Here is a 57671-nt window from a genome sequence, read left to right as displayed (position 1 = left end):
CAGGGTCAAAATCTCCTGAAAGAGCCACATTTTCGGTCTGAGACCCCAAAGCCCGCCATCCAATCACACGATCCCCCACTGCTACCCCTAGTTTTGCGGCGGTAGAGCTCTCCGGGGGAGCCTGCAGTACAGCAGGCAGTTGCGGGGCGCCCGATAGATAGATAAAGGCGAGGATCAATATGGCTAAGAAGAAGTTTGCGAAAGGGCCAGCGGCCACAATCAAAGAGCGCTGCCAAAGCGGTTTCAAATCAAAAGCCTGAGACTCTTCTGCGGGGATAATAGTTTGTTGAGGGTCTCGTCCATCAAGCAACTTAACGTATCCACCCAAAGGGATGGATGCCAAAACCCATTCTGTCTTATTTTGAGCGTGGTAAGTAAATAAAGGTTTTCCAAAGCCGACGGCAATACGAAGCACTCTCACTCCACAACAACGTGCAGCCAAAAAATGTCCAAACTCATGAAAACTCACCATCACTCCCAGAGTGATTAAAAAAGAAGCCAGAGTTATCAATGCTTGCAAAGAAGATCCTTTACTTTCTCCCGTGCTGCTTGACGGGCTCGCATATCGAATTCCAAAATTAATTCGAGTGAGTCTGCATTAACAGATGCAATGGCATGTAGGACACTCTCAACCACAATAGGGATTTGCAAATACGGCAAGCCTTCCTCCAAGAATGCAGCCACTGCAATTTCATTGGCAGCATTTAAAATTGTAGGCGCAGTACCGCCTGTCTTCGCAGCAGCAAATGCTAAAGCTAGACAAGGAAAGTGTTCTAGCTCGGGTTCAGCAAAGCTTAAGGCTGCTAACTGCGTCAAACTTAATGGCGGGACACCCGCCGCAATGCGTTCAGGCCAAGCCAATCCACAAGCTATGGGGGTGCGCATATCTGGCTGACCTAGTTGCGCCAACACTGAACCATCGCGGTAACGTACCATAGAATGTATCACGCTTTGTGGATGAATCAATACCTTCATTTTTTTCAATGGCAAACCGAATAGCCAAAATGCCTCAATCACCTCCAAGCCTTTGTTCATCATCGTCGCCGAATCAACAGAAATCTTTCTACCCATTATCCAATTCGGGTGAGCACATGCTTGCTCAGGAGTAATGTTTGATAACTGATTGAGTGGTGTATTTCTGAATGGCCCACCCGAAGCAGTTAACCAAAGCTCCTCCACCCCTAAACTGGGGTTAGGATCATTAGAAAATTGACTAGGCAAGCATTGGAAAATAGCATTGTGTTCACTATCGATTGGAATTAATTCACCACCGCCCAACTTCATTGCCTGCATAAATAAATCACCCGACATTACCAAGGCCTCTTTATTTGCCAGTAACACCCTTTTGCCTGCTTTTGCAGCCGCTAAAGCAGGCACTAATCCTGCAGCCCCAACAAGCGCTGCCATGACCGTGTCGCAATCCGAATCAGTAATGGCCGTCACTAAAGCCTTAGGACCATGCAATACCTGAGTATTGATATTTTTCTCATGCAAAATTTTGCTTAAGCGACTTGCGCCTTCAGCGTCGGAAACAACAGCAATCACAGGCTTAAATTCAAGGCACTGCTCAGCAAGCAAATCTACCTGCTTAGCTGCTGTTAGCGCAACCACCTTAAAACGCTCTGGATGTGCTCGAATAACATCAAGGGTATTGACACCGATGGATCCGGTAGACCCTAAGATTGCGACTTGCTTTACCGACATCACACAAATCCCGCTAAAAGAGCAGCAATTGGCATAGTGGGAATCAAGGCATCTACGCGATCCAATACCCCCCCATGTCCTGGTAACAAATGACTTGAATCTTTTACGCCTGCCAAACGCTTGAGTTGAGACTCAAATAAATCTCCAAAAATACTGAAGGCTGCTAATACCGTGACCATTAAAAGGGTAGGTATCCACCCAAAACGGATAGTCCAAGCACCAAATAAAGTCGATTCAAAAGATAAATAGTAAATGCATAGGAATGCATACACATAACAAAATAACAACCCGCCGATAGCACCTTCTACTGATTTTCCTGGGCTAATTTGTACTGCAAGCTTATGTTTACCAAAAGCCTTGCCAACAAAATAAGCACCAATATCTGCCACCCAAACTAACGAAATAGTAGTGAGCAGAAAAATCAAACCTAGTTCACGCAAAAATACCAGAGAAAACCAAGTGGCCGGTAGCAAGATGAGTCCCAGCACAACATAAAAAGGACGCAACTTTTGTAATGAAAGATTCATTCCCCTAACCAAAAGAAATGGTACCATAAAAAACCAAAATAAAACCGCGATGAGCAGCAATGCAAATTGCCATGCAGGATTTTGCATGCCAAGCAAAAATGAAATAACAACCAAACAAAATAAAGCGTAAATCCATGCTGCACGGGGAGCCTCAGGTGTCAATAAACGCCCCCATTCCCAAGCTGCAGCGAGTAGCGCTATTAAAAAGAATCCGCCAATATAAATTGGAGGAAGCAAACAAAGGATTGGCAACAGTACCGCCAGCAAAATAAGGGCGGTAATGACTCGGGTTTTCAACATGGGGTAAGGAATTCAGCGATTAGAGACGTCAAACTGCATCGCTCATAACTTGTGAGTAGCAAGTTGAGCACTGGTACGACCAAATCGGCGCTCACGCTGACTAAACCACTCAAAGGCTTTGTGCAATTCTTGCTCGTCAAAATCCGGCCACAATATATCAGTGAAATATAACTCGGTATAGGCTAATTGCCATAACAAAAAATTACTTACGCGCTGCTCACCACCAGTACGAATAAATAAATCAGGCTCTGGAGCATAGGCCATCGATAGATGGGGCTGGAGGAGTTCCTCGCTTACCTGCTCTGGCTTTAGGTTGGGATTTTTAGCAAGACATTGACGCATTGCCTGCAAAATATCCCAGCGACCTCCGTAGTTTGCGGCGATGGTTAGCGTCAGACCTTTGCAATTGGCAGTCAAGTCCTCAGAAAACTCGACCATCTCTTGAATGGCTAGATCAAATCGACTTAAATCACCAATCAGGCGCAAAGCAATGTCGCTTTCTGCAAGACGAGAAACTTCACCCTTTAAGGACTTAAGAAATAATTTCATCAAAAAACCCACCTCTTCTGGTGGGCGACGCCAATTCTCAGAACTAAATGCAAATACAGTCAGATATTCAACGCCGAATTTGCGACACTCTTGAACAATGTTACGGACAGCCCCCAAACCCTCAGAATGACCAGCGACCCGCGGCATCATGCGTTTACTTGCCCAACGACCGTTGCCATCCATAATGATGGCAACGTGGCGAGGTATAGCACTGACCTCCGGAATAACTAGGGTTGAGCTGGAATGTTGACTCATTAGAAATTCAATTCAATCAGGCTTTTTAAACCGTCATGATCTCTTTTTCCTTTTCAGCGATGATTTTGTCGATATCAACTACCGCTTTGTCAGTCATCTTCTGAATATCATCTGTTGCGCGACGCTCATCATCATCAGAGATTTCTTTATCTTTGGTCAAACGCTTGAGGTGTTCATTTGCGTCACGACGCAAATTACGTACAGCAATCTTGGCGTCTTCACCCTCACTCTTCACAACTTTGGTAAGTTCACGACGACGTTCTTCAGTTAAGGCAGGCATCGGAACACGAATCACGGCACCCTGTGATGCAGGATTTAAACCTAGATCAGAATCGCGAATCGCTTTTTCAACTACAGCAACCATTGTCTTGTCGAATGGCTGAACATTAATCGTGCGTACATCAGCCAAGCCTAAACTTGCTACTTGACTCAATGATGTTGAATGACCGTAGTAGTCAACATGAATGTGCTCCAAAATTCCCGGGTTAGCACGGCCAGAGCGAATCTTAGCTAAATTACTCTTTAGTGCCTCAAGAGACTTTTGCATCTTTTGATCGGTATTTGTTTTAATTTCTGCTGCAGACATCAGGCCTCCTATTAGACATGCACCAAAGTACCTTCAGACTCACCTTGCACTACACGCATTAACGCGCCTGGCTTGAGTATTGAAAATACTTTGATAGGTAATTTGCGATCACGGCACAATGCAAACGCAGTTGCATCCATGACCTGTAGATTTTTGATTAATGCTTCATCAAAAGTAATCGTTTTGCACAGCGTAGCGGTAGGATCTTTTACTGGATCGGCGCTGTAAATACCATCAACTTTAGTGGCCTTGAGCATTACCTCAACACCCATCTCAGCGCCACGTAAGGCAGCTGCAGTATCGGTAGTGAAGAATGGATTGCCCGTACCAGCTGCAAAAATGACTACCTTCCCTTCACTCATTGCCCGTATCGCACGGGGGCGAATGTAAGGCTCAACTACCTGATCCATACGAAGGGCAGATTGGACGCGCGCTTCAACACCTTTTTGACGTAGCGCATCTTGCAACGCCAAAGAATTCATCATAGTAGCCAACATACCCATGTAATCGGCGGTTGCACGATCCATGCCGGCAGCTCCGCCAGCAACACCACGGAAAATATTTCCGCCACCAATCACAATCGCCAGCTCAACCCCACGATTCACTACTTCAGCAATTTCCTTAACCATGGAATCAATAGTGACTGGATTAATGCCAAAAGCATCGTCACCCATAAGGGCTTCACCAGATAGTTTTAGGAGGACTCGTTTGTAGACTGGCATGTTTTCTATTTTCCGTAATTTGCTAAGCAATTAAATTACTTAGCTTATTGATCTGTAAGCACTTTTTAATTTCTCAGTGGAATTATAAAGGGCTTGGGGGGAGCAAACAAAAGGGCATAGCAACCTTAGTTGCTATGCCCTTTTGTTGTGGGATATTGCTCACAGGTCGGGGCAAGTCCCTGACGGCTAATTAAGCAGTTGCTTTAGAAGCAGCAGCTACTTGTGCCGCAACTTCAGCAGCAAAGTCATCTTGGCGCTTCTCAATGCCTTCGCCTACGACAAACATGGTGAAACCCTTGATTGTTGTATTCGCAGCTTTTAGCATTTGCTCAACAGTTTGCTTGTCGTTTTTAACGAAAGTTTGATTCAATAAAGACACCTCTTTGAGGTACTTCTGAATAGAACCTTCAACCATCTTTTCAACGATTTCTGGTGGTTTACCAGATTCAGCAGCTTTTTGAACAGCAACGCTACGCTCAACAGCAATTGCTTCTGCAGGAACCTCTGCCATAGACAAAGCCACTGGCTTCATTGCAGCAATATGCATCGCTACGTCTTTAGCAGCAATTTCATCGCCCTCGAACTCAACGACTACACCAATACGTGTACCGTGAAGATAAGAAATCAATTTACTGCTTCCAGCAAAACGCTTGAAGCGACGTGGCATGATGTTCTCACCAATCTTACCGATTAAAGCGCTACGCACTTCATCAACAGTTTGACCATTCAATGGCAATCCCAACAATGCAGCAACGTCAGCTGGGTCCTTTTCTGCTACCAACTTCACGCACTCGTTTGCAAAAGCCAAGAAGTCATCGTTCTTAGAAACGAAATCGGTTTCGCAGTTCACTTCTAACAATGCCCCATTGGGGCCGTTGATAGAGACTGCCACGCTACCTTCAGCAGTTACACGAGAAGCTGCTTTACCAGCTTTGCTACCAAGCTTTACACGCAGAATTTCTTCTGCGCGAGCCATATCACCATCAGCCTCAGTCAAAGCCTTTTTGCACTCCATCATCGGAGCATCACTTTTGGCGCGCAACTCGCCAACCATTGCAGCAGTAATAGCAGCCATTATTCAGCTTTCCCTTCTTCAACAAACTCTTCTTCACCTTCTTGAACTGCGGTCAAGATTTCTTGAATAGAGTTCGCTTTGCCTTCGAGGATTGCATCAGCAATACCGCGTGCGTAGAGGGCTACTGCCTTGCTTGAGTCATCGTTTCCAGGAATGATGTAATCAACACCTTCTGGTGAGTGGTTAGTATCCACAACAGCAATTACTGGAATACCAAGTTTGTTCGCTTCAGTAATAGCAATCTTGTGATAGCCAACGTCCACAACAAAAATCGCATCAGGAACGCCGTTCAAATCCTTAATGCCACCAAGTGCTTTTTGCAATTTGTCGAGATCACGGTCATTCGTCACAGCCTCTTTCTTAGAGAGCTTTTCCCAGTTGCCAGCTTCTTTAGCAACTTCCATATCCTTCAAACGCTTGAGTGAACCCTTAACAGTTTTAAAGTTGGTGAGTGTGCCACCCAACCAACGCCTATCAATATAAGGCATGCCAGCACGAGTAGCTTCTTCAGCAATAATTTCGCGTGATTGGCGCTTAGTACCAACAAATAAAATCGTGCCACGATTAGCAGCAACTTGTTTTGCAAATTTCAGGGTGTCCTGAAACATTGGCAATGTTTTTTCCAGGTTGATGATGTGGATTTTGTTGCGATGCCCGAAAATAAACGGAGCCATCTTTGGGGACCAGAAGCGCGTTTGGTGTCCAAAATGGCAACCGGCTTCCAGCATTTGACGCATGGTTACTGACATAACTTCTCCTAAGGGTTAGTTCTAAAGTTGAGTCCTAGCTGCGCTAAAAAACGCCACCCTGGAAGGCTCAACTCGCGATTTCAAGTCCACAATGAACCTCAAACGCAAATTATAACTTAAATATCAATGCTCTAGCTAGCCCTGCCGACTCACAGATTGAGAGGCAAAAAAACCTCTCACTATTCGTCAAAATATCGATTAGAAGACCTAAAAATGAAATCGAGCGCCTAAATTTTGAGCAACTTGAATATGTCAAATCCCCCCAAGTCGTTGATAATCAAGGCATGAATAGTGTATTTACTGCAGAAAAAGACATCCTTGGGATGCGTGAAGCTGGCCGCTTAGCCAGCGAAGTACTTGATCATGTGGCTCCCCATGTCAAGGCAGGGGTGACTACAGGTGAACTGGATCAAATTTGCCATGAATACATGCGCGATGTGCAGAGGACCATTCCTGCCCCATTGAACTATCAACCTCCTGGCTACCCCCCTTTTCCGGCATCGATCTGCACTTCAATGAATGACGTCATTTGTCATGGCATTCCTGGAGACAAAGTTTTAAAAAATGGTGATGTCGTTAATTTAGATATCACGGTCATTACACCCGATGGTTATTACGGTGATACCAGTCGCATGTTTATGGTGGGTGAAGTCTCAGTCATGGCCAAACGACTGACCCAAGTTACTTTTGAATGTATGTGGCTTGGTATTGCCCAAGTCAAACCAGGAGCCTCTCTAGGGGATATTGGTCACATGATTCAGACTCATGCAGAAAATGCTGGCTATTCTGTAGTTAGAGAGTACTGCGGCCATGGAATTGGAAAAGTATTTCATCAAGATCCGCAGATACTCCACTACGGCAAACCAGGCACCGGCGAGAAGCTCCAAGCCGGTATGGCATTCACTATTGAGCCCATGATTAACGCAGGTAAGCGAGATATTCGTACGATGCCGGATCAGTGGACAGTAAAAACGAAAGACCGCAGCTTGTCAACTCAATGGGAGCACACCTTACTTGTCACATCTTCCGGTGTTGAAGTACTCACTTGGTCCGAGGGTAGCAATCCACCCCCTGACTGCGTCAAGGGCCTTTCTTTTAGACCATCATTAGCAAGCGCAAGCGTTTAATACGATGAGCGAGTCGCAGGCAGTCAGTAGCATTATTGATGCGGCCAGTCTACGTGCTGCTCGAGAAGTTGCTTATGACCAGTTCAGAAAAACCCAATCAGTAGGTAAATTAACCAAGCAGCTTACTAAGCTGAGCGATCAGCTACTTCGCTACTTATGGAATCAATGCGGCTTAGACAATGAAGCAACACTAGTTGCAGTCGGCGGATATGGTAGAGGTGCATTATTCCCATATTCGGACATCGATATACTCATTCTGCTACCCGAAGATGAGCAGACTGCAAAAGCCTTGTCAAAACAAGTTGAGCAATTTATAGCATGCTGTTGGGATACTGGATTAGAAATTGGTTCGTCAGTTAGAAATGTAAATGAATGCATTTCTGAATCTGAGCAAGATATCACTGTACGCACTTCTTTATTAGAGGCACGGTTATTATGCGGCAATAAGCGACTGTTTAAGGACTTTGCAAAAGCATTTGAAGCGGCAATGGATCCCAAGGCCTTCTTTCAAGCAAAGCTAGCAGAGCAGATTCAACGGCATTACAAATATCAAAATACTCCCTGTTCTTTGGAACCCAACTGCAAAGAAAGTCCTGGTGGATTACGTGATTTACAGGTGATCTCTTGGGTCAGTAAAGCAGCTTTACTAGGTGATCTTTTTAAGGATCTTAAAGAGGCAGGTCTTATCACTCAATGTGAGCTGACCGAACTGAACCGTAACCAACGCTTTTTGGAAATTCTGCGGGCAAATTTACATCTTGTAGCCGGACGTAGACAGGATGTTCTCGTATTTGACCTACAGACAGCACTAGCAGCTTCGATGGGTATCAAACAAGGGTCGTCTAGACAGCCTAGTGAGGCGATTATGCGTCGCTATTACTGGTCGGCAAAGGCAGTTACTCAATTAAATGATGTCTTCCTACAAAATATTGAAGCACTTCTCTTTCCTCAGGAGTCAAAAACAACTCATCCGATTCCAGGAAATGGCAACGAGCACTTCTTTGAGCAACAAGGGGTGCTGGATATTGCTGACCCACAGCTCTATCAAAAACATCCAGAGCAGATCCTAAGAACTTTCTTGGTCGTTGCGCAAACATCAAACGTTAAAAGCCTATCTGCCACTATCTTTAGAGCGCGTTATAACGCTCGGGCCAAGATGGATAGCCGGTGGCGCGCCGATCCTATTAACAGAGATCTCTTTATTGAAATCTTAAAAGAGCCTGAAGGAGTCAGGCGCGCATGTCAACTCATGAATCGCACTAGTGTTTTAGGCCGCTATCTACCTGCATTCAGAAGCATCGTTGGACAAATGCAGCATGATTTATTTCATGTCTATACGGTACATCAACACATCTTGATGGTTTTACGCAACGTACGCCGCTTTATGGTTGTAGAACATACCCATGAATTCCCGTTCTGTAGCAGCTTGATTGCGCATTTCGAAAAGCCTTGGTTGCTTGTCATTGCCGCTCTATTTCATGACATTGCAAAAGGTCGCGGCGGAGATCACTCGTCACTTGGTAAAGCAGACATACATAAGTTTGGAATGTCTGGTAAGGCAAGCTCTTAGAGACCTTTATCGGGCAACGCTGAGAGTATTGGGTGGCGCTAAACCTGATGCGTCTTCAGAATTGGCCCAACACCCAGAAGAATCCAGAGCTAAGCTTCGCCTCCATGGTATTCATGATGATGCCTATGAGGATTTATGGAAGCAGTTAGATGTGACCTTCTTCTTGAGACAAGACTCCACTGATATTGCATGGCTCATAACATCATCCAGCTTGTGGAGTTTGAATTATCAGCTGCTATCACTAATAGCGAGCCTTTACCAAATCCGAGCATGGGGCGTCTGTCGAGACAATCGCGTACTTTCCCAATTCAACCTCGGGTGCACATGGTTCCAGATGATCGCGGACGCTATTACACTACACACTCGCACTCTCAGCAAGTGACCGCACAGGCTTGCTTGACACCATATCTAGAGTATTAGCAAAGCATCAGGTATCCATTCATACCGCCAGAATCAATACATTAGGCGAAAGAGTAGAAGATGTGCGGCTACTAGACGCACAAACCTTGGCAAGAATCCAAAGCTACAGATACAACTAGAGACAGAGCTATTAGAGGCCTTGGGTGCTTAAGCCTATTTGGCTAGTGTGGATTTTTGAAATTGACTAAATAATTGAGTGCAAAGAAATATTATCTCCGCTGCCGCCGTCATTTCGTTTGGACTCAATGGCACAGCAGCAAACTGATGATCTGCTTTAGTTTGTAAAAATATTTCAAAAAAATATAACCGCTGACTTTAAATCCATTGCACTTACTTACCGCATCTAAATAAAGGTCACGCTCTGCCGAAATCAATTTACCAGTACCCCTGCCATCTTGAATCCATAAATTCACTTTTGACTGCGCTTCAATATTTTCCAACATCGCCGCATAGCGCTCTGGTGTCATGTTGCCAGCGAAAAAACTGGAAATATAAATTGGTACTGGCATGACTTTATTTAAATCATTGACTTGGCGAGTCAGATACTTGGTTAATTCAGTTCGAGCCGACAATTCTCGTCACTGACGATCATCAATCTCAAGCGAAAGATACCATCCAGAGATAATTCCTTTGGGTAAAGTCTTAGACCATTTAATAGCCATTTCTCAGTTAGCTTGATTCATCTTCCTAAAATAACCACCCAATATTGAAGGCGGTTGCTTTAATCTCGCAAAAATTGCAGGATCTCCTGCAAGACCCACAATCAATTTCAAGTTTGCCTGGGATGCCTGGATCATTCGATCTTTTAACCACTCTTGGGTTTGATTGAGAGGAAAATGCATCTCCATAAAGAGTATGACTAAATCAGATTGCTGAGTCTAAAGAAAATACCCTTCTTGAATAGTGAATGCTATGCAACACAATAAAACCATCAGAAGATGACGCATTACCAACACCCTCTTAAACTGAGAAAAACTGCACTTTTGTCGGTTAGAGAAGTTTTAAAAGCATATTGATACTCTAAACCAATAAGGATCTTACTTGGGTAGGCGTTATATTTGCTCTGGCCTTGCCAAATATTCCATCTGGCACCAATCCTAAGGCGCTCATCAATACCATTAGCCTCATTTAAGCTAGTCCATTGCAAATGTGCATATGGTTCGATGGTCTGACCCTCTTCAATTTTTTGATGGTAACTCAGTCGGCAGTCTGCCACCAACGAAGTGACTGATGTAGCTAAATAATGAGCAGCATCCAAATATAAATTTTGTGCAACCCAGCCTGTGCTATTAGCGTGCCAATCATCACTATACCTCCCTGAATTTAAGAAAGATGCGCTTGCGCGAAACATGGCTGAAGTTTGCGTATATTGCCCTTTATCCAAAGGAACCTGCTCTTCAACTGCCAAATTGAGTACGTAGTCTGAAAAGAGCTTCCAACGCAATCCGCCTGCAATCATGGAGGCATAATAAATTGGAAGCGGAGAGTTATTTACGCCCCCTCCCGCAAATATACGCGTATAAGCAGAGACAGAGGGCTGAATAGCTACAGCCCCCGCATCAAATCATCCAATGCTTTACATGGATTGGATTGAATCTTTAATTGAGCTACAAGCCACCAATAATGGTCATTTTTCTTGCCATTTCTTTGCTCATAGATATGGATATCCATTTTCTTAATTCTCTTGCGTCACCCGCTGTTTGTGCCGTAATAGCAGCAGATAAAATATCATCAGGAGTCATTTGCTTTAATGGAATGGAATTCCATGCTGTTAAAGCGCGCGTATAGTTTTTTGTTTTCAAGGCTTGATATGCAATTACTCTCTCATGATCAGGATTTGGAGAAAGCTCCTCGGCCCTCTCACAGGCGAACTCATTCATTCCCGGTACATTATCTCGATAGCAATACCATAAGCTTGTCCAGTCACTTGCAGGGTTCTTAGCTCAGGAGTATCTAGTGGAGTAATTAATTTTTCCAAGTAAGCCACTGGTATGTTATCCGGGTTATTCTTTAAGAGAAGAATCAGACGATTTATTAATTCGATTCGCTGTGAATAGCTTGCTCTCTTAAAGGGATAGGCCTCGAATAACAATTCAATTGCCTGATGCTCACCGTTTTCATTGGTTAATTGATCACTCAGGTGATCTAAAAAGCCTGGCTGATAATCCAACAAAAGTTCTGACTGTTCAGACAAATTAGTCAGCAATAAGTCGATCCAACTTCTTTCATCAAATGCATTATCAAAACTATTTTTTGTCTTTAATATCTGCCAAAAACTGTGCTGGATCCTCTTCTTGAAGTGCCTTTAATCGCTTTAGCTCTTCATTTTGTAATTCTTGATTGACAATTTTTAGCCTTTCTAAGGCTATCGTGTTATTCGCATTTACTTTTAGCCCCTCACTTAGCGAGACCGAGGCAGCGAGGTAGTCTTTTTCCTGCACCAGTGTGTTGGATAGTCTTTTTAAAACTTGAGTATCTGCTGGGGTAATCTTAATTTGTGTCTCTAAAACTTCAATAGCCAAAGAATAGTCATTCTCTTTTATCTATACATTAGCAAGATAGAGAGTAGTTACAGGACTTTTGGGCGCAATTTTTCGAGCTCGAATCAATTCTTTGATTGCTCTTTGGCCATCCCCCTGATCTCAAGCTTTTAAACCTCGATCAATGTGTGGATAAATCAAAAATTTTTGATCAGAGCTAACTCCCCCAACCCTAAATCAATTTTGCTAGCCTCCTTGAGCAAAAGAGGCACCAACGGATAAGAAAAAACAGGTGAATACCAGAGCCCTCAAGATCGCAATTCCTGATCATTCGACCAAGAATGTATCAATTGCTGAATATCTGGCTGTAGATTTTTTTGCAGCGCTAAAGCTTTGTCTAGTTTTTCTAAACTGATAATATTTTTATCGACCAAAAAATCCCGAAGACGCATATTGGTTACAGAATGCTGTAAAAGTAAGGCACGTAACACAGCTTCATTGATATGCCCAAGGGGCACGAGTATTTCGGCAAGCAAGAGCTGCCGTTCTACATAAAAATCCCATATCTCTTTTGCTTGCTGTGCATTGAACTTGCCAACAGAAACCACTTCATCCAAAATTTTTCGTGGTTGTGTACCACCTTCTTAATGCAACCGTAACCTGTCCTTTGGGAACTATAACATAAGCAATTGGACAATAAATCTTACGGCTAATTGCTGCTATCGAAATAGGATCTATGGCTGTTTCACTAGCAACTATCAGCGCATTAGGCTCTCGCCTAATTGGCAGAATTGCATAATGCAGCGCTACTGACGCTGGGATACTACGAATTAATTCCTCAAGAATAGTGTAACCATCTATGGTCTCGGTTGCGACACCAGCTTGAATGGCCAACGCATCTGCCAATTCTGTTGAAGTCAAAATACCTGCATGTACCAATACACTGCCAATTTTCATTCCAGTTTTTATGTCCAAGCACTGTATCTACCTGCTCACGAGAAATAGCGCCTTGAGTTATAAGGATTTCACCAAGCTTCTTCCGCTCTTTATTTTCCAATCCAATCGAAGGAAAATCGTGAGTAGCTTGATCCCAAGCAATCCGATGAACGTCACCGTGCTCTAAAACTTGCTTCACAGCTTTTCTGCTTACCATGAAATTAATGTAATTACCCCAAAGCAACCTTGGAACTGAGAGCAAGTCCTGCGTAAGACCATAAAAAGAAGATACAAAAAATATTCTTTGAAGAATTCGATTCATCATCAAAAAGAAATTGAGCCATAAGAAACCCATTAGCCATTCGCTAAACTCAAAAATGGATAAAAAACGATAGGCGTTCGGCCATAAATTCTAATACATCCAAAGCAGAATAAGCTGTATCAAAATGATCGTGGCCATAAAGCTAACAAAATTTGTTATTGCACCCTTGCGGTCACGCCAAAAAAAATAATTTAAGATGGGGTTCAATGTCCAGCGATGGGTTTTATACCCCCGAAATACAATTCCAGTAATCCAACGCGACTTTTGCCTAATGGCAGTGGCCAAAGTATCTGGAAAATATTCCCGCACACAAATCACATTTGATTTACGCCATGCCCTCTCGTATGGATAGACTGGGATCTGAATAAGATTATTCTTGGGTAAGAGGTAATTGAAAAGCCTTAATTCAAAAAAAGGAGGTGGGAAAGCAGATCTTCTGAATCGTGCAAAATGAATCCTGAAAATTCCAAGCTGGCTTGTACTTCAAATTGCAATACGGCATCAAGAACATTATTGAAGCAATCTGCCTTACTGGTTGGCCCCGGTCGTGCACATAGGACTTTATGAACGTTCGGAAATACTGCACAAACCCTACAACGTCTAACTGAGTTTCTGGATCATTGGGATACGCGCCCACAAAAATATGGTAATTCTCATGGTCGAGCGTATAACCGCAGCTAGCTCAGCCATCTTATCGATGACACCTGTTTCGTGCCATGCAGGAACCATAGTAGAAAAAATATCAACTACATACATAACTAAATACTTAATTTACTTTTTAATACATCACTAATTCTTTGACTTGCTAAGCCGTCACCAAAAGGTATAGAGCAGGACTCTTTAGTAAAGCAGTGACCTCTTCAATTAATCTTGTTCCACTGATACCAATCCACTTGGCGCACCCCGCTGCCACTGCTTCAGGCCGTTCTGTCTCTCTCCTAAGCACCAGGACTGGCACGTGAAAAGTTGGGGCCTCCTCTTGTATTCCTCCAGAGTCAGTCAGAATTAACCAAGCATCAGCGATTGCTTGCTGCATCTCAAGATATCCTAGGGGTCTACCAAACTTACGTGTGGGAAGTCGCCCACTATCGGAATGACTGATTTCTTGACAACAGGATGCAGATAGACTGGAAATAAAACATTAAGCTCTAAATGGGTTTTTGCCAAAGTAGCAATAGCCCTACAAGCCTCCTCTATATCGCTCCCTCAATTTTCTCTTCTGTGCATATAGTGACCAAGAGATTTTTTCCTAAGCTATCTTGCGTGTGAATTGCGTATTTCTTGATTACCCAATGCTGGGCATCTACCACGGTATTGCCAGTAATAAAAATTTTGTTAGTAGGCATGTCCTTCCGAGTCAATGCTGCATAACCTACTTGCGTTGGAGTAAAATGAAAATTGCTAATACGTGTCAACATCTGACGTAGCCCTTCCTCAGGAAATGGTCTACTTAAGTCATAAGTTCTTCAACCTGCTTCGACATATGCAATGGGGATGCGCTGATAAAAAGCAGATAAACCCCCAAGAAACGTACTCTCAGTATCACCTTGCGCAATTACTACGCCCCATTTTTCCTGGTCCATCACCACATCAAGCTGCTGGCGACATCCAATGCTAAATTCTGATAGGGAACTTCCCGCTCTTGTTAAAACAATATCAGGGGCAATATCGAAGCAAGACAAAATTTGATCGACCATTTCTTGGTGTTGGCCAGTGTGCAACCACCTTACTTCACACCAGGTTTGCGTCCATAAAAAATGGTAAACCGGCGCTAATTTAATAATTTCTGGGCGCGTCGTCCCACAAACGATTAGAATTTTTACAGGCATCAAAGTCATACAGACCCTAAAAATTAAAAGATTGCAATCAATACAATCTTCTATCCGATCTCAGAAGATGACTCGATAAATAGAATTAATTTCGTTATTGTAGCGAATATTGACCTAGAACTACTGAAAAGGCATGGCAGATAAAGCTTTTTAAGTGCCTAGCTTGGTGCAAAGCTTGGAAAAAATTTTAATCGATTGAATTTACCGAATAAATGAGAGCATCTGCGCTTCATCAATCACTGGCACGCCCAACTCTTCAGCTGTTGAGAGTTTGCTACCAGCATCTACTCCAGCAACAACATAATCCGTTTTCTTGGAAACTGATCCAGCGACCTTGGCTCCTGCTTTCTCCAAAAGATCCTTTGCCTCGTCACGAGTAAGAGTTGGAAATGTCCCCGTAAGGACAAAGGTTTTACCGGCGACTGCTGCGCTAATCTCCTTTTCTTCAACCGCGAGCTGCATACCTGATGACAATAGCTGCTCAATCACTTCGCGGTTATGAGCTTCCTGCATAAAGCTGATGATAGAGTCTGCAACTACCGGGCCCACATCTTTCACTGTTAACAAATCATCCATGCTGGCATCCATTAGGGAATGCATAGACTGGTAATGGTTCGCCAGATCTTTCGCGGTAGTCTCGCCAACGTGACGAATCCCCAAAGCAAAGATAAATCTAGCTAAGGTTGTATTTCTGGATTGATTAATGGCCTGAATCAGATTATCGGCCGATTTTTCACCCATACGCTCTAAGTTTGCGAGTGCAGTAAACCCCAACCTATATAGGTCTGCAGGAGTGCTTACAAGATTTTGATCCACTAACTGATCCACAATCTTTTCTCCTAAACCCTCAATATCCATTGCCCTTCTATGAGCAAAATGAATCAGGGCCTGTTTGCGCTGTGCGCCGCAGAAAAGACCGCCACTGCAACGAGCTACCACTTCATCTGCTAAACGCTCAATATGAGAAGCACACACTGGGCAGTTTGTTGGCATCACAAAAACTTGAGCATCTGCCGGGCGGCGATCCTTAATCACTGATACAACCTCTGGTATCACATCACCTGCACGCCTGACAGAAATAATATCGCCAATGCGCACATCTTTGCGTTTCACTTCATCTTCATTGTGCAGTGTGGCATTTGTCACGGTGACTCCACCGACCTCTACTGGTGCTAGTCCAGCAACTGGAGTAATAGCCCCCGTACGACCTACTTGCACATCAATACCCAAGACCGTAGTTAATGCTTCTTGAGCGGGGTATTTATGAGCCAATGCAAATCTAGGTGCTCGAGAAACAAAGCCTAACTTATCTTGTTCTGCAAATGAATTGACTTTGTAAACAACACCATCAATGTCATAGGGCAAGAAGTCTCTTTTGGCGCCAATCTCATGATAAAAAGCAAGAATCTGATCCACAGAGTGAAGTACTCTACGCTCAGAACATACTGGCAAACCCAAATCTACGTAAGCGTTTAGCAACTCCTCATGGGTTTTAGGTAGCCACGACTGAGGCTCAAGCGCACCTAGGCCGTAAACAAAGAAAGACAGTGGTCTCTTGGCAGTGATCTTTGAATCTAATTGACGAAGGCTACCTGCTGCTGCATTACGGGGATTAGCAAACTCTTTGTCACCTAACTCTGCGGCTTGTCGATTCATTTTTTCGAAGTCTTTGAGATACATAAAAACTTCACCGCGCACTTCAAGAACTTGGGGAATATTTTTACCGGTAAGCTTGAGTGGAATAGCGCGAATGGTTTTGATGTTCGCTGTAACATTCTCGCCACTGGCTCCATCACCACGCGTAGCTGCAGTTACCAGAGAGCCATTTTCATAACGAAGTGAAATAGCTAAACCGTCAAACTTCAATTCACCCGCATAAGTGACATGATCGGCACTAAGGGCTTCACGACAACGACGATCAAAAGCAATGAGCTCAGCATCTTCAAATGCATTATTTAAAGAGAGCATTGGTACCACATGCGTTACAGAATCAAATTCTTTTAAAGCAACACCGCCTACTCGTTGAGATAGTGATTCCGGGCTAATCCATTCGGGATGAGCTACTTCGATATCAAGCAACTCTCGGTAAAGTTGATCGTATCCAATATCTGGAAGCAGTGGATTATCCAAAACATAATATGCATGCTCTAAGCGCGCGAGTTCGGCTTGCAAGAATGCATAACGCTCCGCTAAATTTGTCGGACTAGTAGATGACAAAGTGATTTCCTAGCTAAAGAGTCTGCTAGCTGTAGAAGATCCAGCAGGTACACCAGTTTTCTCAAGATTGGCATAAAGTACATCGAGATGCTGACGAATACTAATCACAGCCGCTTCGCTCAAACTCATACCATTGTCGTCAACCAAACGTCCATGAGCTGCTTGTGCGATTTCAACACCCTCAGCCAGCATTCTTTCAAATGCACGCTCGTCTTGTGGAACCAAAGGCACTTCAAGCAATAGAGTCATTTGACCCACTGATTTATTGGGATCTAGATCATCACTATTGAAAAGGACTACGCTTTTACTAGGGTATTCATATTGACGACCATTGCGAGCCAGCTTGAAGCCGCGTTGACGCATAAGGGCGTCAAAATTGCCCCTTGGACATGGCTCATCAAACAGTACATTAATGCTCAACTGAATGTCACTCTCTGCTGCCATCACATCTAACTCTTTGGCGCCATCTAACATCGCACTCACACTTGGCATGTCGATTTGTGACCCCAAGGTTTCGGCTAGCGATTGAGCGCGAGAACAAAAGTCTGACAATTCCAAAACGCCAATCGGACCCTTACGGCTAGCCAACTGAATTGCCAGTTGTAAGTCGGAGTATTTTGATTCTGGATGCAATTCTTCCCAGTCTTCAGCAACATCAAGATTTGTATTGAGTCCTTCACACATCCAGCGCGCCGTTGATTGAGCTTCTAAATCGGTCCAGGCTTTAATCTCTTCTAAGATTTCAGATCCGCTAATGGGCTCGTCAAAGCGAAGTGTGATGACACAATCTATACGATGATCAATTGAAAACTTTTCTGAGGCTGAAATAATGCCTAACTGAGCCTCACTGAAACCCGGCTCTTGACGCGTATCCCCATCGGCAAAGCCTTGGGTGAAACTGAGCTCTCGAGCAAAGCGACTGTCTGCAGGATTTTCAGATTGCTCTTTTGCCTTACGGCGAGCGCGAGCATAACGAATATTTAAAACAGCAACCGATATCAGAATAAATAAACCAATAACAGCTAATGCCCATTGCAAATCAGACAAGCCCAACATCGTCATGATTTGTTCTACGTACACTTAGAGGCTGCCTCCGCCATCGATACTGCAGAAGAAATATCCACCGCAACAATGCGGGACACTCCCTGCTCTTGCATCGTAACTCCAATCAATTGATGAGCAATTTCCATCGTGATCTTGTTATGAGAAATAAATAAAAACCGTGTCTTATCTGACATTTTGGCAACGAGATGGGCATAACGCAAGGTATTCGCATCATCCAGGGGAGCATCAACCTCATCAAGCAAGCAGAAAGGAGCCGGGTTCAAAAGGAAAAGTGAGAAAACCAAGGCAATAGCAGTCAGTGCTTTTTCTCCTCCCGAGAGGAGATAAATAGAGCTGTTCTTCTTACCTGGAGGCTGCGCCATCACTTGCACACCGGAATCCAAAATTTCCTTACCAGCCATCACCAGTTCAGCATGGCCACCACCAAAAAGCTCAGGGAAGAGTTTTCCAAAATGTCCGTTGACTTGATCAAAGGTGTCTTGCAATAAATCGCGTGTTTCAGCATCAATCTTAGCAATGGCATCTGTCAAGGTTTGCATTGCTTCATTTAAGTCGGCAGATTGCGCATCCAAGAACTGCTTACGCTCACGGGAACTGGATAACTCATCAAGGGCGGCCATATTGACTGGACCCAATGACTGAATCTCCGTATTTAAACGATTCACTTCATTTTGCAACGCCCCGACCTTGAAATCAGGACTAAAACTTGCCTCTAAGGCGGTGAGATCTGCCTCAGCATCTACTAACAAAATTGCAAATTGTTCAAAATTCAAACGTGCAGCTTGTTCGCGTAATTGTAAAGCAACCACTTTGTCGCGCATTGGTTGCAGGCTACGCTCCACTTGCATGCGCGACTCATCAGCTTCACGCAATTGGTGTAACAGCGCATCTTGCTCTGTACGAGCATTTGCCAATGCAGCTTCGCGCGCACTGCGAGCTAATAACAAGCCTTGTAATTTCTCTTGCGCCTCTTCATCACACAAGGTTTCTAACTCTTGTGTGGCAGCATCATACTTACCCTGAATTTCCATGATCTGAGTACGTGCGGTACTTTGATCACGCTGTAAATCCGTGATGCGTTGCTGTAAAGAATGGGTTGCAAAAGCGGCTTCTTGAGCAGCCATCTCAGCAGCTCGAAGTGACTCACGCAAACGATCGCGCTCTTCTGCTGAGCGCTCTAGCCGCTCTTGCGCCACGTGCATTACTTCTTGCAAACCTTGTTTTATCTCTTCCGATGCAAGCAACTCTGCAGCAGACTGTTCTTGAGTTTGACTTAAATGCTCCATTTGCTGGCGCAACTCACTTAACTCACCCTGAATCTGCGCTGCGCGTTGACTATATTGCTCTTCAGCTTGTGTTAACTGCATTCTCTCCACTTCAAAGCCATGTGCCTCTTGTACTGCAAGCTCGGCATTGTCACGAGCCTGCTCGGCTGCTTGATGGGCTGCCTGATAATTAGCTACGCATTGATCGAGCTCACCCTTTAATTCGCTCTGCATCAATTGCAGAGCGCGCAATTCCTTTTCGAGACTTTCCATCTCTTGAGCGCGCGCTAGCATACCCGCTTGCTCAGAATCTGCTGCATACAATTGGACGCCAACACGACTGACTAAATGACCTTGCTGGGTAACAAATGCGCCACCAGCCGGTAACTTTTCACGGCGATGCAAAGCATCCTCGAGACTATTTGCGATATAGATATTGTCTAGCCACTCTTGTAATACCGAAGTTAATCTCGGAGCGCCCGCACTTTGCACACGACTTAATAATGGTGTGAAATCTGCTGAAGCTGAGGTATGAGCCGGAGTAATTTCTTCAGTAAGCAGAATTGCCAAACGACTAGGAGGGGCATCATGAGCTAGGGCCAATGTTTCTTGCACGCTTTTTGCTGTAACAGCAGCCAAACGCTCACGCAATACTGATTCCAAGGCGGCTTCCCAGCCACTTTCCACTTTTAATTCTTGCCAAAGACGCTTACTCTCTTTAAGGCCCTTACTCTCGAGCCAAGGACCAATCTTTCCCTGCGCCTGAACACTAGCCTGTAAAGCAGTCAATGCAGTTAGCTTCGCCTCGGTCTGAGCCAAATCTTGGTTAGCTTCTTGTATTGTCTGTTGGGCAGCATTGCGAGCTTCATCAGCTGAAGGTACACGCTGCTGAGTTTCAATGGCACGATGCTTTGCTTCATCCACTTTACGAGCGGCCATAACTTGGCGATCAATTGCCATTTGTAATGCTTCTGCATCAGGACGACGTGAACCATTTAATTCAATGGTCAGACGACTTTCTCGACCTTGTAATTCATCGGATTGAGCCGACATTGAACGAAGACGCTCACCCAAACTTGCCAGACGTTGTTCGATCGTGGCTAGTGAATCACGTGCGTTGTTCAACGCACGTGATGCGTGTTGATATGCCTCTTCACGACTTGGCATCTGTTCTTGCAAACCATTTAAATCCGCCAGTAATGTTTGCTCTTTTGCAGCCGCTAGAGAAAGTGCGTGCTCAGTAGTACGTTGGGCTTGAGCTGCATCCGTTTCTTGCACAGTCCAACGTTGAAGTTGTGCTTGCAAATCTTGAGTCTGCTGTTGCAGACGTTGACGTGCTACTTGCACATAATGAATCTGTGATTCAACTTGGCTCACCTCAGCATTTGTCTGATACAAATCACCTTGTGCTTGTGAAGCCTTATCCTGTAGAGCGTACTGCTGGGTACGCATAGTCTCCAGCTCAGCCTCAGCATGACGAAGCTTAGCGGTCTGTTCTTCTAAGCCGACCTGGGTGTCATGAATTCCATTTGCATGACGCTCCTGCTCTTTACCTGCCTCGGTTTGACGCACAAACCACAACAGTTGTTGTTGTGATTTCATTTGCGCAGAAAGTTCAGCATGACGCTCGGCTACAGTCGCTTGCTTTTCTAGGCGAGTTAACTGTTGATCAAGTTCACGCAAAATATCTTCAACGCGTGTTAAGTTTTCTACGGTATCTTCTAAACGAGCTACTGTTTCTTTACGACGCTCTTTATATTTTGAAACACCAGCAGCCTCTTCCAAAAAAACGCGGAGCTCTTCAGGCTTTGCTTCTAAAATTCGATTGATTGTACCCTGACCAATAATAGCGTAACCTCTTGGACCCATACCAGTACCCAAGAAAATATCTTGAATATCTTTACGACGAACTACTTGGTTATTAACGTAGTAACTAGAATTACCGTCACGAGTCAAAACCCGTTTAATACCCAATTCTGTAAAAGCACTCCACTGACCCTGAGCTCTTCCTTCAGAATTATCAAAAATGAGTTCCACGCTGGCACGCCCAGAGGGTTTGCGTAAGCCAGAGCCATTAAAAATGACGTCCTGTATTGATTCACCACGCAATTCGCTAGCGCGGGATTCACCTAAAACCCAGCGGACGGCGTCAATAATGTTCGACTTTCCGCAACCGTTGGGGCCCACAACGCCAATGAGTTGGCCTGGCATTTCAAAATGAGTTGGGTCTACAAAAGACTTAAAGCCAGAAAGTTTGATGGATTCCAGTTGCACGGCGTACTTTGCAGGGAAAAAAGAGGTTCAAATAAAGGGCTAAAAATTAAAGCCAAAGTAGGAAGATGATAGCAAGCGTAAGGGTCCTTGGACGCGTTTTTTGCCCCATCTATATAATGAAACAATTACCCCCAGAGACAAAATCCCTTAACAATCTCATAGTTAACTTAAAAGCATGAGCCAATCACCACAAAACATCATAGAACTTGCCTGGGAAAACCGTGCAAACCTGTCCCCAGATAGCACCCCTGGAGATGTCCGTAATGCCGTGAATGCGGTCTTAGAAGGCCTCAATGCGGGGACTATTCGCGTAGCCGAGCGCCGCGCTGTAGGCAAGTGGGAAGTCAACCAATGGGTGAAGAAGGCTGTTTTGCTCTCTTTCCGCTTAGAAGACAACAAACCGATGAGTGCTGGTGGCTACACCCAGTTCTATGACAAGGTTCCTAGCAAATTCGAAAACTACACTGCCGCTGATTTTGCTGCCGGTGGTTTCCGAGTGGTCCCTCCTGCCGTTGCCCGTTTCGGGTCATTTATTGGAAAAAATGCTGTTTTAATGCCTTCATACGTCAATATTGGCGCTTATGTAGGCGAAGGAACGATGGTCGATACCTGGGCGACCGTAGGCTCATGCGCTCAAATCGGCAAAAATGTGCACCTTTCCGGCGGCGTTGGTATCGGTGGCGTTTTGGAGCCAATTCAAGCAGGTCCAGTGATTATTGAAGATAACTGCTTCATTGGTGCACGCTCCGAGATTGTTGAAGGCGTGGTGATCGAAGAAAATGCTGTTTTATCGATGGGCGTCTACATTGGTCAAAGCACCAAGATCTATGATCGCGAAACTGGTGAAGTGCACTATGGCCACGTTCCAGCAGGCTCAGTAGTAGCTCCAGGTTCACTTCCTTCCGCATGTGGCAAATACAGCTTGTATGCGGCAGTCATTGTCAAGAAAGTTGATGCTCAAACAAGAGCGAAGACAGCCATCAACGAATTACTCCGCGATTAATTTCAATTCATGAGCGCCACCCTCGAGCTAACCGAAGCTCTTATTGCTTGCCATTCCGCAATACCGGCTGATGATGGTGGCTGTCAAGAATTGATTGCAAAGCGCCTTCAGTCAATTGGTTTTCATACTGAAAGTGTTGTCAGTGGTCCTGAGAACTTTCAGGTAACCAATTTATGGGCGATCAAAAAAGGTAAGGCTGGCGATCAAGGTAAGGTACTAGTGTTTGCCGGTCATACTGATGTAGTCCCCACTGGCCCATTAGAAAAATGGGCGAGCGATCCTTTTACACCCACGATTCGTGACGGTATGCTTTATGGTCGTGGCGCGGCTGATATGAAAACCTCTCTCGCGGGCTTTGTAGTAGCTACCGAAGAATTTGTCACAATCCATCCAGATCACCAAGGATCGATTGCTTTTCTCATTACTAGCGATGAAGAGGGCCCCGCAAATGATGGCACTGTAGTCATGTGTGAGCGCCTGCAAAAGCATGGGCAGCGCCTGGACTACTGCGTAATTGGAGAGCCTACTTCCGTTGATCGTCTAGGCGATATGATCAAACATGGTCGTCGTGGCTCTTTATCTGGCAAGCTCAGAGTAAAAGGTACTCAAGCGCACATTGCTTATCCTCATCTTGGCAAAAATCCAATTCACCTTTCTGCTCCAGCAATTTCTGCCTTAGTAGAAACTGAATGGGATAAAGGTAATAAATACTTCCAGCCTACCAGTTTTCAGATCTCGAATGTGCATGCTGGTACTGGTGCGAATAACGTGATCCCAGGCGAATTGGTTATCGACTTTAATTTCCGCTTCTCAACTGAAAGCAAACCAGAGCAGTTACGCGAGCGTCTAGAAAAGATTTTGAAAGATACGGGACTTGATTTTGAAATTGACTGGGTACTTGGTGGACGCCCGTTTATTACTAGTGATGGCGACTTGGCTGGCGCACTGCGCAAAGCTATCAAAGTCGAAACCCATATTGATACAGAGCTTTCTACTACTGGCGGCACCAGTGATGGCCGATTTATAGCAAAAATTTGTAAAGAAGTAGTTGAGTTTGGGCCACTGAATGCGACTAGCCACAAGATCGATGAATGCGTTATTGTGGATGACGTCGTGCCACTCAAAAATATCTATCGCAAAACTCTCGAGCAATTAATCGCTTAAGCACCTCTTACCTATGCGTTTTTTCTCTTAAATCTTCTCCCATCATGGACCAAGAGCCTCAACAGCCCATTACTGTGAGCCAGTGTATCGACCGAATTGCACAAAAGCTCAATGCTGCCAAATTACATTATGGTCACGGAGCGCTCGATGCACATAGCGAAGCTTTATGGATTGTCAGCAAACAAATACAACTAAGTCCAACTGAGGCACTTGATCATTTAGAAGATGATATCTCGCTAGATCATCAACAAGCAGCATCTAATGTTGCCGATACTAGAATCTCCACTCGCAAACCACTTGTTTATATTTTGGGTGAAGCTTGGCTCATGGGCGTGCCATTTTTCTGCAACGAGCAAAGTATTGTTCCGCGTTCTTGGATTGCAGAACTCATTGTTAACGGATCGCTTGAGCCGTGGTTACCCGCTGATGTTAAAGCACTGGATCTTTGCACCGGTAATGGCTCGCTCGCAATTCTTCTGGCTTTATCTTGCACGGACATTCATGTCAGCGCCTGCGACATCAGCATGCCTGCACTCGCTCTTGCGGCACGAAATATAGATCGTCATGGCTTGGGCTCTCATGTAGAACTTCTAGACGGTGATCTCTGGGACGCCCTTCCGGAGCCGAACGAAGATAACCTCTTTGATCTCATTATTTGCAACCCCCCGTATGTCAATACAAATTCAATGAGCGCTCTTCCAGCGGAATATCAAGCTGAACCCGTTTTAGCCCTTGCTGGTGGGAATGATGGCATGGATTTAATTAGACGCATCATCGCTTCCGCCCCAGACTATCTCTCTGACCGCGGCGCCATTTTGATAGAAATTGGCAACGAGTATGAAAACTTCAAAAAGACTTTTCCACAACTTCCAGTGATTTGGATGGAAGTCTCGGCCGGAGAAGAGCAAGTGTTGCTGATTCAGGCAGAAGATCTGCGTTAAGTAAACTAAGCTCAGGTGTGATTAACTGAGAGAAATTAACTGAGCTCGGCAGCAGCTGCAATAGCTTGATCAATACGCTCCACAGGGATTACTTTTAACCCTGAGATTTTCGTCTTAGGCATATTTGCTTTCGGAATAACCGCCACGGTGAAACCTAACTTTGCAGCTTCTTTTAAACGCTCCTGACCGCGCGGACAAGGGCGAATTTCTCCAGCTAAGCCGACCTCACCAAAGACGATTAATTCTTTTGGCAATGCACGGTTACGAATAGAAGACTGAATGGCTAATAGCACTGCTAAGTCAGCAGCTGGCTCAGAAATCTTGACGCCACCTACCGCATTCAAGAAAACATCTTGATCAAAACAAGCAACTCCAGCATGACGATGTAATACCGCCAAGAGCATCGCCAAACGAGCTTGCTCAAGACCAACAGCAAGGCGGCGAGGGTTAGGCACATGCGCTGTGTCAACCAAAGCCTGAATTTCAACCAACAATGGTCGACTACCCTCTTGCGTCACCAAAACGCATGCACCAGGAACCATCTGCTCATGCTGTGACAAGAAAATCGCCGATGGATTGGTAACTCCGCGCAGACCTTTTTCTGTCATCGCAAAAACTCCGAGCTCATTGACGGCCCCAAAGCGATTCTTGATTGAACGAACTAGACGGAAGGAGGAATGGGTATCACCCTCAAAATACAAAACGGTATCGACGATGTGCTCCAAAACTCGGGGCCCTGCAAGATGACCATCTTTCGTCACATGACCCACCATAAGCACGCAAATACCACTGGATTTAGCAGCTCTAGTAAGTTGCGCTGCACACTCACGCACTTGAGCTACAGAACCTGGAGCCGAACTCAAGACCTCAGAGTACAAAGTCTGAATAGAGTCCACCACCAATACTTGGGGTTGTACAGTATCCATAATAGAAATCAGTTTTTCTAATTGGATCTCGGCCAATACTTCAAGCTGAGGCGCATCTAGGGCAATACGTTTTGCCCGCAAAGCAATCTGAGCAGCTGATTCTTCGCCGCTGCTATAGAGCGCATTCATGCCAGCTGAACTCATCTCAGCCAATGCTTGCAAAAGCAAGGTAGATTTACCAATACCAGGATCACCCCCTAGGAGCACAACACCACCAGGCACTAAACCGCCACCGAGCACGCGGTCAAACTCCTCTACGCCAGTACTAAACCTTGGTAAATCTTCAGCAGTAATCGCGGAAAGCTTTTGCCTTGGCAAGGATTGGGCTAGGCCCTGAAAGCGTGAATTCGTAGTTGTCTCAGGTAGACCCTCTTCCATAGAGTTCCAAGATTGGCACGACGGGCATTGGCCTTGCCATTTAGCGGAAGTGCCCCCACAAGACTGACAGATATAAACCGTTTTGACTTTTGCCAAGGTTTGCCTATTGAAATATAAAAAAATTAAAAAGAATTAATCAAGCTGAGTGCCAGCTTTATTTTCCTGCGCACGCTTAGGTGCACCTTTACGACGCTGCTCTAAATTCGCCGCCCTAGCTGCTGCATCTTTTTGCTTTTGCTCATATTCACTCTGATTAGCTGCTCGCTCAGCCGCTTTTTCTGGAGAAGCTCTTTCTACAGCTCGCTTAATGTCCTCTTGATTCTTAAGACTTTCACGTAGCTTACGTTGCACTTCATGCAAAGCCACCTCTTGCTCACGAATCGGATCAATCTCTTTGCGATAAGATGCTCGAGCATCTTTCAAACAAGAATTAACCCAATACTTTTCATAACATTCAGACGATGATTTACCCCAACGATACTTTGCCCACTCACGCTGAAGCTCTAACTCTTGTTCAATGTTATTTAATTGCTCAAGCTCTGCCTCTTCTGCAGGAGTTGCGAATACGGTGCCACCCAAGGTAGAAGCCAGCAAAAATATTGAGAGAAATATCCTTGATTGAGGCAATAGATTTTTTCTCAAATCTCAACCTTTGCGCCCAACTCAACCAAGCGATTTGCGGGAATCTTAAAGAAGTCTGACTGACGCCCAGCATTTTGATACATCCAACAAAAAAACTTCTCGCGCCAGATTGCCATTCCTGAACTTGCAGATGGGACGATAGTATCACGCGACAAAAAGAAGGATGTCCTCATCATGTCAAACTTCATATCGAAATGCGTTTCAATTAATTGAATAATGCTGCCCATATCTGGCGTCTCTTTAAAACCATAAATCGCCCGAACAACAAAAATATTGCCGCCTAACTCTTTTAGAGTAATTCGGTTCTTATCGTTTACATAGGGTACATCCCAGATGCTCACCTTTAAGAAAAACACTCTCTCATGTAGAACATGGTTGTGTTTAAGGTTATGTAAAAATGAGACTGGCAAATAATCTACGTGAGCCGTAAGAACGATTGCGGTACCCTCAACGCGATGTGGAGGATGCTGCAATAAAGCACCAATAAAGCCACTCAATTGAATACCCTCTTCCATTGCACGTTTACGCAATATTTGACGGCCTCGATACCAAGTTATCAAACTTGTAAAGCAAAACAAACCTAGGGCCAAAGGATACCAACCGCCATCTTTAAGCTTGATTAGATTAGCAGTCCAAAATGCAACATCTATCACCAAGAAAGAGCTAGTAATAATGGCCACCAAGACTACATTCATTTTCCATTCGCGGAACATGACGACAGCCAGCAATATCGTAGCAATCAACATTGTCGATGTCACTGAAATTCCATAGGCTGCTGCTAAATTTACAGATTCTCTAAATTCAATTATAGTGACTACTACCATAAACAATAGAGCCCAATTCACCAACGGAATATAAATTTGCCCTTGTTCAGAATCGGAAGTGTGCTGAATATTCATGCGTGGCATAAAGCCCAATAAGATTGCCTGACTTACAAGGGAATATGCCCCAGAAATGACCGCCTGAGAAGCAATGACAGTAGCTGCAGTAGCCAACCCCACAACCGGCCATAGAGCCCATTCAGGTACCATCAAATAAAACGGATTTTTTATGGCCTCTGGATCGGAGAGCGCCAATGCACCTTGACCAAGGTAATTGATCAGCACACTCGGCAATACAATAATCAACCATGCATACCTCACTGGGGCCCGGCCGAAATGACCCATATCTAAATATAGCGCCTCTACGCCAGTCACCACCAAAACAACGGCGCCCATCACGATATAGGCAGTTGTGGGGTGTAGCATGACAAAATTTAATGCATAGAAGGGATTAATTGAGTTAATGATTTGAGGAGCATCACCAATATTCCAGACACCCAGGGCGGCTAGGGTGAGAAACCATGCCAGAGTAATGGGACCAAATAATTTACCTACAGCTGCAGTGCCATATTTTTGAATTACAAATAACGCCGCCAAAATAATCAACGAAATGAGAATGATGAATTTATGTAAGCTCGGTGCTGCAATCTCGATGCCCTCTACCGCAGATAAAACTGAGATAGCTGGCGTAATCACAGACTCACCGAGGAGCATGCAAGCGCCCAACATGCCCATAATCATAAAAAAGAAATAGCCTTTTGATTTGCTATCGAATGAGCGTAAAGCTAAAGCCATTAACGAGAGAACACCACCCTCACCTTCGTTGTCTGCGCGCATCACAAAGAAGACATACTTGACTGTTACAACCAAGATTAAAGCCCAGATCATCATGGAGATGACACCAAATAATGCTTCTGGTGCGTATGCAATGCCATGGTTAGGATCAAAACATTCTTTTAGTGCATAAAGTGGGCTAGTTCCAATATCACCGAAGACCACCCCAATAGCCGCAAGCATCATAACGCCTAGGCTTTTTTTGTGCTCACCCTCAGGTCCACTAACCTCTACTGGATTTAGAAGTGTTGAGCTCGAAAACTCTGGATTACTAATTGACATCTCATAACCTTAAGGTAATGTTGCGTAGCAATATGTTACTCCTTAACGGCAGTCATAAAATCCAGAGTTTAGTCAAAAAAACGCCTTATTTATGCGTTATTTGAAGGAACACCCTTGACAGAGACCCCAAAAAATGGTAAAGTTTCGGTTTCAGACGCGGGGTGGAGCAGTCTGGCAGCTCGTCGGGCTCATAACCCGAAGGTCGTAGGTTCAAATCCTGCCCCCGCAACCAATAAATACGTACTAAGCCCTTAATTTTTAAGGGCTTTTTTCTTTTCTAGGCATTCAAAAGCCCGCTTTGCCGAGCTTTTCTCGAGTTTATAAGTACAGGATGTACTTAATTCAAAACCTTATACCCGCGCCCACTTAAACATCTTTTTACAACTGCTTCCTGGGCCTGGTTGCCGGTAAATGCGCCTCCTGCACCACCAATAACTGCACTCGCACCAGCGGCTTGAACGATACCAGTTGTATTTCCTCCCGTGACCAGGCCCAGCAGCCCTCCAACAACAGCACCAGCACCAGCACCCTTGGCAGCAGTCTCACCCATACCTGATTGCTGCTGGGCATAGTTTTGGCATTCGCTTAAATCTTTCTCATAAGCAGCCTCATTCACACCCTTCATATCTATGAGTGGACGAACATTAGCTCCAGCGCAGCCAACTGTAATTAAAACAACTAGAGAACTTAGAGTTAATAATTTATTCATATAAAAATCCTTTCAATTAACCATGCGTCATTCGATGCCATAGTCGTTTTATATCATGTCGCCAAAATTGTATCGAAGGCTGTGCATTATTCCTCAATGGCCAAATCTGAGCGCCTGTTTGTGGTGTCTAATAAAAAGGAGTATCTACACTTCGATAGCACGCTGTCACATCTGAATGTGGATGCCCATACCGATTGCGATAACCATGTTGTGCAAAAGCCTCATCAGGATATAACCTCTGCAATCAAGCCAATGAAGATGAAGTTTTACTACCGTGGTAGTGGTGCCATACAAACTCATTCCTGTTCACCAATTTCTCTTAACATTTCAGAATCTAGACACTCAGTAATATCGGCTTCAACCTGTTTTTCAACATCACCAGTCAACCATAAAGCACTCTTATGATTGGCAAAAAGCCAATCATAGAAGCAAAGCGAATGTGTTTTAAGAGTGATGCATCACCACCAATATGGTCGCTATCACTATGACTGACCACCATACGATCAATATCTTTTATACTTCTACCTCGCACAAGCAAGGGAGAATAACCCTCTGCCCTGCTTCATGCCTCGCGAAGAGCAAGCGTCACACGATGAGTCCAATGAATCTCCAGCTCTTTTCCAGTTGGAATTCCTAATAGTCCTGATAAATCCCCCATGGCATAAAAGATGGCAGCAACAGCACCGAAGGACAACCAAAAGCCTGGCGTATATGGCGCCATAGGATCGATCAATATAACAAATGCCACTACACCCACCATGCGCTCAAAGGTATAGGGGTTAAGAGACCCATATGGGCGTTTCAACTTTACTTTTAGTTTCCAACGCTGCCCCGGAATCATTTCAGGAATATCTTGAGGCTTGCTCCAAGCGGGTTGCCAGCTTAGATAAAATTCGCTTTGAAAAGTTATTTAAGGCCGCTTTTCCAGCGCTAGCTTGATCAACCTCAAACGCAAAAACTTAGCTCCTAATGGACCAACCTGAGGTAATACTGCCACTCTCCCAGTAAGCGTGAATTCTTTACCCTCTAATTCAGCAGAAAGAATATTTTCCAAGCGGCTTTCAGCGTATCTAGCATTCCAGGCAAATCCTACAGCGAACAACAAGCTCAGCACGGCTAATTTTTTAACTAAGCCTAACTGAGGAAATACGTGGACCGCCAAAATAGAACATACACCAATGAATACGCAGAGATGCACCCAGTTATCTGGAACTTGAGACAAAAAGAGAAGTAGCGATCCCCCAGCGATAAACGCCGTAATAGCAAAACGCAATCTTTTAGGAAGCTAACTTGAGATTGAGCGAAGTCGCACAGAGCGCTGACCAACGAGGCAGCACTTGCATCGCATTACGCCAAATAGCAGAGGCAAATTCAGTATCAGCAATACCCCTGACTGAGGCAAGTTCTTTTGCAATACGAGGAAGAAAAGCAGGCTCATTAAATGCGATGCCCTCTTCTCCCAACCATGAAGGTGGGATATCGGGGGCATCCGTTTCAGTAACAAGACTCTCCAAGAGGTAGCTCTTGTAAGAGAGCTACGAATTTACAGAACTCGTTCATAAGTAGCTGTCCCACCAAACCCTAACTTAAACCCAAGCTCAATAAATTGCTCTGCCTGCTGAAAGCTACCATTGAAGGCATGCGCATCCCACTAGCTAGGAATGTTGCGACGTCGCAAGAACTTCAATATGACATATTGAGAGCGACGTACATGCAGGATCACAGGTAAGCGATATTTCTGTGCCAAATCTAATTGGGCATTGAAAAAAATTCTTGCTTATGGGGGTCTAAGCCTTCAACAAAATAATCCAGGCCTATTTCCCCAACACCAATGAAGCGCAGATCATTTAGCGAACTAACAATCTGCCTCTCAAGTATTTCAATATCATTCTCGTGAGCTTGATTGGTATATAACGGATGGATACCGAGGGTATAGACTAAGCCTGGAATCTTCTTGCTATCTTGAAGCGCAAGCTCTCTTGCGCGCGAAAAGTCCGATGCCTGCACGGAAGGCAAAAGAATAGCCTTAACTTTCTTTTCAGCAGCTCTCTGAATAATCTCAGATAACTCACTTGCAAACTCAGGAGCATCTAGATGGCAATGGGTATCAATGCACATGGGATGATTACTCATGCTAAAAATGTCGTCAGCACTCCACGCTCTAAATGCAAAATACGATCACAGCGTTTAGCGCGAATTGGATCATGCGTCACAATCACAAAGGCAGTACCTTGATTACGAGCGATATCGAGCATCAAGTCGAATACCCCATCTGCAGTTTCAGTATCTAAATTTCCCGTTGGCTCATCTGCCAAAATACAAGCAGGGTTACCTACTAAGGCACGAGCCACTGCAACACGCTGACGCTCTCCACCAGATAATTCTCCCGGCGTGTGTAATTCTCGCGCACCCAAACCTACCGCCTTGAGCATTGTGCTTGCGCGATCCATAGACTCATCGTTACTTAAGCCACGAATACGCAAAGGTAAAGCAACATTCTCCGCGGCACTGAACTCATCTAAAAGATGATGGAATTGATAGATAAACCCAAGACTGTGATTACGCAATTGATCGAATTTTTTAACTGATAAGTCTTTTAAATTCGAACCTGCCAAAATGAGAGAACCAGCACTTGGAGTATCTAGACCACCCAAAAGGTGTAACAAAGTACTTTTGCCTGAACCTGAGGAACCGACAATTGCCACTTTTGCTGAAGGAGCAACATCTAAATCAATCGCCTTCAGAACTTCAACCGCAGTGGGTCCTTGGCCATAGGTTTTGGCCAAACCTCTAGCCTTGAGTACCAAAGTATCTGAAGCGTTTAATGGATTACTCATAGCGCAGCCCCTCCGCAGGCTGAACTTTGGCAGCACGACGACTTGGGTAAAGGGTTGCCAACACAGAGAGGCCGAATGCCATCAAACCCACCGTCAGAACATCGCTAAACCTCACATCCGATGGTAGCTGGCTAATGAAATAGACCTCACGAGGCAAGAACTGAACTCGGAATATCGCTTCAATCGCTGGCACGATGACGTCAATATTGAGTGCAATCAATAAGCCAAGTCCAACACCTGCTAAAGAACCAAGCAAGCCTATAGACAAGCCCTGTATTAAAAATACTCTTTGAATAAGTCCAGGACTGGCTCCCATAGTGCGTAGAATGGCAATATCGGCCTGCTTCTCATTGACCGTCATTACTAAAGTAGAAACCAAATTAAAAGCAGCTACTGCAATAATCAAAGTAAGAATGATGAACATCATCTTCTTTTCCGTTTGAACTGCGGCAAACCAATTACGGTTGGATCGCGACCAATCAGTTACCCAAAGCGCTTGGGGAACGATGGCAGCTAATTCATTAGCAATTTGAGGTGCGCGTTGCATATCATCAACTTTGACCCGTAAACCCGACGGATCACGTAAGCGTAATAGGGCTGCAGCGTCCTTCCAATGCATGATCGCCAGAGAACTATCGTACTCATAGTAACCGCTATCTACGATACCCACAACTTGTAGCGTACGCATCCTAGGCATCGCACCTGCTGGAGTTAGATCACTCTCAGGAACAATTAAATTTACTCTCTCACCAACATGAGCACCAATAATTGCCGCGAGTTGGGAACCCACAGCCACACCAAAACTGCCTGGCTTTAAATCATCAATATTTCCAGCAACAAATTGTTTTGGTACATCAGAAACCTTACCCTCATCACTTGGCAAGATGCCACGAATAGCAACTCCACGCATCATGTTGTCGCGACTCAGCAAACCTTGCGAACTCACCATGGGGGCCACACCAACCACGTGTGGTTGTGCGGCAACATTTAGTGCTAAGGGCTCCCAATTTGCTAAACCTTCTGAAGAAATAATCTCTACATGAGATAAAACAGACAGCATGCGATCACGTACTTCCTTCTGAAAACCGTTCATGACTGAAAGGACCACAATTAAAGAAGCAACCCCTAAAGCAATACCTGCAGTGGACATTCCGGAGATAAATGAAAGGAAGCCGTCGCGCTTCCCTACCGTCTTGCGACGCTTGGATCGGGTGTAGCGTAGGCCAATTTCTAGCTCGATAGGAAGTCTTAACATGTTCACAGTTTAGTGAATCGTGCGGGCAAACTGATGGAATACCTAAATGCCACCTAAAATCAGGGGAATGACTACTATTTCTAACTCATCCAAGGGCGCTCAGACTGGTTTGCGCCGCTTTACCATGATGCTATCGGGAGAAGATGCCCTAGACGAGCTCGAAAGCCGAGAGAGTCCTCGACAGGGCTTACCCCATGAACGTTTTTTACTCGGAGAGATGGTCCCACTTGCACCTGTTTTGCTACTTGGACAATTCAATCAAACCGCTAATCCGAGTGAAGTCATCGCCTGCCTACAACCCGTTCATTTTCATGCAACACAAGACCACCTGATTTTGATGGAGCAAAACCAGATTGATCTGACTGTAGAAGAATCGACACATCTTCTAAAAGCAGCTCTGCCTTTTATCGAAGAAGATTTTCAAAGTCCGATTCTGTTTGAGAACCAACATTACTGGTTTATTCCTGCCGGACCTTTTGCGAGTCTAGCGAGCTATAGCGTTGATCAAGCCCATGGCCGCAATATCGATTGGTGGATGCCACATGATTCTCTAGAGCAAGGTATCGCCAAGCGTTGGCGTAAGCTTCAAAATGAAATTCAAATGCTGTGGCACATTGGGCCGGTAAATGAAGAGCGTGAACAACGTGGCATGCCTAGTATCAACTCGATCTGGATTAGCGGCATAGGAAAGCTACAAGATGTACAAGCACCAGCGGCAGTAAAAGAATCGCACCGCCTCATAGGCTCACATCCTATTCTGGCTGGCCTTGCAAAGCTTGTAGACATCTCACACAACATCTCTTTAGATACGCAAAATTTAGCAGGTGTATTTGCTTGGCTTGAGCATCCCCAACATGTCTGGCCTCATTTGAGTAGCGCACTCATCAATGAGCAAGTAGATGAAATCGTCATTATCGATTTTCCAAATGGAAAGGTGCGCGAGCGTATCTTTACTGCAAAAATGTTATTGAAAAAATCTTGGGCTTTTTGGAAAAAACCCGAACCACTCACCTGGAAAGAAGTGAATGAATTTTAGATGAGCGTCTTTTCACAACGTCCCTTTTCAGATCGCACGGCTACGTGGTTAGCCCAGAGTGGCTTGCACCCTCTATTAGCAAGACTCTATGCTGCTCGCGGACTTCGGTCTCCTGAAGAGCTTTCTCTCGACTTAAAGCAACTACTATCTCCAACGGAGCTGAAGAATTGCATCTGCACCGCCTCTTTGCTTGCCGATATTCTCGAGAGAAAAGAGCCCATACTCATCGTAGCCGACTATGACTGTGATGGTGCAACTGCCTGTGCCGTAGGCTTAAGGGGCATTCAGATGCTGGGTGGACCCCAAACCCAAATTCAGTTTCTGGTCCCCAATCGCTTTACTATGGATTACGGTCTTACACCTGAAGTTGTTGATTTAGCGGCACAACAAAACCCTAAACCGAAATACCTCATCACTGTAGATAACGGCATTGCAAGCGAGGCTGGGGTTGATCGCGCCCGTGAACTTGGCATGGAAGTCATCGTGACTGACCATCATCTTCCTGCTGATCGCTTACCAAATGCCCTGGCCATTGTGAATCCGAATCAGCCTGGCTGCAGCTTTTCTAGTAAAGCATTAGCTGGCGTTGGTGTGATGTTTTATATTCTTGTTGCACTTCGTGCAGAACTTCGCAAGCGCGAAAAATTTACCATTGAGACACAACCCAAAATTGAGAATCTCCTCGACTTAGTAGCCTTAGGTACGGTTGCCGATGTTGCACAACTTGACCGCAATAATCGTGTACTAGTTTCAAATGGCTTAAGGCGTATTCGCGCTGGTATATCGCAACCCGGCATTCAAGCGCTCTTTCAGGCGGCCATGCGCGATCCGCGAAAAGCCAATACGTTTGATTTGGGCTTTGCAATCGGACCTAGACTCAATGCGGCTGGGCGTCTAGCGGACATGACTTTAGGTATTCGTTTGTTGCTTACAGACAATGCTAATGAGGCAGTTAACCTGGCTCACGAGCTCGATCGCATCAATCGCGAGCGGCGTGTCATTGAAACTGGTATGCAAGAAACCGCATTGTCACATCTTGCTGAGGATCAGCTTGCAGGAACCATGGCACAACGCAATAGTATTTGTTTGTGGAATNTNGATTTGGGCTTTGCAATCGGACCTAGACTCAATGCGGCTGGGCGTCTAGCGGACATGACTTTAGGTATTCGTTTGTTGCTTACAGACAATGCTAATGAGGCAGTTAACCTGGCTCACGAGCTCGATCGCATCAATCGCGAGCGGCGTGTCATTGAAACTGGTATGCAAGAAACCGCATTGTCACATCTTGCTGAGGATCAGCTTGCAGGAACCATGGCACAACGCAATAGTATTTGTTTGTGGAATCCAGAGTGGCATCAAGGTGTCGTTGGTATCGTAGCCTCACGCTTAAAAGAACGCTTCAATCGTCCAGCTATTGTTTTTGCACCTGCCGACGGCAGTACTGGTGAAGAACTTCGTGGCTCTGGACGCTCTTTAACTGGATTTCATTTGCGTGATGCCCTAGATTTAGTCTCAAAACGCGCACCAGGTCTCATCTTAAAGTTTGGTGGCCACGCAATGGCTGCGGGTCTGACCATTCGACAAAACGACTTTGAAAAGTTTGACGCCTGTTTTCAGCAAGTCGCCTCAGAATTACTTTACGATGAATTACTAGAGCGTCGCCATAACCATGACGGTGCATTACAGCCCTCTGAATTCNAACTTCGTGGCTCTGGACGCTCTTTAACTGGATTTCATTTGCGTGATGCCCTAGATTTAGTCTCAAAACGCGCACCAGGTCTCATCTTAAAGTTTGGTGGCCACGCAATGGCTGCGGGTCTGACCATTCGACAAAACGACTTTGAAAAGTTTGACGCCTGTTTTCAGCAAGTCGCCTCAGAATTACTTTACGATGAATTACTAGAGCGTCGCCATAACCATGACGGTGCATTACAGCCCTCTGAATTCACCTCTGAAATTGGCGACCTTCTCGCAGAGGAAATTTGGGGCCAAGGCTTTCCTCAGCCGGTTTTTTATGGGGAATTTGAGATTGCTCAGCAAAGCCTCATGAAAGAAAAACATTTGCGCTTGATGGTCCGCCCAATCGGAGATTCTGCGGTTAAATCTGATAGCAAACCCATTACTGCCGTTTGGTTTAACCGAACCCAAAGCCTGCCAGCTAGAGCCAAACTGGCCTATCGTCTAGTAACCAACCGATATCAAGGTCAAGCCCGTGTGCAACTCATGATCGAAGCCCACGACGAAAGCCTTTCTAGCTGAGCCAGCCCCTAAGAGTCTAGGTCAATAACCCCCTTATAATTAAGGGATGGAAGCTGAACAACTCAACATTATTTCGAATACCTTGTCCGATCTGCTCACCCGTGAGCAAGCTCTTCGGGGGTATCTTTAATTTCGACGTAAAGTCACGTCGTCTTACCGAAGTTAACTCTATTCTGGAAGATCCCACCATTTGGGATGATCAAAAGAAAGCGCAAGCACTGGGCAAAGAAAAAAAATTGCTCGATGGTGTAGTGGCTACCCTCACTGATCTCAATGCCAATATTACTAGTGCTCTTGAGCTATTTGACATGGCTAAAGAAGAAAGTGATTTTGAAACTATCGCGGCAATTGAGCAAGATGTTGAGAGCTATAGCAAGATCATTGGTGATCTCGAGTTTCGACGCATGTTCCATAATAAAATGGATTCCTGCAATTGCTTTATTGATATTCAGGCGGGTGCCGGCGGTACCGAAGCTTGTGATTGGGCGCGTATGCTCTATCGTCAATACCTCAAGTATTGCGAGCGGAAAGGCTACAAGACGGAAATTCTTGAAGAATCGGACGGTGATGTTGCTGGCATTAAGAGCGCAACGATCAAAGTCGATGGCGAATACGCTTATGGTCATTTGCGCTCTGAAACCGGAGTGCATCGCTTGGTACGCAAATCTCCATTTGATTCGTCAAATGGGCGTCATACTTCATTTGCCTCCATATACGTATACCCAGAGATTGATGACTCGATTGAGATTGAAGTCAATCCAGCAGATATTCGTACTGATACCTACCGCGCCTCGGGTGCCGGTGGTCAACACATCAACAAGACAGACTCTGCTGTTCGCCTAACCCATATTCCCACCGGAATAGTGGTGCAATGCCAAAACGATCGAAGCCAACATCGCAACCGCGCTGAAGCAATGACCATGCTCAAGTCACGCCTATATGAACACGAGATACAAAAGCGTCGTGCTGAGCAAGATAAATTGGAGGCCAGCAAAACCGATGTGGGCTGGGGTCACCAAATCCGCTCATACGTTTTGGACCAGAGCCGCATTAAAGATCTACGTACGAACGTTGAGATTTCAAATACACAAAAAGTGTTGGATGGCGATCTAGATGCTTTCATTGAGGCCGGCCTGAAACAAGGCGTGTAATGCAGTCTAAAACCCATTATTGAGATACCACCACTAATGACCGATATGACCGATAAAACGAATTTAGGCACAGCCTCTGCTCAAGAACCCGTTGATGAAAATCACATCATTGCGGAACGTCGTGAAAAACTGGCTAAGCTACGCGCTGGTGGTGTTGCGTTCTCAAATGATTTTGTACCAACCCATTTGGCGTCAGACTTGCATACGCACTATGACAGCCTGACCAGAGAAGAGCTGGCGACCAAAAAAATTCATGTCAAAGTTGCAGGACGAATGGTGCTCAAGCGCGTAATGGGCAAAGCCAGCTTTGCCACCATTCAGGATCGCAGCGGCCAAATTCAGTTCTATATTAATGATGAGCTTAGCGGTGCCGATGTCCATGGGGCATTTAAACACTGGGATATGGGTGACTTTATTTCTGCCGAGGGCAATCTCTTTAAAACCAATAAGGGTGAGTTATCTGTAGAGTGCAGTAATCTACGCTTACTCAGCAAATCATTACGCCCTTTACCTGATAAGTTCCATGGCCTTTCTGATTTAGAGACTAAGTATCGTCAGCGCTATGTTGATCTCATTGTTAATCCTGACAGTCGAAACACATTTAAGGCGCGTAGCAATGCGATCGCCTCACTGCGTCGTCATATGTTAGACGCCGACTTTATGGAAGTCGAAACGCCGATGCTCCACCCGATTCCTGGTGGTGCAGCAGCAAAACCTTTTATTACCCACCACAATGCACTAGATATGCAAATGTTCTTGCGTATCGCACCTGAACTTTACCTCAAGCGTTTGGTTGTGGGTGGTTTTGAGCGCGTGTTTGAAATGAATCGTAACTTCCGTAACGAGGGTATTAGTCCCCGACATAATCCGGAGTTTACGATGATGGAATTTTACGCAGCGTATACAGACTATCGCTGGTTGATGGATTTCACTGAAGGCTTAATTCGTGCAGCAGCAATTGATGCACAAGGTACTGCGGTATTGACACACCAAGGCTCTGAACTTGATCTCAGCAAGCCATTTCAACGCCTGACCATTACTGAGGCTATCCTCCAATACTGCGACCAATCGGGTAAGAGCTATGAAGCCGCACAATTGGAAAATGCCAGCTTCATACGTGCCGAACTGAAAAAGGGTGGTGAGAATCCAGATGCTCCAACTCTCAAGAATGCAGGGATTGGCGCACTGCAATTGGCTTTGTTTGAGCTAGTTGCTGAAGAGCATTTGTGGGAACCGACATTCATCATTGATTATCCGATCGAAGCAAGTCCTCTCGCTAGAGAATCGGATACACGTCCAGGCATTACTGAGCGCTTCGAACTTTTTATCACGGGCCGTGAAATCGCCAATGGTTTTTCTGAGTTAAATGATGCTGAAGATCAGGCCAATCGCTTCCGCAAACAAGTAGAGCAAAAGGAAGCAGGTGATGAAGAGGCTATGTATTTTGACCATGACTTCATTCGCGCCCTTGAGTATGGAATGCCTCCAACTGGTGGTTGCGGCATCGGTATCGATCGCCTCGTCATGCTACTCACTGATGCTCCAAATATTCGTGACGTTATTCTCTTCCCACACTTACGTCGCGAAGAAGAGTAATTCAAGAGTCATTCATTGTTATAGATTTCGACACCACCCTTAATAGTTTCAATTTCATTCGGTTCTACTTGTAAGGGGTTTTGGTCTAGAACCACTAAATCGGCCATCTTCCCAGCAGCAATGGAGCCCTTACTCCCCTCTTCTCTGTATTATAGATAGGCGCTGCATTACTAGTAATGCCTTGCAAAGCCAAATACGGACTAATAGCTTGCTCATAGCCTATGTTCTTTCCAAACTGAAAACATCACATTGGGTCCAGATGAAGGTGTATCGTTATGAAGCGCAATCTTCACGCCCTTATGATTAGCTGCGTTTAGTGGACTGACGTTAGCAGCCCTCTCGCTACCCAAGGTCGCACTATAGTTATCACCATAAAGTCAGACTGTATTTGGCATTGATACGGCTAATATGTTTTTCTTTTTATAGTCATCGAGCGGGTCGTCTCGTGCAAAAAAGGAATGGGCAATTTCGATTCTTCGAACCTCTATAATACACCCGTATCAGTAATCGCCTTTCCTAACGCAGACAAAGTCATATCAATGCCAGCATCACCATTAGAGTACGCAAAATATTGAATATTCTTCTCGTAAGCTAACTTGGCATACTTATCAATGAGTGCTTGTTGGGTAATACGGAAATCCACGCCAGTCCTGAGGAAAGCCAGTGGTATTCAAATAAGGTTTAGAAAAATAGGCCAATCGTAACCGCGGAGCGCCATCTGTTGGGACTTGTATTTCGGCCACCATAAATCCATGATCTCCTTGACTATACGCACCAAACGGAAAATTTGGGTTTGTTGTGAGCATCTGATCAACCACATCGAAAGTCGGCAATGCAATCAAATCTCAAGAAACAAGGTTGCGATCTACTGCTAAGCGCATATTGCGCATATCAACAATACTCGCCTCGCAACTTTGGGCAGTAGTAACTCCATTAGAGACGTAAATTTTCTCAGCTTTGCGATAAGCCTCAAAGGCTCAATCTTTGGAATACTTTCCTCCTGCTTTAGCAACAGCCGCTAAGTAAGGCATACCAATCAGCTCACCAGTTAACTCACCATTCTTTGGATCTACTGGAATAAATCCAGATACTGCTTTAGTTGCTTTGTTGATACCTAATTTCTTTAAACCAGCAGAGTTCACCAAGCCAGTCAACATTGAAATATTCTCTATCAGCACAGCTTGATTTGGCAACGCCTTATCGAGATCAGCTCTAGTCAAAGGACCATCTGATAACAAAGCATCGGCATAACCCGCCCCCAATTACCCAGCCATTAAAAATATTTGCCTCCGCCTTCAACTTGCCGATGAGTTGAGATTGAGTCTGCGGTGAATTTTTTGAGAAAGATGCCAGATTAACACCCAAGGTATCTTAAGCAATTAGAACAAAATGTCCCCAGGTATCAATAAACCCAGGCATTAAAGTTTGACCTTTCAGATCTTAAATATTCGGATTCATGCCCGCCTGAGTGAGCGCGTCTTTCATGCTCCCTGTAAAGGCAATTTTCCTATCTTTTACAACGATGGCTTCCACATATTTAGGAGAATCGCCTACCATCGTCAGAATCACTCCATTGAAATATACCGTGGAGAGCTGTGCGACTGAAGAAATAGTAATAGTTCAATCGCCTCTTTTGCTAGGGGCTTGGGATCATTCCTTAGTTTACGCATAGCAGATCTTGCAGCTGATCATGGGTATAACCACGCTCAACCAAATAACATCAATACGCCAGCATCTAATGAACCACTTCTCGTACCCATCATCCATCCGTCTAGAGCCGAGAAACCCATTGTTGTGGCAATACTCTTGCCATCAATTGCAGCGCATAAACTGGCACTATTACCTAAATGCGCCATTAGCACCTTATTTTTGGCCATTCTAGAGTTCTCAATCAGTTCGCCAATAATTGTACTGATAGGAAATGCCATGAAACCCATAGCGTCGCACACCTTGATCTGTAACCTCCTTAGGTAAAGCCAAAAAAGTTTCGAGAGAACTCATCGTTTTATGGAATGCTGTATCAAAACAGAGATTCTGAGGAATGCCTGGAAAAACTTGAGAAAAAGCTTTCACACCATCCAAGCTATGTGGCTGATGCAGGGGCGCTAAAGCGCTCATAGCCGATAATTTTTCTAGGATAGCGTCAGTATTGGCTGAAAAAACTCTGAGCCTCCATGAACGATGCGATGCGACCCCGCTCTGATTGGGGGTAAGTCCTTAATATCGAGTAGCAATTCCTTAAGATACATCAAGGCTGCGATCAAGGGATCCTGATCATGAGAGAGTAATTGCATATCAAGCCTTGAAAACAAAAAACTATACGCGCGCTTTAACAGCATGGAATTCCATTCCATTAAAGCAAATGACTCCTGATGATATTTTATCTGCTGCTAATTAGAAACAAGACGCAAAACCCGAATAATGACCATTCGGGAACCTGTAACCCTAAAATAGCAGGCAACTTAGCAGAGCAAAAACCATCTGCTTTAAATAGCCAAGGCAAGCCTTGCACCAACTGAAATTGATTGATCCAAATTTCTAAAGGATCAATTCCACAGGTGGATAGCTGACATTTTGATATCCCACTTGCTGAAGCACAACAGCAAAAAGCACCCAACTGAAGCTAAACAAAGAAATCCATAGATATTGGGAGCGACTCATCCCTAGATGATAGCGAGTGAATCCTCCCAAGACCCCAAACTGATGGGCTTATAAGTAAAAGTAGATAACTTATAAGAAGTAAATTGGCCCAAGAACCCTCGATACCCCCTGCATCACCTCAAGATTGAGGATAATTAGCAATTCAGACACTTCAGACTAAGTTTTATGCCAGCCTATAACACCGAAACCGTACTCACCGTTCACCACTGGAACGACACCCTCTTTAGCTTCACCACCACTCGCAATAAGGGTCTTCGCTTTCGAAGTGGTCACTTTTTGATGATAGGCCTCGAAGTAGAGGGAAAACCTTTAATGAGAGCCTATAGCGTTGCAAGTCCAAACTATGAGGAGCACCTCGAATTTTTAAGTATTAAAGTTCAAGATGGTCCACTTACTTTACGCCTTCAAAAAATTCAGGTTGGGGATCCAATACTGGTCAGCCAAAAATCTGTAGGGACCCTGGTAATTGATGATCTTAATCCAGGAAAACATCTTTATCTTTTTAGTACAGGCACTGGTCTTGCGCCCTTCATGAGCATCATTCGCGACCCAGAAACCTACGAGAAGTTTGAAAAGATAGCTCTCATTCATGGCGTACGCCTAGTTAGCGAGCTAGCCTATAGTGACTACATCAAGAATGAACTAACCCAAGACGAATACTTAGGTGAACTTATTCGCGAAAAACTCATCTACTACCCTACCGTTACAAGAGAAGCATTCAAACATACTGGACGTTTAACTACTGCCATCGAGTCTGGACAACTTTTCAAAAATATAGGCTTACCTCCTCTGGACCCAGCAGTAGATAGAGCCATGATCTGTGGTAGCCCCTCTATGCTCAAAGAGACCGCTGAGATGCTGGATTCCAAAGGCTTTAAGGTATCTCTGAGCCTTGGTCAGCTAGGCGACTATGTGTTTGAGCGTGCTTTCGTCGAAAAATAGACTTCCGATTTAATATATCTAAAAGTAGATGTGATCAACCAGTACACATTCATTTTCAAGGTATAGACGAGTGACAGTCCGCCAAACAGGAGCGCCTTCTTTAATGCCTAACTTAAGAGACTCTTCTTTATTGGCTTGTGATATCCTAAACGAAGCGGTTTCAACACGAGGATAGGTTTTTTCATCAGAATCCCATCGCACTACATGGAAAAAATAATAGAGCAAGCGTTTGGCATCATGCTCAGCTACATAGGTTCCACTACCTTGACGACGGATACCAATTCCCTCGGCAACCAATTCATCTACCGCCTTACGCAGGGTTCCTATGGATACATCTAATTCCTTTACTAAATCCTTTTCAGCAGGCAATGCCTGCCCCATAAGGGTATCGACCCCTGACCAGATCTTCGGCGATCTTCTGCTTGACTTCTTGATAAGCGGTCAGAGTTTTCATGCTTTATTACTTATGCAGACTCATACAAGCGGGTCATTGCAAATTCATGATGACCCAAAATCTCTACAGCAGTCAATTCACCATTTGCAGTACGTATAAGGGCATCGAGTAGTTTCTCATCTGCTGTGTCTAAATTTTCATCGGGACGCAAAATACCAGAAACATCTACGTCAATATGCTCAGACATTGTGCGTACGGTTTTAGGATGTGCGCATAGCTTGATCACAGGAAGAATTGGGTTACCAATAACATTACCTTGACCTGTTGGGAAAAAATAGGCCGCGAAACCTGCGGCTACACATAAAGTCACCATCTCAGCAACAGCTGAAGAGGAGCCCATGAAATGCAAACCAGGAATTGTTGGAGTCTCCGCTTTATCAAGGACACCATCAACCATGCACTTCTTGCTAATTTTCTGAATCTTTCCCAGAGCCTTCTCTTCAATGGTGGTGAGGCCACCAGCAATATTGCCTTTTGTTGGCTGCGAATCCGATAAGTCACTGGTTTTATTTTTTGCAACAACGTCTTGATCACGATCAAACATTGCGCGAAATTTCTTCTTCACCTCAGGAGTGCGGCAACATGCCTCCACTAAATGCTCACCACCAGTTAACTCAGTAGTTTCACCAAAAACCAAAGTTGAACCAATGTCATAAAGCTTATCAAACGCATTACCCACTGTTGGATTTAATGCACAACCAGAAATTCACCGCATTTAGTTGAAACCCAGAGCTCTGATAATGGGGAAGAAACGCGCCGCTGTTTAGAGGCATGCTTCACATCATGGAGTAAGCGGCCTTGCTGGCGCTAGCAACAGTTGCTGTATCGCCGTTACCTTCAATCCAAAAACCTTCTACCGGCTTACCGGCAGTCTTAATTCCATCTACTACGATCTTTCTCCACTGTGGCTCGATACCAATCACCACGACACCAGCTACGTTTGGATTATCAGCAATCATTTGGCTCACGCGTTCATTGCTCTCGTGGGTAACGCCAGCTGTATGCGGCGTAAGTATGAGGTTCTCAATGCCTACAAAATGGTTCAAGTCTTTTGCTGGTTCAGCTAAAAATACGTCGATTGCTGCGCCGCCAATTCGACCTGAGCGCAAATGCTCTGCTAACGCCAATTCATCAACGATGCCCCCACGGCCTCTATTTACAAGGCAAGCACCCTCTGTCATCTGATCCAAAGTTGATGCATTAAATAAATTTTTGGTTTCAGGTAAAAACGGAAGGTGCAAAGAGACAGTATCACTGCTTGAGAGCAATGCATTGAGCGTGATTAGTGGAACAGAAAACCCATCAAGCTCTACAGCATCAACAGATAACATCGGATCATAGGCAACACATTGCAACCTAAAGGCATGGGCTTTTTTTGCTACCACTCTGCCAATACTGCCAAATCCAACAATACCTAAAGTCTGACCTAAAAATTCATGATAGCTAGAGAACCGCGGGCGAGGCCACTCATCTTTCAGGGTTGCGATCGTTGCAGGAATAAGACCACGGGTTAAAGCGACTGCAGCCCCCAACCACATACTCAGCCACCGACTCTGCATTTGCACCTGTAGCAGGAATCACCCTAATATTTCGCTTGGCACAGGCTGGTAGCTCAATATTTTCAAGACCTACGCCCAAAAACACCTTTAATTTTGGTGAGGCCTTCAGAACTTCCTTATTTCCCTGAGTCAGATTCCGAACCACTAGCGCATGAACATCCTGCATAGCCGCAATTAATACTGACCTATCCTTGTACAAATCAGGATCGTAGATAACGTCATGTCTAGAACACATGGTATCTAGGGCTTGACTAGTGATGAACTCAGAGATGAAAATAGATGACATATCTATATCGTATAGATGATATAGATCACTTGCAAGTAGTCACTCTTTGTTAAAGAAATGGTCTTACTGCAATTGTAAATATCCCTAAAGAGCTAGAGGCTCAAATTAAAAACGAGTCAATAGCCTTGGCAAAAGTCATCAAGGCGACGCAATATCGTCGCTCCGTAAGAATATCTAAAGACACCTTAATAGGTGTCTTTAGACTTGCTCCAGCACCATAAATCGAAAATAACGCTTTAGAAGCATTGACGAATCAATAGAGTGGTTCCTGAAACGAGAAGAATGGATCCATACACAATCCGCATCGAAGTGCTGCTCAATTTTGAATGTGCATGAGTACCTAGCCAAATTCCCAAAAACATAGCCAGCAAGAGAAAGAGGGTTAAACCAAACACAGGCGAACTTAAAAGCAACCCGGTTGCTATCATCAAGCAAAGCCGCAAACAAAGCCGCAAGCAAACAAGTGAGGATCAGAATGGCGAATGCCATAGTGACCCTAAGAGATTTTGGATCAATCATTCTTAATCCAAGATATGCGGCATAAATACGCCACCAGTTGCAAATAGCGCAGTGAATATCCCTCCAATGAATCCAAATGGCGCTGCCCGCCATTTATTAATTACTTGTTGCAATTCTCTATTTCTGTGCCAAAGTGCTCGTACGCCATTCAAAGCAGCAACAACTACGAGCATGCAACAAACTTTCTTTGGTTCTAGAGATGCCCACATCGTCCCACATGCATGTCGACAAACCATCCCGAATAGACTCCATATCGCCAGCTATTTTTTGTAAGGGCATCTCATGAGCTTTGATGCTTTCATAAACCTCCTCCATATTGCATTCCTGCAGACCATGGGAAGCAACCCATTCTGCCATTGCATCTCCTGCAATACCGCCAAACATAGTTGAATTAGCAACGCCATTACCGCCCACAAGACGATTGACTCCATAAACACCGCCAATGTCCTCTCCTGCTGCATAAAGACCAGGAAGGTCAGTGCTGCCATCCTTCTTAAAGACTAAGCCACCAATCATGTAATGAGCAGTCGGGACAACCTCCACTAGATCATTCACCAAATCAAAACCGCTGTCAGCGCAAAGCTCAACCATACCCTTAAATAGCTTGCGCACATTTTTAGGACCCAAATGACTCATTTGAATATAGACATCGCCATTGGGGGTAGCACGACCAGCACGAATCTCAGAATTAATAGCTCGAGAAACAATATCACGGGTAGCGCGCTCATTACGAAGGTCGTAGTTGCCCATAAATCGCTCATTGTTTCCATTAAGCAAGTAATCCACAGCCCCGCGCGCGCAAGCTTTCCTCTAATACCGTACCAGTCATACGAGTTCCTGGGCCAGCCAAGAGACCGGTTGCATGAAACTGGACCATCTCCATATCTCGCAAGGTAAGTCCTACGCGAAGCGCCATCGCCAATCCATCACAACTTTTATCACCTGACGGCGTATGGTACTTGTACATGGTTGGAGCACTGCCGGTGGTTAGCAAGACTGCCTTAGCGCGTACCAATACAAAGCGACCAGTCTGCATATTCAACATCAATACACCAGCCAGAGATTTACCATCTTTACTATGTATCAGCTCAATAGCACGATGCTCTTCAAGGCGGTGCATACCTCTTGACCACACCTGCTTTGCGAAACGATTGATAATTTCGATACCAGTTAAATCTAAATCTTGATCAGATAGCCACTTACCACCTTCAATGGTGTCCATAAAGTAGCGCTCGACTGAATCCCCTTCTGCAAGGGCCACATTATACCACCCTGCACCATACGAGTACAACCGCATTTTCCTAACAAACCCTTTACGGCAATCGTAATATATAGATTTGGGTTTGCTTGATGCGCATGCAAAGCTGCAAATAGGCCAGCACCGCCATAACCACCTAATATCAAAATCTCTGTTTCAATTCTTAGTATCGTGCTCATGAGTCTATTCCGAGACTGTTTCGAAAAGTATCTTTATTTCGAGCAACCTCACCTTTCACTTCCTGGTACATACTGCCACCGTGACTATTCATAGCCACTAAGAGTGGGCCAAAATCTTTAGTCTTAAAGCGCCAAAGCGACTCTGGATTAAGGTCATCCATATCCACATCCTCAATTTGCTCAATCCAAGTTGTTTCAAGCGCTGCAGTGCCACCAATAATGGCTAAATAGACTCCGCCAAATTCTTTAAATGCCTCGGCTGAGCCTTCTCGTATTCCGCCTTTGTCAATAATCATACGCACACCCTTCTGAGTCATTAGTGGCTGGGTAAATCTTTCCATGCGATCAGAGGTTGTAGTTCCAATACAGATAAATTGCTCACTCACTGGAACTTTACGCACGTTAGGTGCAGTATGAATAACCGCATGCCCATTAAGATCAAAACGCGTTTGACGACCATGATCAAACATATGAATTTGAGTGGCATCACGAATACCAAACAAGGTATTTTGCAAAGCAACTATGTCATTGATGCGTAACTTGCGAATTTCTTCTGCGCGAACTGGAGTCTGGAGAACGAAGTGGGTCATGGATCCTCTCCTTAGAATCCGTAACTTAACGCCTGCAGGCGTAAAGGTTGCGCGAGCCCTGCAAGCAGAGTGGCATTGCATCTTCACTGCGACAGGATTCAGAGTAATGTTGGTATGCGCAAGCTCAACAACGTGCACTACAAATGCGGTACCATCACCACCAAGTCCTTGTGGACCAATACCGAGCTTATTCACAGCGGCGCTGAGCTCTTTGTCCAACTTTGCGCCCTCCTCATCACTACAGATACTTCCTAATTCACGAGTTGCTGCTCGTTTTACCATAGCATCACATTGATCATAGGTGCCACCAATTCAGACTCCGACAATTGTTGGCGGACGCATCTTGCCACCAGCGGAAACAACGCTCTCAATAACAAAAGCCTTGACTCCATTAATCCCATCTGCAAAGATGGCCATTTTAAGAAAAGAGTTGTATTCAGAGCCGCTACCTTTAGGGACCATTTCGACTTCAACCGAATCAGCATCATCAAAAAAATCAATGTGAATTGCTGGCATATCAATGCCACAAGAAGTGTAATTATTCTTACGCGCAATTGGATGGACCACTGATGAGCGGAGCAGATACTCCTTGGTTGCCCGCTCACAACCTTTGCGAATGGCGGCTTTCAATGCCATACTGTCAAATTGGACATTACTACCAATCTTAATGTTATAGATTGGCAAGCCTGTATCCTGACATAGGAGATTATCTTCCTTCTCAGCAACCGAGATATTTATCATCATAGTCTTTAAAACTACCTGCGCACGGGAATCCGTCTCAGCTATATCTAGCCTACTATCAATGCCAGCCTTAATATCATCTGGTAGCGCCTTAAGCGCTCGAATGTAGAGCTCTTTGCAAGCCTCTTCTGCCAAATTCATATTGAGTTGCATATCTACCTGCCTAGTCAGCAAAATAAAGAAATAAAAGTCCGCAAAGAATTGCAAACAAAATAGAGGTCTGAATCGAGCCCTTACACAAACCACGCCATGGACCGAACTCAATTATTAGCAAACGGACCCCTCCAGCCAAATGCACCGCCAGCAGTATGACTAATGCCCATTCTCCAAACTTAAAGACCCAAACATCCGTTAACTTCAAAGAAGCTTCAAATCCTTGCGCCCCTCTTAAGGATTTGGACAGCATTAAAAAATGTAATGGAATACAACAGGCCAAAAGAAGGTCAGAGATGCGATGGCAAGCATACGCAAAATCAGATAAGTGGCTTTTGGCTCGGTAATCTATATGAGGTCTAGAGCTCATAAACCACTCCCGGTATACACGCCAATAACAGCGGCTGTCCCTAAAACAAAAATGCAGATTGCAAGCGCCCATGAAAATGGTTTTGCTAACCCGCTGTTAGGAAAAGTTTCTTGGAGAATATTGGCCATACCAATAGGCGCATGTACAAAACAAGCTATAAAAAAATAGCTCACAAAAGAGTGCGAAAGCAATGTGCCCTTGTGTGCGACTCAATATCTCTTGAGCAAAAATACCACCACGAATCGCGTAAAAAAATAATAAGAAGATGTATCGCAACACACAGCCCGAGAATCATTGCGCTAATTCTTTGGGCATATCAGAGCTTTGCTTGTAATACACCCTGACTCATAACTTGCCCCACTTGCTGCCACGAACTGTAGCTCTACCCACCAACTTCTTAAGTCCAGCAATACTGGCTGTAGGCTCAATGGCTTTTGGAAAACGCTCAGTACATGAGCTTTGCGTATGGCACGCATGGCATGGAGCATCTCCAGCTACAGCCTGTAACCGCTCAATCTGCTGCACATCCGTGCAAAATATCATTGCTTAACGTCCAAGCCCTATTCCAGGCTGCAAGGCCAAGGTAGTTAGGCCTTGATTTAACTACCTCACATGAGGCATAACAAACTCCACAACCAATACATGCGATACCCGCATTGGCTAACACTGACGCTTTTTTGATTGTGGTTCAATTTTTGCAAATTCATCATGACGAGTTTGGTTGTCCTTGAAAAATCCAACCGCGTCCTTTCACTTGTTAAAGAACTCTCGCATATCAGTTGCGAGATCTTGAATGACCGGCAGATTATTCAAAGGTGCAATTTCCAAGGAAATGCCCTTCACAATTTATGATACGTGAGTGCGACATGTCCAACGTGCAACTCTATTTACAGTCATAGTGCAGGAACCGCACATTCCCACACGACAGGCAAAGCGATAACTCAGAGTAGAGTCCAGCTTGCGTTGGATGTAAGTCACGATATCCAAAACAGTTTGATTGGCGTTGCGGGTTACTAGGTACTCAACAAATTCCCCTTGTTCGGCACCACGCTAGACTTTTACTTTAAGGTCGGTTTTAGACATAAGAGAATTATCTCTATAGAAAGTAAAATTAAAATCGAATATATTTTTCTTTGAGATAAATATTTTCTTTATCTCAAAGAAGACTTACCCTCACCCCGCTACTTTTCAACCATCAAAAATATCCACGCTCAATTGAAATAAAATCATCCCTGTTTGGCATTCTCACTAAAGCCAAGGAGTTGGCATCCATCACGGCATCTTTGGCAACGATTGTGCTCAAAAATAAAATGTAAGCTGTCACCGCCCGCATAGACTTGATCGTCGGTTAATGATTGAGGCGCATTGTGAGGCATTATCCGTCGAGTGTAATCGAATATAGTTATAGAGTAAGGCCAAAAGCTACCCACCGTCTTCATAGGTGAGCTGGTATTTAGTGCGTCACCGCCAACTAATTGATTCGCTATTGCACTTTGACCTTTGTCCCAATGGGAAGAAGTGCATTGCTGTTGAAATAAGATTTCTCCAGCAATCGCCGTACCAGAACCTGCAGGCAAGCCTTCACTATTAGGGCCAACATCAATATTCCATAAGCAAATTTAGGATTCTGCAATAGGCTTAAGACCGAAAGGTTCGCTAAACTTATATGCACTAGAACAAGCCGTAATAAGGCTAAGCAAAAGAACGCTATAGGTCTCTTTGAGAGTATTAAGATTAGCGGCCATTCGTAATCGCCCCTCTAGCTGCCACACGCCAAGGTTGGATGGCATTGTTGTGATAAAAAAAGTTTGCACCTTTTACTTTCAATCAAGCATCCATAGACGGCTGAACTGCGCCACTAGAAACCATGGCACGACTCATGAGCATCGCGGGAGCACTATTCCACATCCATGGGGAGCGAAAACGAACAAGGGATTGATCCATCACCGGCTCCTGAAGCACAAGCCTGCGACCAAGAAGCGCCACCATCTGATGAGACTGCAACACGCTTAATCATGCCTTTACCTGACCAGGCAAATCCTGAAATTTCATAAAAGCCTTTTGATTTGAGTTTCATCATTCCTGATGGCTGCGCAATCCCCGACTGCACATCCATTGCAAACGCACATTGTTCAGCTTTTCCGCTAGGCAGTAAATCAGTGTAGGCAGACGTTTCTTCGCGAGTCTGCCAAGGCTCTATGCCCAACTTAATCCGACGTAACAATTTGATGCTCATCTTGCCCATACTCCGGAAGAAATAGTCGCAAGGGATAGCTCTGCTCTGCTCTACTCGTAACATTGCTCCATTTTCCGCATATACCAATACGGTTGCTTTCTTCAACTCTGCCGCACTATTACCTAAGCACTCTAAAAAATAAACTCGTGATTCTGATGGAAATCACACAATATCTTCCATTGAGAAAATCATTGGGCGGTCAACCAACCCATGCATTACTAGGCGATGTTGATTGGGGTTAATATCCGGCATACCAGCATGGTGTCTTTCAAAAACCAGACCATTAGGAGTAATAATCCAATGCAAATTTTGTACAGGAGGGGTGCGCGAACCAGTTAAAAAAGTAGGTGGGGGCGAAGGAAGAACCCTAACTGCATCCTTCTCATACTTAGACGGCAATCCATAAGGTGGACTGATAAACGTAGATCCTTGGATTTTGGTCCAAGGATCAATTGCTAAAAAATTGCCATCATTCGCTTGAGAGAGTGCAGTTTTCGTAGCCAGAATTCCGCTAACGCCACCACCAATAGTTAGTAATTTTTTAATGAAATCACGGTCACGGCGTTGAGAAACAGTTTTCTTATCCGACATATTTCAAATGCCTCCATTGTGCGCATTAACTTCATGCATATTCTCTTCATACACCATATCACCAAAATTAAAAAATTTGCATAACTATTAGCCCTAAGCAAGCTTCGGTCTTAGGTATAACAGTTGATGAACATATAGAAAATAAATTTTTATCAGATAAAGAATTTATTTATACTCAGCACCATGTCTAGTATCAAACTTCTCAAAAATTTCATTGCCATCACCCGTCATAAAAGCGTTGCGGCAGCTTCGAGGGAAATCGGCTTGACGGCTGCTGCTGCAGGACAGCAGTTACAACACCTAGAACATGAAATTGATGTGGAACTTTTCGACAGAACTAAGCGCTCACTTGCACTGAATGGAAATGGTCGCGCCCTAGTAGAGCCGATACAAGAAATAATTGCTACATATGAGTCCCTAGGGGCTCTGGTCTTAAATCAGAACTCAGTGGCACTATTGTTTTAGGAGCGCTCGCGTCAACTCTCATGGGTGCGTTTGGTACAACACTAAATGAGTTAAATCAAAATGATCCCGAACTAGGGATACAACTGATCGCAGGTCTTTCAAGCAACTTCTTGAATCAAGTCATGGAAGGCACATTAGATGCATCGCTCCTAACGGAGTCTTCTCCTTTCGCATTACCGCAAACAGTCCAATGGACTGAGCTCTATAAAGAGCCCATGATTTTAATTTTGCCTAACTCGATTAAATCTTCAAGGAGCCACGATAGTCAATTACCTGTTATTCGCTTTGAGCGAAATACTTGGACTGGACACTTGGTTGAGCAGACAATCAAAGTCAATAAACTCAAAATTCAAGACAGCATGGAGTTAAATTCCGTAGCAGCCATTATTGAACTGGTGCGACAAGGGCTTGGTTACTCGATAGTTCCAAAACGTGCAAACATTGCCTGGGCAGAGGATCGACAGCTTTCGCTTAAAGAATTATCAGGAAAAACGATCTATCGAAAAGTGGGCTTACTGGAACGCAGGAAACATAGCGACAAAATGTTACTCAAATCATTAAGCAACAATTTTTATCGGGAATAATGAAAAAAAGTATCCCTTAAAAGAAAAAGCCATCCCTAAAGATGGCTGAAAATGTCTTTTGGAGGTTCTACCTAAAGAATGAACTACAAATTCATAATAGTTCAGCGATAAACAAGGCTTTTTCTTACGTGCATGATTTAAGAGCCTACTTTTTTAATTGCTAAGGGCAAAAATCTTTGTTTAATGATTCTCTTTGGCATGGTTAATTGAATATTTCGGTATCTCAATCACCAAATCTTCTTTGGCAACGATTGCTTGGCAAGAAAGGCGAGATTGTGAATTAAGACCCCAAGCTCGATCGAGCATATCTTCCTCATTTTCAGCGGGAGGATTAAGACTCTGATAGCCCTCTTTCACAATAACGTGACAAGTAGTGCAAGCAGAGACCATATCGCAAGCATGTTCAATCGGGATGTCATTCTCAAGTAAGACTTCACAAATCGAAGTTCCAGGAGCAACTTCAACAACCGCACCTTCGGGGCAATACTCACTATGAGGTAGAACAACGATTTGAGTCATAATTCTTTTCTATTAATTTTGAATATTTGAGAACTTAGATTTCAGCAACGTTTTTGCCAGATAAAGCCTTTTGAATACTGGCGTTCATACGCTTTTGGGCAAAATCATCGGTTGCTTTTGCGGCATGATCTACCGCCTTACGCACGACATCACTATCTGATTCTTGATTCAAAATCTTTTGCAATGTCGCCATTTCGGCATCAATTTTTTGCTGTTCATCGGCACTCAACACAACACGATCACTTGCTAGCGCTGAGCATTAACTTGCCTCACGCAATGATCGAGAAAGTAAGCCCTCCTTGGCGGTTGCAAAACCATCTTGCAACATGCGCGTAATCTGAGCATCCGTTAAACCATAAGAAGGTTTGATATCAATGGAGGCCTTCACACCAGAATCTTGCTCTGTGGCGCTTACAGATAAAAGGCCATCAGCATCCACTTGGAAAGTGACACGAATCCGGGCAGCGCCTGCCGACATTGCTGGGATACCGCGTAACTCAAACCTGCCTAAGGAACGACAGTCCTGAGCCAGTTCACGCTCACCCTGCACTACCTGAATCGCCAAGGCAGTCTGACCATCTTTAAAGGTTGTGAAATCCTGCGCTCTTGCTACCGGTATCGGTGTATTGCGAGGAATAATTTTTTCTACCAAGCCACCCATAGTTTCAATACCCAGCGAGAGTGGAATGACATCCAAGAGCAACCATTCATCATCTTTACTTTGATTGCCTACTAGCAAGTCAGCTTGCATCGCCGCACCTAAAGCAACCACTTGATCAGGATTGAGATTATTTAAGGGCTGTGTTCCAAATAGCTCACCGACAGCGCGCTGAACATTCGGCATACGAGTTGAGCCGCCCACCATAACTACACCTTTAATATCTTCAGTTTTCAATCCAGCATCGCGAAGAGTTTTCTTGCAAGCCATTAATGTTTTAGAAACTAAGTTCTGGGTGATCTCAAAGAATTGCGCCTGGCTAACTCCAACATTGACAACCGCACCATCTGCGAGAGTCACGTGAACACGCGCTAGTGGATTGTGACTAAGCTGTTCTTTGGCATGCTGACAAGCTTGAAGGAGTGTACGGTGGTCCTGAATAGATAAAGGAGGAAGCCTTGCTTGTTCAAGGACCCAGCAATACAAACGATGATCAAAGTCATTACCACCCAAGGCTGAATCACCCCCGGTAGAAAGCACCTCAAACACCCCCCGACTCATGCGCAGAATCGAGATATCAAAAGTACCGCCACCTAAATCATAGACCGCATAAACACCCTCTGATGCATTATCTAAGCCGTATGCAATTGCAGCAGCGGTTGGTTCATTCAATAAACGAAGCACTTCAATGCCAGCTAACTTCGCAGCATCTTTGGCTGCTTGACGCTGAGCATCATCAAAATAAGCGGGAACCGTAATAACAGCACCAACAATTTCATCTGAGACTGAGTCTTCTGCTAATTGACGCAAACGCGCTAAAATTTCCGCGGAGACTTCGATTGGACTCTTATCACCAGCAATGGTTCTCAGCTTGAGCATACCAGGCTGATCAACAAAATCATACGGAGCGCCTTCAAGATGATCTACATCCAACAAACCACGACCCATAAAACGCTTGACCGAGACAATGGTGTTCTTGGGATCAATAACGACACTCTCGAGTGCTTCAAAACCAGCCTGGGTTCTACCATTTGGCAAATAACGAATAACTGATGGCAGCAATTCTCGGCCTTGGGAATCTGGCAATACCTTGGGAAGGCCATCGCGCACAATGGCTACAAGAGAATTCGTAGTTCCTAAATCGATACCAACTGCAATACGGCGCTGGTGAGGTGCCAGCGATTTTCCAGGTTCAGAGATTTGTAATAAGGCCATAAGGGATAGAGTTTATCGTTAGCGAGAGCTAAATGAAGGCTGCAATAGTGTCGTCAAGTTCAACCGCAAACTTATCGATAAAGAGTAAACCGCGTAGTAATTCAACCGCGCGCTGGTATTTTTTTGCGCCATCAATAGCTTGAGCAATTTCCGCAAGAGTCTCCTCTTTAGCTTCTTCGACCTCAATCATCAAAGCCTCTAAAGAGGGCAAGTCTGCAGCCTGCTCATCCAGGTTCTCGCGCCATTCCATCTGCTTCATCAGAAAAGCAGTGGGCATGGCAGTATTTGTTTCTAACTTAGCATCCACTCCATGGAGCTGACATATATATAAGCCACGCTGAATCGGATTCTTGAGTGTCTGAAACGCAGTATTTGCCAATGTAGCCATCTGCATTGCAAGACGTTGCTCGGCATCACTACCGCGCGCATGACGATCTGGATGTACTTCTTTCTGAACTGCTAAATATGCCTGGTCAAGGGCAGGCAAATCGATGTTGAATTGCTGTTTTAATCCAAAGAAACGGAAGTAATCGTCAGATGCGGAAGGATTCGCCACAACCACACTCATCTTTTACGTTTGGATTTTGAAACTTAAACCCTTCGTTCAAACCCTCACGTACAAAGTCTAGCTCTGTACCATCCAAATAAGCCAAACTCTTTGGATCAACGAATACTTTTATTCCATTTGACTCAAATACCTGGTCTTCAGCAGCAGGCTCATCTACATACTCGAGCTGATAGGCTAAACCAGAGCAACCTGTAGTACGAACACCCAAGCGTAAACCACAACCTTTACCGCGCTTTTCTAAATTGCGGTTCACGTGTGCTGCTGCTTTGTCAGTTAAGGTAATAGCCATAGTGATCTCTGCTTATTTCGCCATATGCTTTTCTGTGTAATCTGCAACTGCCGCTTTTATCGCATCTTCCGCCAAAATAGAGCAGTGAATTTTCACTGGTGGCAAAGCCAACTCTTCTGCGATGAGTGAGTTTTTGATCTCAAGCGCTTGGTCCAAAGTTTTACCCTTAACCCATTCGGTTACCAATGAAGATGAGGCAATCGCAGAGCCACAACCGTAAGTCTTAAACTTTGCATCTTCAATAACACCTTGATCATTCACGCGAATCTGCAACTTCATCACGTCTCCACAAGCTGGAGCGCCAACCATGCCAGTACCAACACTATCATCACCCTTCTCAAATGAGCCAACGTTACGGGGATGCTCGTAGTGGTCAATGACCTTTTCGCTATATGCCATGGTATTTTCCTCTTTCGTCTCAAATATTTCTTAGTGTGCTGCCCATTGAATCGTGCTGAGGTCGATTCCGTTCTTGTACATCTCCCAAAGTGGGGATAACTCACGCAACTTAGCAATCTTCTCTTGCACTAGCTTAATAGTGAAATCAACCTCTTCCTCTGTAGTAAAGCGGCCTAAGGTAAAACGAATAGAACTATGCGCCAATTCATCATTGCGGCCTAAGGCGCGCAATACATAAGACGGCTCAAGTGACGCTGAGGTACATGCCGAACCAGATGAAATTGCCAAGTCTTTCAGAGCCATCAACATTGATTCACCTTCAACGTAGTTAAAGCTGATATTGAGGTTATGCGGAACACGATCATCCATATCGCCGTTCACATAAACCTCTTCTATATCTTTTAAGCCATTTAGCAAGCGATCACGCAAAGTACGAATACGTTTGTTTTCTTCGGCCATCTCCATTCGAGCAATGCGAAACGCTTCCCCCATACCTACGATCTGGTGAACAGCTAATGTGCCTGAACGCATACCGCGCTCATGGCCACCGCCATGAATTTGCGCTTCTATGCGAATACGTGGCTTACGACGCACAAACAAAGCGCCAATGCCTTTAGGCCCATAAGTCT

Annotated in this window: 59 protein-coding genes, 1 tRNA gene and 12 pseudogenes (2 of these 72 cut by a window edge); 15 read left to right on the top strand and 57 right to left on the bottom strand. The window is 44.7% G+C overall.

All coding sequences use genetic code 11. The features are described 5' to 3' along the window. The 8 genes from DXE31_RS06530 to rpsB form a co-directional block, all read right to left on the bottom strand. Window positions 1-520, bottom strand: the start of a protein-coding gene (locus DXE31_RS06530; protein WP_114698254.1) for a M50 family metallopeptidase. The gene continues 614 nt to the left of window position 1, outside the view; only the first 520 of its 1134 coding nucleotides appear in the window; its start codon is at window positions 518-520; its stop codon lies off the left edge, out of view. Then, window positions 508-1704 (bottom strand): 1-deoxy-D-xylulose-5-phosphate reductoisomerase, encoded by a 1197-nt coding sequence (gene ispC, locus DXE31_RS06525; RefSeq protein WP_114698253.1) that lies wholly within the window; start codon window positions 1702-1704, stop codon window positions 508-510. The genes DXE31_RS06530 and ispC overlap by 13 nt, the downstream gene beginning before the upstream one ends. Next, entirely contained in the window at window positions 1704-2531 is an 828-nt protein-coding gene (locus tag DXE31_RS06520; RefSeq protein ID WP_114698252.1) for a phosphatidate cytidylyltransferase, read from the bottom strand. Before DXE31_RS06520 ends, ispC begins: the two co-directional genes overlap by 1 nt. A 42-nt stretch (window positions 2532-2573) precedes the next feature. Beyond that, window positions 2574-3335: a polyprenyl diphosphate synthase gene (gene uppS, locus DXE31_RS06515; RefSeq protein WP_114698251.1), complete on the bottom strand. Its 762-nt coding sequence runs from the start codon at window positions 3333-3335 to the stop codon at window positions 2574-2576. 25 nt (window positions 3336-3360) lie between these two features. Next, on the bottom strand, window positions 3361-3921 hold the full coding sequence (gene frr, locus DXE31_RS06510) for a ribosome recycling factor (RefSeq protein ID WP_114698250.1): 561 nt from the start codon (window positions 3919-3921) through the stop codon (window positions 3361-3363). An 11-nt stretch (window positions 3922-3932) separates the two neighbouring features. Continuing rightward, window positions 3933-4643 (bottom strand): UMP kinase, encoded by a 711-nt coding sequence (pyrH, locus tag DXE31_RS06505; RefSeq protein ID WP_114698249.1) that lies wholly within the window; start codon window positions 4641-4643, stop codon window positions 3933-3935. Between the two features lie 190 nt (window positions 4644-4833). Next, window positions 4834-5718 (bottom strand): translation elongation factor Ts, encoded by an 885-nt coding sequence (tsf, locus tag DXE31_RS06500; RefSeq protein WP_114698248.1) that lies wholly within the window; start codon window positions 5716-5718, stop codon window positions 4834-4836. Then, the gene (gene rpsB / locus DXE31_RS06495; protein WP_114698247.1) at window positions 5718-6467 is read right to left on the bottom strand and encodes a 30S ribosomal protein S2; all 750 of its coding nucleotides are present in this window, start codon (window positions 6465-6467) and stop codon (window positions 5718-5720) included. The genes tsf and rpsB overlap by 1 nt, the downstream gene beginning before the upstream one ends. Window positions 6468-6751: 284 nt before the next feature. On the opposite strand from rpsB, the gene map reads away from it, so the two are divergent. From map to DXE31_RS13100, 3 genes and pseudogenes are all read left to right on the top strand, one after another. Further along, window positions 6752-7594, top strand: a complete 843-nt coding sequence (map, locus tag DXE31_RS06490) for a type I methionyl aminopeptidase (protein WP_114698246.1) — start codon at window positions 6752-6754, stop codon at window positions 7592-7594. A 4-nt stretch (window positions 7595-7598) separates the two neighbouring features. Next, window positions 7599-8453, top strand: a pseudogene (locus DXE31_RS13105) ([protein-PII] uridylyltransferase family protein); the annotation flags it as partial. Window positions 8454-8939: 486 nt separating this feature from the next. Next, window positions 8940-9735, top strand: a pseudogene (locus DXE31_RS13100) ([protein-PII] uridylyltransferase); the annotation flags it as partial. A gap of 91 nt (window positions 9736-9826) precedes the next feature. On the opposite strand, the gene DXE31_RS06480 reads toward DXE31_RS13100, so the two are convergent. From DXE31_RS06480 to smc, 13 genes and pseudogenes are all read right to left on the bottom strand, one after another. Continuing rightward, a complete protein-coding gene (locus tag DXE31_RS06480) occupies window positions 9827-10156 on the bottom strand; it encodes a DUF4434 domain-containing protein (RefSeq protein WP_114698245.1) in 330 nt (109 codons plus the stop codon). A gap of 374 nt (window positions 10157-10530) precedes the next feature. Next, window positions 10531-11043: an NfrA family protein gene (locus DXE31_RS06470; protein WP_114698243.1), complete on the bottom strand. Its 513-nt coding sequence runs from the start codon at window positions 11041-11043 to the stop codon at window positions 10531-10533. A 148-nt stretch (window positions 11044-11191) separates the two neighbouring features. Beyond that, the gene (locus DXE31_RS06465) at window positions 11192-11386 is read right to left on the bottom strand and encodes a hypothetical protein (RefSeq protein ID WP_162785557.1); all 195 of its coding nucleotides are present in this window, start codon (window positions 11384-11386) and stop codon (window positions 11192-11194) included. Between the two features lie 74 nt (window positions 11387-11460). Beyond that, window positions 11461-11790 (bottom strand): hypothetical protein, encoded by a 330-nt coding sequence (locus tag DXE31_RS06460; RefSeq protein ID WP_114698241.1) that lies wholly within the window; start codon window positions 11788-11790, stop codon window positions 11461-11463. A gap of 40 nt (window positions 11791-11830) precedes the next feature. Continuing rightward, window positions 11831-12106, bottom strand: a complete 276-nt coding sequence (locus tag DXE31_RS06455) for a hypothetical protein (RefSeq protein WP_114698240.1) — start codon at window positions 12104-12106, stop codon at window positions 11831-11833. Between the two features lie 266 nt (window positions 12107-12372). Further along, entirely contained in the window at window positions 12373-12681 is a 309-nt protein-coding gene (locus DXE31_RS06450; protein ID WP_114698239.1) for a hypothetical protein, read from the bottom strand. Then, window positions 12674-13021 (bottom strand): GspE/PulE/PilB domain-containing protein, encoded by a 348-nt coding sequence (locus DXE31_RS06445; protein WP_114698238.1) that lies wholly within the window; start codon window positions 13019-13021, stop codon window positions 12674-12676. Before DXE31_RS06445 ends, DXE31_RS06450 begins: the two co-directional genes overlap by 8 nt. Window positions 13022-13412: 391 nt before the next feature. Continuing rightward, window positions 13413-13631 carry a glycosyltransferase family 2 protein gene (locus DXE31_RS12885; protein ID WP_174222261.1) on the bottom strand — a complete coding sequence of 73 codons (219 nt, stop codon included), beginning with the start codon at window positions 13629-13631 and terminating at the stop codon, window positions 13413-13415. Between the two features lie 496 nt (window positions 13632-14127). Further along, the gene (locus tag DXE31_RS06435) at window positions 14128-14424 is read right to left on the bottom strand and encodes a UDP-N-acetylglucosamine 2-epimerase (RefSeq protein WP_269460629.1); all 297 of its coding nucleotides are present in this window, start codon (window positions 14422-14424) and stop codon (window positions 14128-14130) included. Window positions 14425-14515: 91 nt separating this feature from the next. Next, a pseudogene (locus tag DXE31_RS11360) lies at window positions 14516-15151 on the bottom strand (UDP-N-acetylglucosamine 2-epimerase). Window positions 15152-15352: 201 nt separating this feature from the next. Then, on the bottom strand, window positions 15353-17368 hold the full coding sequence (ligA, locus tag DXE31_RS06420; protein WP_114698234.1) for an NAD-dependent DNA ligase LigA: 2016 nt from the start codon (window positions 17366-17368) through the stop codon (window positions 15353-15355). 9 nt (window positions 17369-17377) lie between these two features. Beyond that, entirely contained in the window at window positions 17378-18448 is a 1071-nt protein-coding gene (locus DXE31_RS06415; protein ID WP_231969425.1) for a cell division protein ZipA C-terminal FtsZ-binding domain-containing protein, read from the bottom strand. Further along, window positions 18439-21972, bottom strand: coding sequence for a chromosome segregation protein SMC (smc, locus tag DXE31_RS06410; protein WP_114698233.1), 3534 nt, complete (start codon window positions 21970-21972; stop codon window positions 18439-18441). Before smc ends, DXE31_RS06415 begins: the two co-directional genes overlap by 10 nt. Window positions 21973-22147: 175 nt before the next feature. On the opposite strand from smc, the gene dapD reads away from it, so the two are divergent. The 3 genes from dapD to prmB are packed head-to-tail and all read left to right on the top strand — an operon-like array spanning window position 22148 to window position 25080. Further along, window positions 22148-22975, top strand: coding sequence for a 2,3,4,5-tetrahydropyridine-2,6-dicarboxylate N-succinyltransferase (dapD, locus tag DXE31_RS06405; RefSeq protein ID WP_114698232.1), 828 nt, complete (start codon window positions 22148-22150; stop codon window positions 22973-22975). Window positions 22976-22984: 9 nt separating this feature from the next. Next, window positions 22985-24139 (top strand): succinyl-diaminopimelate desuccinylase, encoded by a 1155-nt coding sequence (gene dapE, locus DXE31_RS06400; RefSeq protein WP_114698231.1) that lies wholly within the window; start codon window positions 22985-22987, stop codon window positions 24137-24139. A 44-nt stretch (window positions 24140-24183) separates the two neighbouring features. After that, a complete protein-coding gene (gene prmB, locus DXE31_RS06395; protein ID WP_114698230.1) occupies window positions 24184-25080 on the top strand; it encodes a 50S ribosomal protein L3 N(5)-glutamine methyltransferase in 897 nt (298 codons plus the stop codon). Between the two features lie 35 nt (window positions 25081-25115). Here prmB and radA read toward each other — a convergent pair whose 3' ends face one another. The 3 genes from radA to DXE31_RS06380 are packed head-to-tail and all read right to left on the bottom strand — an operon-like array spanning window position 25116 to window position 28867. Then, window positions 25116-26480: a DNA repair protein RadA gene (gene radA, locus DXE31_RS06390; RefSeq protein WP_114698229.1), complete on the bottom strand. Its 1365-nt coding sequence runs from the start codon at window positions 26478-26480 to the stop codon at window positions 25116-25118. A gap of 36 nt (window positions 26481-26516) precedes the next feature. Then, on the bottom strand, window positions 26517-27026 hold the full coding sequence (locus tag DXE31_RS06385) for a hypothetical protein (RefSeq protein WP_114698228.1): 510 nt from the start codon (window positions 27024-27026) through the stop codon (window positions 26517-26519). After that, entirely contained in the window at window positions 27023-28867 is a 1845-nt protein-coding gene (locus tag DXE31_RS06380) for a potassium transporter Kup (RefSeq protein ID WP_415078090.1), read from the bottom strand. Before DXE31_RS06380 ends, DXE31_RS06385 begins: the two co-directional genes overlap by 4 nt. Before the next feature lie 251 nt (window positions 28868-29118). Here DXE31_RS06380 and DXE31_RS06375 point away from each other — a divergent pair. Then, window positions 29119-29195: transfer RNA gene (locus tag DXE31_RS06375), tRNA-Met, on the top strand. 105 nt (window positions 29196-29300) lie between these two features. Here DXE31_RS06375 and DXE31_RS06370 read toward each other — a convergent pair. From DXE31_RS06370 to DXE31_RS06340, 8 genes are all read right to left on the bottom strand, one after another. Continuing rightward, entirely contained in the window at window positions 29301-29672 is a 372-nt protein-coding gene (locus DXE31_RS06370; RefSeq protein WP_114698226.1) for a glycine zipper family protein, read from the bottom strand. Between the two features lie 382 nt (window positions 29673-30054). Continuing rightward, the gene (locus DXE31_RS12880) at window positions 30055-30204 is read right to left on the bottom strand and encodes an MBL fold metallo-hydrolase (protein ID WP_415078088.1); all 150 of its coding nucleotides are present in this window, start codon (window positions 30202-30204) and stop codon (window positions 30055-30057) included. A 30-nt stretch (window positions 30205-30234) separates the two neighbouring features. Further along, entirely contained in the window at window positions 30235-30513 is a 279-nt protein-coding gene (locus DXE31_RS06360) for a ComEC/Rec2 family competence protein (protein WP_114698224.1), read from the bottom strand. A gap of 69 nt (window positions 30514-30582) precedes the next feature. Continuing rightward, window positions 30583-30945, bottom strand: a complete 363-nt coding sequence (locus DXE31_RS06355; protein WP_162785554.1) for a hypothetical protein — start codon at window positions 30943-30945, stop codon at window positions 30583-30585. Window positions 30946-30949: 4 nt separating this feature from the next. Then, entirely contained in the window at window positions 30950-31186 is a 237-nt protein-coding gene (locus DXE31_RS12440; protein ID WP_331851999.1) for a TatD family hydrolase, read from the bottom strand. A 235-nt stretch (window positions 31187-31421) separates the two neighbouring features. Beyond that, on the bottom strand, window positions 31422-31805 hold the full coding sequence (locus DXE31_RS12435; protein WP_331851998.1) for a TatD family hydrolase: 384 nt from the start codon (window positions 31803-31805) through the stop codon (window positions 31422-31424). Beyond that, window positions 31802-32509 (bottom strand): ABC transporter ATP-binding protein, encoded by a 708-nt coding sequence (locus DXE31_RS06345; protein ID WP_114698222.1) that lies wholly within the window; start codon window positions 32507-32509, stop codon window positions 31802-31804. Before DXE31_RS06345 ends, DXE31_RS12435 begins: the two co-directional genes overlap by 4 nt. Then, a complete protein-coding gene (locus tag DXE31_RS06340) occupies window positions 32502-33764 on the bottom strand; it encodes a lipoprotein-releasing ABC transporter permease subunit (RefSeq protein ID WP_114698221.1) in 1263 nt (420 codons plus the stop codon). The genes DXE31_RS06345 and DXE31_RS06340 overlap by 8 nt, the downstream gene beginning before the upstream one ends. Window positions 33765-33831: 67 nt before the next feature. Here DXE31_RS06340 and DXE31_RS06335 point away from each other — a divergent pair, with 67 nt between their 5' ends. From DXE31_RS06335 to lysS, 5 genes and pseudogenes are all read left to right on the top strand, one after another. Next, the gene (locus tag DXE31_RS06335; RefSeq protein WP_231969424.1) at window positions 33832-34800 is read left to right on the top strand and encodes a hypothetical protein; all 969 of its coding nucleotides are present in this window, start codon (window positions 33832-33834) and stop codon (window positions 34798-34800) included. Next, a pseudogene (locus DXE31_RS11355) lies at window positions 34801-36459 on the top strand (single-stranded-DNA-specific exonuclease RecJ); the annotation flags it as partial. Window positions 36460-36513: 54 nt separating this feature from the next. Beyond that, window positions 36514-37059, top strand: a pseudogene (locus DXE31_RS13095) (DHHA1 domain-containing protein); the annotation flags it as partial. A 46-nt stretch (window positions 37060-37105) separates the two neighbouring features. Next, a protein-coding gene (prfB, locus tag DXE31_RS06320; protein ID WP_114698219.1) for a peptide chain release factor 2 occupies window positions 37106-38210 on the top strand; the annotation gives its coding sequence in 2 pieces (ribosomal slippage) (window positions 37106-37186 and window positions 37188-38210; 1104 coding nt in all). A 45-nt stretch (window positions 38211-38255) separates the two neighbouring features. Then, a complete protein-coding gene (gene lysS / locus DXE31_RS06315; protein ID WP_114698676.1) occupies window positions 38256-39806 on the top strand; it encodes a lysine--tRNA ligase in 1551 nt (516 codons plus the stop codon). A gap of 8 nt (window positions 39807-39814) precedes the next feature. Here the strand turns inward: lysS and DXE31_RS06310 are convergent. From DXE31_RS06310 to DXE31_RS11350, 7 genes and pseudogenes are all read right to left on the bottom strand, one after another. Then, window positions 39815-39940, bottom strand: a pseudogene (locus DXE31_RS06310) (amidohydrolase family protein); the annotation flags it as partial. A gap of 350 nt (window positions 39941-40290) precedes the next feature. Beyond that, on the bottom strand, window positions 40291-40449 hold the full coding sequence (locus DXE31_RS09755) for a hypothetical protein (protein WP_162785553.1): 159 nt from the start codon (window positions 40447-40449) through the stop codon (window positions 40291-40293). A 334-nt stretch (window positions 40450-40783) separates the two neighbouring features. After that, entirely contained in the window at window positions 40784-41068 is a 285-nt protein-coding gene (locus DXE31_RS06305) for an amidohydrolase family protein (RefSeq protein WP_114698217.1), read from the bottom strand. A gap of 444 nt (window positions 41069-41512) precedes the next feature. Next, complete coding sequence (locus DXE31_RS10355; protein WP_231969421.1) at window positions 41513-41734, bottom strand: hypothetical protein; 222 nt, start codon at window positions 41732-41734, stop codon at window positions 41513-41515. Further along, a complete protein-coding gene (locus DXE31_RS12875) occupies window positions 41694-41924 on the bottom strand; it encodes a hypothetical protein (RefSeq protein WP_197712162.1) in 231 nt (76 codons plus the stop codon). Before DXE31_RS12875 ends, DXE31_RS10355 begins: the two co-directional genes overlap by 41 nt. 14 nt (window positions 41925-41938) lie before the next feature. After that, the gene (locus DXE31_RS10345) at window positions 41939-42145 is read right to left on the bottom strand and encodes a hypothetical protein (RefSeq protein WP_231969420.1); all 207 of its coding nucleotides are present in this window, start codon (window positions 42143-42145) and stop codon (window positions 41939-41941) included. 41 nt (window positions 42146-42186) lie between these two features. Then, a complete protein-coding gene (locus DXE31_RS11350) occupies window positions 42187-42318 on the bottom strand; it encodes a disulfide bond formation protein B (protein WP_231969541.1) in 132 nt (43 codons plus the stop codon). A gap of 314 nt (window positions 42319-42632) precedes the next feature. Here DXE31_RS11350 and DXE31_RS06290 point away from each other — a divergent pair, with 314 nt between their 5' ends. After that, the gene (locus DXE31_RS06290) at window positions 42633-43409 is read left to right on the top strand and encodes a ferredoxin--NADP reductase (protein WP_114698216.1); all 777 of its coding nucleotides are present in this window, start codon (window positions 42633-42635) and stop codon (window positions 43407-43409) included. 18 nt (window positions 43410-43427) lie between these two features. Here the strand turns inward: DXE31_RS06290 and DXE31_RS06285 are convergent, their stop codons facing one another. The 12 genes and pseudogenes from DXE31_RS06285 to DXE31_RS11330 form a co-directional block, all read right to left on the bottom strand. Continuing rightward, window positions 43428-43790 carry a GntR family transcriptional regulator gene (locus DXE31_RS06285; protein WP_114698215.1) on the bottom strand — a complete coding sequence of 121 codons (363 nt, stop codon included), beginning with the start codon at window positions 43788-43790 and terminating at the stop codon, window positions 43428-43430. 83 nt (window positions 43791-43873) lie between these two features. Beyond that, a pseudogene (locus tag DXE31_RS11345) lies at window positions 43874-44909 on the bottom strand (UxaA family hydrolase). A 9-nt stretch (window positions 44910-44918) separates the two neighbouring features. Then, window positions 44919-45401: pseudogene (locus DXE31_RS11340) on the bottom strand (NAD(P)-dependent oxidoreductase); the annotation flags it as partial. Next, window positions 45331-45708, bottom strand: coding sequence for a Rossmann-fold NAD(P)-binding domain-containing protein (locus DXE31_RS06270; protein ID WP_114698212.1), 378 nt, complete (start codon window positions 45706-45708; stop codon window positions 45331-45333). The gene DXE31_RS06270 and the pseudogene DXE31_RS11340, both read right to left, overlap by 71 nt. A gap of 198 nt (window positions 45709-45906) precedes the next feature. Further along, entirely contained in the window at window positions 45907-46227 is a 321-nt protein-coding gene (locus DXE31_RS06265) for a hypothetical protein (protein ID WP_162785550.1), read from the bottom strand. Window positions 46228-46392: 165 nt separating this feature from the next. Further along, a pseudogene (locus tag DXE31_RS06260) lies at window positions 46393-47664 on the bottom strand (FAD-binding protein); the annotation flags it as partial. Beyond that, window positions 47661-49136 (bottom strand): annotated as a pseudogene (locus DXE31_RS12870) (fumarate hydratase). The pseudogenes DXE31_RS12870 and DXE31_RS06260, both read right to left, overlap by 4 nt. Window positions 49137-49158: 22 nt before the next feature. Further along, window positions 49159-49518, bottom strand: coding sequence for a succinate dehydrogenase/fumarate reductase transmembrane subunit (locus tag DXE31_RS06245; RefSeq protein ID WP_114698210.1), 360 nt, complete (start codon window positions 49516-49518; stop codon window positions 49159-49161). 345 nt (window positions 49519-49863) lie between these two features. Next, window positions 49864-50061: a hypothetical protein gene (locus DXE31_RS12430; protein ID WP_331851997.1), complete on the bottom strand. Its 198-nt coding sequence runs from the start codon at window positions 50059-50061 to the stop codon at window positions 49864-49866. A 303-nt stretch (window positions 50062-50364) separates the two neighbouring features. Continuing rightward, window positions 50365-50544 (bottom strand): annotated as a pseudogene (locus DXE31_RS12425) (2Fe-2S iron-sulfur cluster-binding protein); the annotation flags it as partial. An 871-nt stretch (window positions 50545-51415) separates the two neighbouring features. Beyond that, window positions 51416-51754 carry a molybdopterin-binding protein gene (locus DXE31_RS11335; RefSeq protein ID WP_231969419.1) on the bottom strand — a complete coding sequence of 113 codons (339 nt, stop codon included), beginning with the start codon at window positions 51752-51754 and terminating at the stop codon, window positions 51416-51418. Between the two features lie 162 nt (window positions 51755-51916). Continuing rightward, the gene (locus tag DXE31_RS11330; RefSeq protein ID WP_114698208.1) at window positions 51917-52345 is read right to left on the bottom strand and encodes a hypothetical protein; all 429 of its coding nucleotides are present in this window, start codon (window positions 52343-52345) and stop codon (window positions 51917-51919) included. A gap of 183 nt (window positions 52346-52528) precedes the next feature. Here DXE31_RS11330 and DXE31_RS06225 point away from each other — a divergent pair, with 183 nt between their 5' ends. Both DXE31_RS06225 and DXE31_RS06220 read left to right on the top strand, forming a co-directional pair. After that, window positions 52529-52810, top strand: a complete 282-nt coding sequence (locus DXE31_RS06225; RefSeq protein WP_114698207.1) for a LysR family transcriptional regulator — start codon at window positions 52529-52531, stop codon at window positions 52808-52810. Window positions 52811-52830: 20 nt separating this feature from the next. Further along, window positions 52831-53394 carry a LysR substrate-binding domain-containing protein gene (locus DXE31_RS06220; protein WP_231969418.1) on the top strand — a complete coding sequence of 188 codons (564 nt, stop codon included), beginning with the start codon at window positions 52831-52833 and terminating at the stop codon, window positions 53392-53394. Between the two features lie 180 nt (window positions 53395-53574). Here the strand turns inward: DXE31_RS06220 and fdx are convergent, their stop codons facing one another. From fdx to DXE31_RS06190, 6 genes and pseudogenes are all read right to left on the bottom strand, one after another. Then, window positions 53575-53913 carry an ISC system 2Fe-2S type ferredoxin gene (fdx, locus tag DXE31_RS06215; RefSeq protein WP_114698205.1) on the bottom strand — a complete coding sequence of 113 codons (339 nt, stop codon included), beginning with the start codon at window positions 53911-53913 and terminating at the stop codon, window positions 53575-53577. Window positions 53914-53947: 34 nt separating this feature from the next. After that, window positions 53948-55786 (bottom strand): annotated as a pseudogene (gene hscA, locus DXE31_RS06210) (Fe-S protein assembly chaperone HscA). 28 nt (window positions 55787-55814) lie between these two features. Then, complete coding sequence (gene hscB, locus DXE31_RS06205; RefSeq protein ID WP_415077818.1) at window positions 55815-56342, bottom strand: Fe-S protein assembly co-chaperone HscB; 528 nt, start codon at window positions 56340-56342, stop codon at window positions 55815-55817. Further along, a complete protein-coding gene (gene iscA, locus DXE31_RS06200) occupies window positions 56320-56643 on the bottom strand; it encodes an iron-sulfur cluster assembly protein IscA (RefSeq protein WP_114698203.1) in 324 nt (107 codons plus the stop codon). Before iscA ends, hscB begins: the two co-directional genes overlap by 23 nt. A 12-nt stretch (window positions 56644-56655) precedes the next feature. Then, the gene (iscU, locus tag DXE31_RS06195; RefSeq protein ID WP_114698202.1) at window positions 56656-57042 is read right to left on the bottom strand and encodes a Fe-S cluster assembly scaffold IscU; all 387 of its coding nucleotides are present in this window, start codon (window positions 57040-57042) and stop codon (window positions 56656-56658) included. A 30-nt stretch (window positions 57043-57072) separates the two neighbouring features. Further along, window positions 57073-57671, bottom strand: partial view of an IscS subfamily cysteine desulfurase gene (locus DXE31_RS06190; protein ID WP_114698201.1) — the final stretch only. The gene runs 661 nt beyond the window's last position; only the last 599 of its 1260 coding nucleotides appear in the window; its start codon lies off the right edge, out of view; the stop codon is at window positions 57073-57075.

Source organism: Polynucleobacter necessarius (assembly GCF_900095185.1).
Taxonomy (GTDB): domain Bacteria; phylum Pseudomonadota; class Gammaproteobacteria; order Burkholderiales; family Burkholderiaceae; genus Polynucleobacter.
This window is presented reverse-complemented; position numbering and strand designations above follow the sequence as displayed.

Excerpts from the sequence above, each read along its gene's own strand:
- DXE31_RS11335 (WP_231969419.1), bottom strand. The coding sequence starts at position 51,754 with ATGAGCATCAAATTGTTACGTCGGATTAAGTTGGGCATAGAGCCTTGG.
- DXE31_RS06380 (WP_415078090.1), bottom strand. The coding sequence starts at position 28,867 with ATGATGCTTGCGGCTATTGGGGTGGTCTTCGGTGATATTGGAACTAGC.
- DXE31_RS06225 (WP_114698207.1), top strand. The coding sequence starts at position 52,529 with ATGTCTAGTATCAAACTTCTCAAAAATTTCATTGCCATCACCCGTCAT.
- DXE31_RS06245 (WP_114698210.1), bottom strand. The coding sequence starts at position 49,518 with ATGAGCTCTAGACCTCATATAGATTACCGAGCCAAAAGCCACTTATCT.
- DXE31_RS12430 (WP_331851997.1), bottom strand. The coding sequence starts at position 50,061 with ATGATATTTTGCACGGATGTGCAGCAGATTGAGCGGTTACAGGCTGTA.
- tsf (WP_114698248.1), bottom strand. The coding sequence starts at position 5,718 with ATGGCTGCTATTACTGCTGCAATGGTTGGCGAGTTGCGCGCCAAAAGT.
- DXE31_RS06270 (WP_114698212.1), bottom strand. The coding sequence starts at position 45,708 with ATGTCATCTATTTTCATCTCTGAGTTCATCACTAGTCAAGCCCTAGAT.
- frr (WP_114698250.1), bottom strand. The coding sequence starts at position 3,921 with ATGTCTGCAGCAGAAATTAAAACAAATACCGATCAAAAGATGCAAAAG.
- DXE31_RS10345 (WP_231969420.1), bottom strand. The coding sequence starts at position 42,145 with ATGCTGTTAAAGCGCGCGTATAGTTTTTTGTTTTCAAGGCTTGATATG.
- rpsB (WP_114698247.1), bottom strand. The coding sequence starts at position 6,467 with ATGTCAGTAACCATGCGTCAAATGCTGGAAGCCGGTTGCCATTTTGGA.
- DXE31_RS06360 (WP_114698224.1), bottom strand. The coding sequence starts at position 30,513 with ATGATTCCGGGGCAGCGTTGGAAACTAAAAGTAAAGTTGAAACGCCCA.
- DXE31_RS06285 (WP_114698215.1), bottom strand. The coding sequence starts at position 43,790 with ATGGGGCAGGCATTGCCTGCTGAAAAGGATTTAGTAAAGGAATTAGAT.
- pyrH (WP_114698249.1), bottom strand. The coding sequence starts at position 4,643 with ATGCCAGTCTACAAACGAGTCCTCCTAAAACTATCTGGTGAAGCCCTT.
- DXE31_RS06370 (WP_114698226.1), bottom strand. The coding sequence starts at position 29,672 with ATGAATAAATTATTAACTCTAAGTTCTCTAGTTGTTTTAATTACAGTT.
- DXE31_RS06520 (WP_114698252.1), bottom strand. The coding sequence starts at position 2,531 with ATGTTGAAAACCCGAGTCATTACCGCCCTTATTTTGCTGGCGGTACTG.
- ispC (WP_114698253.1), bottom strand. The coding sequence starts at position 1,704 with ATGTCGGTAAAGCAAGTCGCAATCTTAGGGTCTACCGGATCCATCGGT.
- DXE31_RS06265 (WP_162785550.1), bottom strand. The coding sequence starts at position 46,227 with ATGATTGATCCAAAATCTCTTAGGGTCACTATGGCATTCGCCATTCTG.
- DXE31_RS10355 (WP_231969421.1), bottom strand. The coding sequence starts at position 41,734 with ATGGCATTTCCTATCAGTACAATTATTGGCGAACTGATTGAGAACTCT.
- dapD (WP_114698232.1), top strand. The coding sequence starts at position 22,148 with ATGAGCCAATCACCACAAAACATCATAGAACTTGCCTGGGAAAACCGT.
- DXE31_RS11330 (WP_114698208.1), bottom strand. The coding sequence starts at position 52,345 with ATGTCGGATAAGAAAACTGTTTCTCAACGCCGTGACCGTGATTTCATT.
- uppS (WP_114698251.1), bottom strand. The coding sequence starts at position 3,335 with ATGAGTCAACATTCCAGCTCAACCCTAGTTATTCCGGAGGTCAGTGCT.
- dapE (WP_114698231.1), top strand. The coding sequence starts at position 22,985 with ATGAGCGCCACCCTCGAGCTAACCGAAGCTCTTATTGCTTGCCATTCC.
- iscA (WP_114698203.1), bottom strand. The coding sequence starts at position 56,643 with ATGGCTATTACCTTAACTGACAAAGCAGCAGCACACGTGAACCGCAAT.
- iscU (WP_114698202.1), bottom strand. The coding sequence starts at position 57,042 with ATGGCATATAGCGAAAAGGTCATTGACCACTACGAGCATCCCCGTAAC.
- lysS (WP_114698676.1), top strand. The coding sequence starts at position 38,256 with ATGACCGATAAAACGAATTTAGGCACAGCCTCTGCTCAAGAACCCGTT.
- fdx (WP_114698205.1), bottom strand. The coding sequence starts at position 53,913 with ATGACTCAAATCGTTGTTCTACCTCATAGTGAGTATTGCCCCGAAGGT.
- DXE31_RS06220 (WP_231969418.1), top strand. The coding sequence starts at position 52,831 with ATGGGTGCGTTTGGTACAACACTAAATGAGTTAAATCAAAATGATCCC.
- DXE31_RS06345 (WP_114698222.1), bottom strand. The coding sequence starts at position 32,509 with ATGAGTAATCCATTAAACGCTTCAGATACTTTGGTACTCAAGGCTAGA.
- map (WP_114698246.1), top strand. The coding sequence starts at position 6,752 with ATGAATAGTGTATTTACTGCAGAAAAAGACATCCTTGGGATGCGTGAA.
- DXE31_RS06335 (WP_231969424.1), top strand. The coding sequence starts at position 33,832 with ATGACTACTATTTCTAACTCATCCAAGGGCGCTCAGACTGGTTTGCGC.
- DXE31_RS06290 (WP_114698216.1), top strand. The coding sequence starts at position 42,633 with ATGCCAGCCTATAACACCGAAACCGTACTCACCGTTCACCACTGGAAC.
- DXE31_RS06470 (WP_114698243.1), bottom strand. The coding sequence starts at position 11,043 with ATGATTGCAGGCGGATTGCGTTGGAAGCTCTTTTCAGACTACGTACTC.
- DXE31_RS06340 (WP_114698221.1), bottom strand. The coding sequence starts at position 33,764 with ATGTTAAGACTTCCTATCGAGCTAGAAATTGGCCTACGCTACACCCGA.
- DXE31_RS12435 (WP_331851998.1), bottom strand. The coding sequence starts at position 31,805 with ATGAGTAATCATCCCATGTGCATTGATACCCATTGCCATCTAGATGCT.
- DXE31_RS12875 (WP_197712162.1), bottom strand. The coding sequence starts at position 41,924 with ATGAGCGCTTTAGCGCCCCTGCATCAGCCACATAGCTTGGATGGTGTG.
- prmB (WP_114698230.1), top strand. The coding sequence starts at position 24,184 with ATGGACCAAGAGCCTCAACAGCCCATTACTGTGAGCCAGTGTATCGAC.
- DXE31_RS06445 (WP_114698238.1), bottom strand. The coding sequence starts at position 13,021 with ATGAAAATTGGCAGTGTATTGGTACATGCAGGTATTTTGACTTCAACA.